51 protein-coding genes and 4 pseudogenes (2 of these 55 only partly in view) are annotated in these 56,962 nt (G+C 69.5%); 36 read left to right on the forward strand and 19 right to left on the reverse strand.

What is annotated here, in order from left to right:
- A protein-coding gene (locus ACYF6T_RS28585; protein ID WP_461699993.1) for a cyclase family protein crosses the window boundary here: on the forward strand, positions 1-290 show its 3' end. Its footprint begins 484 nt before the window's first position; the window shows 290 of its 774 coding nt (coding positions 485-774); its start codon lies beyond the left edge, outside the window; its stop codon occupies positions 288-290.
- 149 nt (positions 291-439) lie between these two features.
- Here the strand turns inward: ACYF6T_RS28585 and ACYF6T_RS28590 are convergent, their stop codons facing one another.
- From ACYF6T_RS28590 to ACYF6T_RS28600, 3 genes are all read right to left on the reverse strand, one after another.
- On the reverse strand, positions 440-1,060 hold the full coding sequence (locus ACYF6T_RS28590; protein WP_461699995.1) for an HAD family hydrolase: 621 nt from the start codon (positions 1,058-1,060) through the stop codon (positions 440-442).
- 36 nt (positions 1,061-1,096) lie between these two features.
- On the reverse strand, positions 1,097-2,089 hold the full coding sequence (locus ACYF6T_RS28595) for an LLM class flavin-dependent oxidoreductase (RefSeq protein WP_461699996.1): 993 nt from the start codon (positions 2,087-2,089) through the stop codon (positions 1,097-1,099).
- Positions 2,090-2,191: 102 nt separating this feature from the next.
- Entirely contained in the window at positions 2,192-3,424 is a 1,233-nt protein-coding gene (locus ACYF6T_RS28600; protein WP_461699997.1) for an MFS transporter, read from the reverse strand.
- 88 nt (positions 3,425-3,512) lie between these two features.
- On the opposite strand from ACYF6T_RS28600, the gene ACYF6T_RS28605 reads away from it, so the two are divergent.
- The gene (locus ACYF6T_RS28605; RefSeq protein WP_461699998.1) at positions 3,513-4,274 is read left to right on the forward strand and encodes a DeoR/GlpR family DNA-binding transcription regulator; all 762 of its coding nucleotides are present in this window, start codon (positions 3,513-3,515) and stop codon (positions 4,272-4,274) included.
- 111 nt (positions 4,275-4,385) lie between these two features.
- Positions 4,386-5,444: a LacI family DNA-binding transcriptional regulator gene (locus ACYF6T_RS28610; protein WP_461699999.1), complete on the forward strand. Its 1,059-nt coding sequence runs from the start codon at positions 4,386-4,388 to the stop codon at positions 5,442-5,444.
- Between the two features lie 108 nt (positions 5,445-5,552).
- Here ACYF6T_RS28610 and hisD read toward each other — a convergent pair whose 3' ends face one another.
- On the reverse strand, positions 5,553-6,869 hold the full coding sequence (gene hisD, locus ACYF6T_RS28615; RefSeq protein WP_461700000.1) for a histidinol dehydrogenase: 1,317 nt from the start codon (positions 6,867-6,869) through the stop codon (positions 5,553-5,555).
- Between the two features lie 177 nt (positions 6,870-7,046).
- Between hisD and ACYF6T_RS28620 the strand changes: the two genes are divergently transcribed.
- From ACYF6T_RS28620 to ACYF6T_RS28645, 6 genes are all read left to right on the forward strand, one after another.
- Positions 7,047-8,552, forward strand: a complete 1,506-nt coding sequence (locus ACYF6T_RS28620) for a PucR family transcriptional regulator (RefSeq protein ID WP_461700001.1) — start codon at positions 7,047-7,049, stop codon at positions 8,550-8,552.
- A gap of 223 nt (positions 8,553-8,775) precedes the next feature.
- Positions 8,776-10,353 (forward strand): GMC family oxidoreductase, encoded by a 1,578-nt coding sequence (locus ACYF6T_RS28625; RefSeq protein WP_461700003.1) that lies wholly within the window; start codon positions 8,776-8,778, stop codon positions 10,351-10,353.
- Positions 10,354-10,463: 110 nt separating this feature from the next.
- Positions 10,464-11,126, forward strand: coding sequence for a ThuA domain-containing protein (locus tag ACYF6T_RS28630; RefSeq protein ID WP_461700004.1), 663 nt, complete (start codon positions 10,464-10,466; stop codon positions 11,124-11,126).
- A gap of 30 nt (positions 11,127-11,156) precedes the next feature.
- On the forward strand, positions 11,157-12,944 hold the full coding sequence (locus tag ACYF6T_RS28635; RefSeq protein ID WP_461700005.1) for a thiamine pyrophosphate-binding protein: 1,788 nt from the start codon (positions 11,157-11,159) through the stop codon (positions 12,942-12,944).
- 88 nt (positions 12,945-13,032) lie between these two features.
- Positions 13,033-14,616 (forward strand): FAD-dependent oxidoreductase, encoded by a 1,584-nt coding sequence (locus ACYF6T_RS28640; RefSeq protein ID WP_461700007.1) that lies wholly within the window; start codon positions 13,033-13,035, stop codon positions 14,614-14,616.
- Positions 14,617-14,995: 379 nt separating this feature from the next.
- Positions 14,996-16,531: an APC family permease gene (locus tag ACYF6T_RS28645; RefSeq protein ID WP_461700009.1), complete on the forward strand. Its 1,536-nt coding sequence runs from the start codon at positions 14,996-14,998 to the stop codon at positions 16,529-16,531.
- Between the two features lie 788 nt (positions 16,532-17,319).
- On the opposite strand, the gene ACYF6T_RS28650 is transcribed toward ACYF6T_RS28645, so the two are convergent.
- The 3 genes from ACYF6T_RS28650 to ACYF6T_RS28660 are packed head-to-tail and all read right to left on the reverse strand — an operon-like array spanning position 17,320 to position 20,316.
- A complete protein-coding gene (locus ACYF6T_RS28650) occupies positions 17,320-18,339 on the reverse strand; it encodes an amidohydrolase family protein (RefSeq protein WP_461700010.1) in 1,020 nt (339 codons plus the stop codon).
- Positions 18,332-19,216 carry an MBL fold metallo-hydrolase gene (locus ACYF6T_RS28655; protein WP_461700011.1) on the reverse strand — a complete coding sequence of 295 codons (885 nt, stop codon included), beginning with the start codon at positions 19,214-19,216 and terminating at the stop codon, positions 18,332-18,334. The genes ACYF6T_RS28650 and ACYF6T_RS28655 overlap by 8 nt, the downstream gene beginning before the upstream one ends.
- Entirely contained in the window at positions 19,213-20,316 is a 1,104-nt protein-coding gene (locus ACYF6T_RS28660; protein ID WP_461700012.1) for an MBL fold metallo-hydrolase, read from the reverse strand. The genes ACYF6T_RS28655 and ACYF6T_RS28660 overlap by 4 nt, the downstream gene beginning before the upstream one ends.
- A gap of 189 nt (positions 20,317-20,505) precedes the next feature.
- Here ACYF6T_RS28660 and ACYF6T_RS28665 point away from each other — a divergent pair, with 189 nt between their 5' ends.
- The 3 genes from ACYF6T_RS28665 to ACYF6T_RS28675 all read left to right on the forward strand — a co-directional run bounded on the left by ACYF6T_RS28665 (position 20,506) and on the right by ACYF6T_RS28675 (position 22,195).
- Complete coding sequence (locus ACYF6T_RS28665; RefSeq protein WP_461700068.1) at positions 20,506-20,637, forward strand: DUF202 domain-containing protein; 132 nt, start codon at positions 20,506-20,508, stop codon at positions 20,635-20,637.
- Positions 20,638-21,066: 429 nt separating this feature from the next.
- Positions 21,067-21,420, forward strand: coding sequence for a VOC family protein (locus ACYF6T_RS28670; RefSeq protein WP_461700013.1), 354 nt, complete (start codon positions 21,067-21,069; stop codon positions 21,418-21,420).
- A gap of 475 nt (positions 21,421-21,895) precedes the next feature.
- Complete coding sequence (locus ACYF6T_RS28675; RefSeq protein WP_461700069.1) at positions 21,896-22,195, forward strand: transposase family protein; 300 nt, start codon at positions 21,896-21,898, stop codon at positions 22,193-22,195.
- 352 nt (positions 22,196-22,547) lie between these two features.
- Here the strand turns inward: ACYF6T_RS28675 and ACYF6T_RS28680 are convergent, their stop codons facing one another.
- A complete protein-coding gene (locus ACYF6T_RS28680) occupies positions 22,548-23,138 on the reverse strand; it encodes a CGNR zinc finger domain-containing protein (RefSeq protein WP_461700014.1) in 591 nt (196 codons plus the stop codon).
- Between the two features lie 75 nt (positions 23,139-23,213).
- On the opposite strand from ACYF6T_RS28680, the gene ACYF6T_RS28685 reads away from it, so the two are divergent.
- Positions 23,214-24,074 (forward strand): alpha/beta fold hydrolase, encoded by an 861-nt coding sequence (locus ACYF6T_RS28685; protein WP_461700015.1) that lies wholly within the window; start codon positions 23,214-23,216, stop codon positions 24,072-24,074.
- A 920-nt stretch (positions 24,075-24,994) separates the two neighbouring features.
- On the opposite strand, the gene ACYF6T_RS28690 is transcribed toward ACYF6T_RS28685, so the two are convergent.
- Entirely contained in the window at positions 24,995-25,408 is a 414-nt protein-coding gene (locus ACYF6T_RS28690; protein WP_461700016.1) for a winged helix-turn-helix transcriptional regulator, read from the reverse strand.
- Between the two features lie 115 nt (positions 25,409-25,523).
- Between ACYF6T_RS28690 and ACYF6T_RS28695 the strand changes: the two genes are divergently transcribed.
- Complete coding sequence (locus ACYF6T_RS28695) at positions 25,524-26,381, forward strand: SDR family oxidoreductase (protein ID WP_461700017.1); 858 nt, start codon at positions 25,524-25,526, stop codon at positions 26,379-26,381.
- A 97-nt stretch (positions 26,382-26,478) separates the two neighbouring features.
- On the opposite strand, the gene ACYF6T_RS28700 is transcribed toward ACYF6T_RS28695, so the two are convergent.
- The gene (locus ACYF6T_RS28700; protein ID WP_461700019.1) at positions 26,479-27,030 is read right to left on the reverse strand and encodes a hypothetical protein; all 552 of its coding nucleotides are present in this window, start codon (positions 27,028-27,030) and stop codon (positions 26,479-26,481) included.
- Here ACYF6T_RS28700 and ACYF6T_RS28705 point away from each other — a divergent pair.
- From ACYF6T_RS28705 to galE, 12 genes are all read left to right on the forward strand, one after another.
- On the forward strand, positions 27,025-27,495 hold the full coding sequence (locus tag ACYF6T_RS28705; protein WP_461700021.1) for a YncE family protein: 471 nt from the start codon (positions 27,025-27,027) through the stop codon (positions 27,493-27,495). The genes ACYF6T_RS28700 and ACYF6T_RS28705 overlap by 6 nt on opposite strands.
- A 1,089-nt stretch (positions 27,496-28,584) precedes the next feature.
- Positions 28,585-29,166, forward strand: coding sequence for a hypothetical protein (locus ACYF6T_RS28710; protein WP_461700022.1), 582 nt, complete (start codon positions 28,585-28,587; stop codon positions 29,164-29,166).
- Position 29,167: 1 nt separating this feature from the next.
- Positions 29,168-30,169, forward strand: a complete 1,002-nt coding sequence (locus tag ACYF6T_RS28715) for an ATP-grasp domain-containing protein (protein ID WP_461700023.1) — start codon at positions 29,168-29,170, stop codon at positions 30,167-30,169.
- A 32-nt stretch (positions 30,170-30,201) separates the two neighbouring features.
- The gene (locus tag ACYF6T_RS28720) at positions 30,202-30,915 is read left to right on the forward strand and encodes a PIG-L deacetylase family protein (protein WP_461700024.1); all 714 of its coding nucleotides are present in this window, start codon (positions 30,202-30,204) and stop codon (positions 30,913-30,915) included.
- Entirely contained in the window at positions 30,912-31,424 is a 513-nt protein-coding gene (locus ACYF6T_RS28725) for an NUDIX domain-containing protein (protein WP_461700026.1), read from the forward strand. The genes ACYF6T_RS28720 and ACYF6T_RS28725 overlap by 4 nt, the downstream gene beginning before the upstream one ends.
- Positions 31,414-32,376 carry a nucleoside hydrolase gene (locus ACYF6T_RS28730; RefSeq protein ID WP_461700027.1) on the forward strand — a complete coding sequence of 321 codons (963 nt, stop codon included), beginning with the start codon at positions 31,414-31,416 and terminating at the stop codon, positions 32,374-32,376. The genes ACYF6T_RS28725 and ACYF6T_RS28730 overlap by 11 nt, the downstream gene beginning before the upstream one ends.
- Complete coding sequence (locus tag ACYF6T_RS28735; protein WP_461700028.1) at positions 32,373-33,218, forward strand: glycosyltransferase family 2 protein; 846 nt, start codon at positions 32,373-32,375, stop codon at positions 33,216-33,218. The genes ACYF6T_RS28730 and ACYF6T_RS28735 overlap by 4 nt, the downstream gene beginning before the upstream one ends.
- Positions 33,215-34,021, forward strand: a complete 807-nt coding sequence (locus tag ACYF6T_RS28740) for an HAD-IIB family hydrolase (protein ID WP_461700029.1) — start codon at positions 33,215-33,217, stop codon at positions 34,019-34,021. Before ACYF6T_RS28735 ends, ACYF6T_RS28740 begins: the two co-directional genes overlap by 4 nt.
- 28 nt (positions 34,022-34,049) lie before the next feature.
- Entirely contained in the window at positions 34,050-35,399 is a 1,350-nt protein-coding gene (locus tag ACYF6T_RS28745; RefSeq protein ID WP_461700030.1) for a sugar efflux transporter, read from the forward strand.
- The gene (locus ACYF6T_RS28750; RefSeq protein ID WP_461700031.1) at positions 35,396-36,229 is read left to right on the forward strand and encodes a glycosyltransferase family protein; all 834 of its coding nucleotides are present in this window, start codon (positions 35,396-35,398) and stop codon (positions 36,227-36,229) included. Before ACYF6T_RS28745 ends, ACYF6T_RS28750 begins: the two co-directional genes overlap by 4 nt.
- Positions 36,230-36,381: 152 nt before the next feature.
- Positions 36,382-36,804 carry a peptidase inhibitor family I36 protein gene (locus ACYF6T_RS28755; RefSeq protein ID WP_461700033.1) on the forward strand — a complete coding sequence of 141 codons (423 nt, stop codon included), beginning with the start codon at positions 36,382-36,384 and terminating at the stop codon, positions 36,802-36,804.
- A 34-nt stretch (positions 36,805-36,838) separates the two neighbouring features.
- Entirely contained in the window at positions 36,839-37,876 is a 1,038-nt protein-coding gene (gene galE, locus ACYF6T_RS28760; protein ID WP_461700035.1) for a UDP-glucose 4-epimerase GalE, read from the forward strand.
- 830 nt (positions 37,877-38,706) lie between these two features.
- Here galE and ACYF6T_RS28765 read toward each other — a convergent pair.
- From ACYF6T_RS28765 to ACYF6T_RS28775, 3 genes and pseudogenes are all read right to left on the reverse strand, one after another.
- Complete coding sequence (locus tag ACYF6T_RS28765; RefSeq protein WP_461700037.1) at positions 38,707-39,165, reverse strand: hypothetical protein; 459 nt, start codon at positions 39,163-39,165, stop codon at positions 38,707-38,709.
- A 184-nt stretch (positions 39,166-39,349) separates the two neighbouring features.
- Positions 39,350-41,136 (reverse strand): annotated as a pseudogene (locus tag ACYF6T_RS28770) (sensor histidine kinase).
- A complete protein-coding gene (locus tag ACYF6T_RS28775; RefSeq protein ID WP_461700039.1) occupies positions 41,126-41,824 on the reverse strand; it encodes a response regulator in 699 nt (232 codons plus the stop codon). Before ACYF6T_RS28775 ends, ACYF6T_RS28770 begins: the two are co-directional and overlap by 11 nt.
- A gap of 145 nt (positions 41,825-41,969) precedes the next feature.
- Here ACYF6T_RS28775 and ACYF6T_RS28780 point away from each other — a divergent pair, with 145 nt between their 5' ends.
- From ACYF6T_RS28780 to ACYF6T_RS28800, 5 genes and pseudogenes are all read left to right on the forward strand, one after another.
- Positions 41,970-42,602 carry a hypothetical protein gene (locus ACYF6T_RS28780; RefSeq protein WP_461700041.1) on the forward strand — a complete coding sequence of 211 codons (633 nt, stop codon included), beginning with the start codon at positions 41,970-41,972 and terminating at the stop codon, positions 42,600-42,602.
- Entirely contained in the window at positions 42,592-43,926 is a 1,335-nt protein-coding gene (locus ACYF6T_RS28785) for an efflux RND transporter periplasmic adaptor subunit (RefSeq protein ID WP_461700043.1), read from the forward strand. Before ACYF6T_RS28780 ends, ACYF6T_RS28785 begins: the two co-directional genes overlap by 11 nt.
- On the forward strand, positions 43,923-44,612 hold the full coding sequence (locus ACYF6T_RS28790) for an ABC transporter ATP-binding protein (protein WP_461700045.1): 690 nt from the start codon (positions 43,923-43,925) through the stop codon (positions 44,610-44,612). The genes ACYF6T_RS28785 and ACYF6T_RS28790 overlap by 4 nt, the downstream gene beginning before the upstream one ends.
- Entirely contained in the window at positions 44,609-45,874 is a 1,266-nt protein-coding gene (locus ACYF6T_RS28795) for an ABC transporter permease (protein ID WP_461700046.1), read from the forward strand. Before ACYF6T_RS28790 ends, ACYF6T_RS28795 begins: the two co-directional genes overlap by 4 nt.
- 160 nt (positions 45,875-46,034) lie before the next feature.
- Positions 46,035-46,127, forward strand: a pseudogene (locus ACYF6T_RS28800) (disulfide bond formation protein DsbA); the annotation flags it as partial.
- Positions 46,128-46,552: 425 nt separating this feature from the next.
- On the opposite strand, the pseudogene ACYF6T_RS28805 reads toward ACYF6T_RS28800, so the two are convergent.
- Both ACYF6T_RS28805 and ACYF6T_RS28810 read right to left on the reverse strand, forming a co-directional pair.
- A pseudogene (locus ACYF6T_RS28805) lies at positions 46,553-46,719 on the reverse strand (barstar family protein); the annotation flags it as partial.
- The gene (locus ACYF6T_RS28810; protein ID WP_461700048.1) at positions 46,658-46,948 is read right to left on the reverse strand and encodes an ATP-binding protein; all 291 of its coding nucleotides are present in this window, start codon (positions 46,946-46,948) and stop codon (positions 46,658-46,660) included. The pseudogene ACYF6T_RS28805 and the gene ACYF6T_RS28810, both read right to left, overlap by 62 nt.
- Positions 46,949-47,002: 54 nt before the next feature.
- Here ACYF6T_RS28810 and ACYF6T_RS28815 point away from each other — a divergent pair.
- Positions 47,003-47,222: pseudogene (locus tag ACYF6T_RS28815) on the forward strand (IS110 family transposase); the annotation flags it as partial.
- Between the two features lie 5 nt (positions 47,223-47,227).
- Here the strand turns inward: ACYF6T_RS28815 and ACYF6T_RS28820 are convergent.
- The 3 genes from ACYF6T_RS28820 to ACYF6T_RS28830 all read right to left on the reverse strand — a co-directional run bounded on the left by ACYF6T_RS28820 (position 47,228) and on the right by ACYF6T_RS28830 (position 49,482).
- Positions 47,228-48,493: a sensor histidine kinase gene (locus tag ACYF6T_RS28820; RefSeq protein WP_461700049.1), complete on the reverse strand. Its 1,266-nt coding sequence runs from the start codon at positions 48,491-48,493 to the stop codon at positions 47,228-47,230.
- On the reverse strand, positions 48,480-49,142 hold the full coding sequence (locus ACYF6T_RS28825; protein ID WP_461700051.1) for a response regulator transcription factor: 663 nt from the start codon (positions 49,140-49,142) through the stop codon (positions 48,480-48,482). Before ACYF6T_RS28825 ends, ACYF6T_RS28820 begins: the two co-directional genes overlap by 14 nt.
- Before the next feature lie 109 nt (positions 49,143-49,251).
- On the reverse strand, positions 49,252-49,482 hold the full coding sequence (locus ACYF6T_RS28830) for a hypothetical protein (RefSeq protein WP_461700052.1): 231 nt from the start codon (positions 49,480-49,482) through the stop codon (positions 49,252-49,254).
- A gap of 453 nt (positions 49,483-49,935) precedes the next feature.
- Between ACYF6T_RS28830 and ACYF6T_RS28835 the strand changes: the two genes are divergently transcribed.
- Positions 49,936-50,160, forward strand: coding sequence for a hypothetical protein (locus ACYF6T_RS28835; protein WP_461700054.1), 225 nt, complete (start codon positions 49,936-49,938; stop codon positions 50,158-50,160).
- Between the two features lie 147 nt (positions 50,161-50,307).
- The gene (locus ACYF6T_RS28840; RefSeq protein WP_461700055.1) at positions 50,308-53,223 is read left to right on the forward strand and encodes a 4'-phosphopantetheinyl transferase superfamily protein; all 2,916 of its coding nucleotides are present in this window, start codon (positions 50,308-50,310) and stop codon (positions 53,221-53,223) included.
- On the opposite strand, the gene ACYF6T_RS28845 is transcribed toward ACYF6T_RS28840, so the two are convergent.
- On the reverse strand, positions 53,168-53,884 hold the full coding sequence (locus tag ACYF6T_RS28845; RefSeq protein ID WP_461700056.1) for a TetR/AcrR family transcriptional regulator: 717 nt from the start codon (positions 53,882-53,884) through the stop codon (positions 53,168-53,170). The two genes, ACYF6T_RS28840 and ACYF6T_RS28845, sit on opposite strands and share 56 nt — an antisense overlap.
- 97 nt (positions 53,885-53,981) lie before the next feature.
- Here ACYF6T_RS28845 and ACYF6T_RS28850 point away from each other — a divergent pair, with 97 nt between their 5' ends.
- Both ACYF6T_RS28850 and ACYF6T_RS28855 read left to right on the forward strand, forming a co-directional pair.
- Complete coding sequence (locus tag ACYF6T_RS28850) at positions 53,982-55,340, forward strand: alpha-amylase family glycosyl hydrolase (protein ID WP_461700058.1); 1,359 nt, start codon at positions 53,982-53,984, stop codon at positions 55,338-55,340.
- Positions 55,337-56,962, forward strand: the 5' portion of a protein-coding gene (locus ACYF6T_RS28855; RefSeq protein ID WP_461700059.1) for an MFS transporter. The gene runs 36 nt beyond the window's last position; only the first 1,626 of its 1,662 coding nucleotides appear in the window; the start codon lies at positions 55,337-55,339; the stop codon falls past the right edge of the window. The genes ACYF6T_RS28850 and ACYF6T_RS28855 overlap by 4 nt, the downstream gene beginning before the upstream one ends.

Raw genomic sequence — 56,962 nt, forward strand, 5'->3', positions numbered from 1 at the left:
GTGACGCCACCTTCTATCTCCTCGAACGTGGCGTCCGCCTCACCGGCACCGACGCCTGGAGCTGGGACGCCCCCTTCGTCCACACCGCCGCCCACTTCGCCGACCACCACGACCCCTCCGTCATCTGGGAGGGCCACAGGGTCGGCCGCGAGATCGGCTACTGCCACCTCGAAAAGCTACATGGCTTGGAGCAACTGCCCGCCCACGGCTTCTCGATCTCCTGCTTCCCGGTCAAAGTCCACGCCGCTTCCGCAGGTTGGACCCGGGCGGTCGCGATCCTGGAATCCTGAATCGCAAGGGACCTCCGCTTGCCCACGGCGGCAGATGGCCCGCAGTGCAGTCGGCCGGGAGGGTAGCTCTAACGGCCCTGGCTCCCCTTCGGTGGTGACGGCGCGTCGAGGGGCGGCGCGGTCTGCCTGGCCCGACGGGCGCGCGCCGCTCACCGGGTTGACAGCCACGCGTCGACGGCGGCTGCGAGGTTGTCCTGGCCGTCGAAGACGTGTCCGTTCATCCCGACGGCCCGCGCCGCGCGGACGTTCTCCTCGCGGTCGTCGACGAAGAGGAAGTCGGCGGGGGCGGCACTCTGGGCGACGACGCAGTGCCGGAAGGCGGCCGGGTCGGGTTTGGCCGCCCCGATCTTCCCGGAGAACGCCACGTGGTCGAGGTCGTGCAGCCAGGGCTGGGCGGCGAGGAAGGCGTCCGCGTGGTCCGCCGGGATGTTGGACAGCAGGGCGACCCGGGTGCGGTCTCGCAGGGTCCGTACGTAGGTCGCCATGCGGTCGTCGACGCGTGACCAGCTGTCGATGTCGGTGAGCCGCAGCTCCTCGATCGTGTCGGCGTCTGCGGGGCGGGACAGCGCGTGCAGTACGTCGGTCCAGTACGCAGTCGCGTTGTGCCGGCCGGCGTCGTAGGGCGGGCGATGAGTCCAGTAGGCCGTGGTGAAGGCGTCGAGGGAGGTGTGGCAGCGCCCCGCCATCTTCTCCAGCGCGCCCGGGCGTTGGTGGCGGGCTATGACGCCGAAGAGGTCGAAGAGCACGATGCGTGGGCGGTTGGTGGACATAGGGTCTGTTCCCTTGGGGCTTCGGGGGCGTTCGGGTCAGTGCCGGTCGGGCAGGGCGCGGGCGAGCGAGTCCAGTGCGGCCAGGCGGTCAGGGCCCACCGGGACGAGAACGACGCTGGTCGCGCCGGCCGCATGGCGGGCGTCGATCGCCGTTCGGGCCTGGGCTGGGGTGCCCGCGATGCTCACCTCGCGGACCCAGTCCGTGGGCATCGTCAGGGCGAAGTGCCGTGCGTCGGGGCTGGCGGCGCGGTGTGCGCGCAGTTCCTCGGCGAAGGGCAGAGGGTCGATGTGCGCGGCCCACTGCGGCTCACCGACCGATTCCAGGACCGTGCGGACGCGGGTCAGGGCGGCTTCTTCGTCGTCGTCCACGGCGGCGGCGTCGTAGACGACGATCTGCGGGGAGCTCGCGGAGGCGGAGGGGCCCAGGTGACGCAGGGAGGCGGTGATGTAGCCGGGCGCGGCGGGCTCGGCCAGGAGCAGTCCGTCGGCGACCTCGCCCGCAACCGCCTGTGACTTCGGACCGCGGACACCCAGGATTACCGGGGGGACGATGTCGGGGATCTCGGTGAGGACCACACCTTCGCAGCGGACGTAACGGCCGTTCTCGGGGCCGGGCTTGCCGGCGATGAGCAGGCGCAGCGCTCTCGCGTACTCCTTGATCAGCGTCAGGGGGCTTTCCGGCCAGGACCCGGCCTGACGCATCCAGCCAGGCATGCCGTGGCCGATGCCCGCGATGAGCCGGCCGGGGTGGAGCTGGGCGAGGGTGGCCAGTTCCATGCCCGCGAAGCACACGTTGCGGGCGCCGGCGGGCATGATCCCGATCCCGACGGTGAGGTCCGTCGTGGCGGCCAGGACGGTGGCGGCCTGGGCGACGCCGCCGCGCCAGCCGAGGTCCTCCACCACCCAGACCTGGTCGAACCCCAGCGCCTCGGCGCGCCGGACATAGGGCAGCACTTCGGCGACGGGGAGGTCGAGCGGCAGCATGACACCGACCTGCCCGCGGGCGGGGTGCGCGGGGGACTGGGACATCTGGGCTCCTTCGATGGGCTGAGGGAGTGCCCCCCGGTCCTGGTGACCGGGGGAGGAGAGCTTGTGCGGCACGGTTGTCAGGGGCCAGTGCCGCACAAGCGGTCAGCGGTTGCCGGTTGCCATCCCGGCCTGGCGGGTGCGGTCGGTTGCCGTCCCGCCTCGGTGGACGACAGTGGATCCGGTGCGCAGGACGCCGGCGCCCAGGGCTGTGGTCACGCACAGCAGGGTCAACAGGACGAAGGCGTGGTCGAGGGCGACGAGGTGGGTCAGCCAGCCGATCACGGCGGGACCGGCGAGCATGCCGACGTAACCGAGTCCGGCGACGCGGGAGACGTTGGCCCCGGCGGCGGAGGGATCGGCGTGTCCGGCCGCGCTGAACAGCTGCGGAACGCAGCCGGACAGGCCCAGGCCGAACAGCGCCCAGCCGGTGAACACGGCCCACATACACGGGCCCAGGGCCACGAGGGTGATGCCGACGGCGGCCATGGCCGCGCCGTTGCGCAGGATCGCCGGGGAACCGAACCGGGCGACGAAGCGGTCGGCGAGCAGGCGGCCGACGGTCATGGCGGCGGCGAACGTGCCGTACGCGAAGGCCGCCGCGTCGGCGGACGCGCCCATGACGTCCTTCAGGTGCAAGGCGCTCCAGTCGTTGGCGGCGCCCTCGCACAGCATGACCATCAGGGCGAGAACGGCCAGCAACCGGACCCGGCCCGTGCTGCCGTTGCGCTCGTCGGCCGGTGACGTCTTGTCCGGGGAGCCGGGGTTCTCGACGGGGGCAGCGGCGGGCAGCAGGGCGCGTGCCGAGGTCACGGCGACGATGACGCCCACGGCTCCCATGGCGCCCATGCCCGCGGCCGGGTTCAGGCCGGCGCTCGCCGCGCCCGCTCCGGCGAGTGCGGCGAGGACACCGCCGATGGAGAACGTGGCGTGGAAGCCGGACATGACGGGCCGGCCGTACGCCTTCTCCACGTGCACGGCGTGGGCGTTCATGCTCACGTCCAGGCAGCCGTTGCACAGCCCGAAGAGCAGCAGCGCGCTGGCCAGCGTCCACGGATCGTGGGCGAGACCGGGCAGGGACAGGGCCGCGCCGCAGAGGATGCCGCCGGCGGGCACCATGACGCGGGTGCCGAGCCGGTCGGTCAGGGGACCCGCCACCTGCATGCCCACGAAGGCCCCGAGCCCGAGCACCACCAGCAGGCCGCCGAGCGTGGCGTGGCTGATGCCGACGCGTTCCTCGATGGCAGGGATGTGTACCACCCAGGTGCTCAGCAAAGTGCCGTACAGGACGAAGTAGACATAGGTCGCCACGCGGGCGGCTCGCAGGGAACGTTCCATGCGATCACCTTAACGAACATTTATAGTGTTCGAAACTCTTCTTACGAACATAATTGTTGTTCGTTTCTCGGTGGTGTTCAATCGCGGTATGAACAACGCAGACCGGCACGGTTTGATCGCGAAGGCCGTCAGGGACTCCGGAGGCGCCACGGTCCAGGAACTGGCGGAGCTGACCGGCGCCTCGGAGATGACCATCCGGCGCGACCTTGATGTCCTCGCCGCGCAGGGCGTCCTGGAACGCGTCCGTGGCGGGGCGCGCACCCTGCTGCTCCGAGGCGAGGAGCCCCCCTTCGCGCTGCGTGCACGCGAGGCGGTCGACGCCAAACGCCGGATCGCCGCCAAGGTCTGCGCACTGATCGCCGACGGTGAGAGCGTGCTGCTGGACAGCGGCACCACGTGCCTGGAGGTGGCCCGTCTCCTGCGTGAACGGCCCGTCACGGTGATGCCCTTGTCCCTGCAGGCCATCCACCAGCTCGCACAGACCCCCGGCCCAGCCACGCTGGTCGTGCCCGGCGGACAGCCCCGCGCCGCCGAGGGAGCCCTCACCGGTCCCCTCACCCTCGCCTCCCTGGCCGCCCTGCGCTTCGACACCGCGGTCATCGGCTGCTGCGGGCTCACCGCTGCCGACGGTCTGACCGCCTACGATCTCGACGACGCCGCGGTGAAGAAGGCCGGCATCGCCTCCGCCCGCCGTGTCATCGCCGCCGCCGACGGCAGCAAACTCGGCCACACCGCCTACGCCTACGTCGGTCCCGCCGGCCTTCTGCACACCCTCGTCACCGACACCACGGCACCCGCCGACGAGGTGACGGCGCTGGAAGTCGCCGGCACCGTTGTCGAAATCGCCTGACCACTCCGGACAGCCGCGGGCGCGCCGGAGGATGGCGGGGCCAAGTGATACGATTCACTCGCTCATGGGGGTGCGGCAGCCAGAGGGGACGGGACACATCGCATGGTCACGATGAAGGAAGTGGCTGAAGCGGCGGGCGTTTCGCGGGCCGCCGTCTCCTACGCCTTCGCGCAGTCGCCCAAGGTGTCCCCGGCCCAGCGCGAGCACATCCTGGCGACCGCCGCCCACCTCGGTTACATGGGGCCGCACATCGCGGGCAGCAGCCTTCGGTCCGGTCATGTCGGGGCGATCGGGGTGATGGTCATGGGTTCCCTCGCCTACGCCCTGGAAGACCCTTCGACCACTCTGCTCCTGCAGGGCATCGTCGAAGTGGGCGAACTCTCCCACACCGCCATGACATTGCTGCCCCTGTCACTCGACTCACAGGCGTTGACGGCCGGCGGCATCGGGCACCCCGCCCTGCGCGGACTTGTCGACGGACTCCTTGTGCACAGCCTGCCGGACAAGCATCCGCTCCTGGAAGCCGTCGTCAGCCGAGGGCTGCCGACGGTGGTCGTGGACGCGCCGGTCATGGAGGGCGTGGGCCTGATCGGGATCGAGGACCGCAAGGCCGCCGAGGCCCAGATGTCGCACCTGCTGGAGCACGGCCATCGGCGGATCGGCGTCGTCGCCGACCGGCTGCTGCCCGACGGCCGCAAAGGGCGGGTGAGCACGCGGCGTCTGAGGGCCTGCTCCGAACGAGTGGTCCGGGAACGGCTGCGGGGTTACGCGGACGCCTGCCGCAAACACGGCGTCCCCTGGAACAGCGTCAACGTCGTGGAAGCAGGGGCCTTCAACCGCACTTCCGGCCTGGAGGCGGCTCGGCTCCTGCTGGATCTCGGCCCCGTGACAGGGATCGCGGCGACCTCGGACGTGATGGCCCTGGCAGCGCTGGACGTCCTGGCAGAGCGGGGTCTGCACTGCCCCGCGGACGTCTCCGTGATCGGCTTCGACGACGCCCCGGCCGCGAGCGCCGCACAGTTGACCACGATCCGCCAGCCCTTGCTGGAGAAGGGCCGGCTCGCGGCACGTCTGCTGTTCCAGCAGCTCGCGGGTGGCAAGCCGGAGCGTGTCGTCCTGCCGACCGAACTGGTGGTGCGCAAGACGACCGGGGCCGGACCGGACGAGTGAGGTAACGCAGCCGCAGTCCTGTCGGCAGCCGCGAGACAAGGTAGGGAGCGGCGTCCCACAGGCGGTCGTGGGGTGTGCGGGCCGAGCAGAGCGACGCCGCTCCTGGCTTCAGGGCCTGGCGGCGGCGTAAGGGTCCCAGGGCAGGTCGGCACGGCCGAACTTGGCCGCCCGGAGGTCGCCGGACCGCGCGTGGCCCTCGAAGCGTTCGAGCCGGGACAGTCGTCCGCAGGCCTCGCCGAGCACCGTGCTGCTGGCGGGATCACGGACTTCCTGGTAGGTGAGGGTCTTGAGGAACTTGCCCACCCACAGACCACCGGTGTAACGGGCGGCTCCCAGGGTCGGCAGGACATGGTTGGTCCCGATGACCTTGTCGCCGTAGGGGACACACGTGCCTTCTCCCAGGAACAGGGCACCGTAGTTGTGCATCGCGTCAAGCGCCTCGCGCGGGTTCCGCGTCAGGATCTGCACATGTTCGCAGGCGAACTCGTCGGCGAGCCGGTAGGCCGCGGCGACGTCGTCCACGACGTACACCTGACCGTGGTCCCGCCACGCGGGACCCGCGATGGCGTTGGTCTGCAGTCCCGGCAGAAGCACCTCGATGTGCCGCAGCACCGCGGCACCGATGTCCTCTGAGGTGGTGACGAGGACGCACGGGGAATCGGGCCCGTGCTCGGCCTGGCTGAGCAGGTCGACGGCGACGGTGAAGGGGTCCGCCGATTCGTCCGCCACGATGAGGGTCTCCGTCGGGCCGGCGAACAGGTCGATCCCCACCTCGCCGAAGAGCTGGCGCTTCGCCTCGGCCACGTAGGCGTTGCCCGGTCCCGTGAGGATGTGGACCGGGTCAATCGTCTCCGTGCCCAGCGCCAGCGCCGCGACCGCCTGGACGCCCCCGAGCACGTAGATCTCGTCGGCACCGGCGAGGTGCATGGCGGCCACGCTGATGGGCGGCACGGCGCCTTCGTTGGGGGGCGTGGTGGCGGCCACGCGCGCGACACCGGCGACCTTGGCGGTCAGAACGGTCATGTGCGCGGACGCGGTCAGCGGATAGCGGCCGCCCGGCACGTACGCGCCGGATGCCTGAATCGGGACCTGCCGCTGACCGAGGAACACGCCGGGCAGGGTCTCGATCTCGAACTCAAGCAACGAGTCGCGCTGGGCCTGCGCGAACCGGCGAACCTGCTGCTGTGCGAAGCGCAGGTCGTCCAATACCGTCTCCGGTATCCCGGCGACGGCCTTGCGGACCTCGTCGGGAGCCAGACGGAACGACTCGGGGGTCCAGCCGTCGAAGGTCTGCGAGTAATGCCGTACGGCTTCGTCGCCCTTGGACCGGACATTGCTGATGATCGACGCGACGGCATCGGCGATTCCGGGATCGCTGCTCCTTCGCCCCGTCGCCGCGACGGCCGCCTTCAGGGTGTACGCCATGTCTGGGCTCCTTGGATCTCGTGACAGCCGAAGGCGGAGGTTTGCGACGAGCACCGTCGAAACGATCAGCCCCGGCTTTCAACCCCAAGGATGGTGAGGGGCGATGACGTAGAGGAGACACACAGTGTGCAGTGTTTTCACGGGATGGTTCACACTGTGGTCGCTAGAGTGAGGTCTATGACCCTGACCTTCGCCCAAGCTCTGTGCCTGGAAGCGTTCAGCGGAGCGGAGCCGCGCGTCCTGGCGGGCGAGGAGAACCTCGACCGCGAGGTGCGTTGGGTGCACTCCTCGGAGATCCCGGACGTCGCCCGGTTTCTGTCCGGGGGCGAGCTCTTGCTGACCGCGGGCCTGGGCATCGGCTCAACCGAACAGCAGCAGCGCGAGTACGTTCGCGCGATCCAGGCCGCCGGAGCCACCGGCTTGGTGATCGAGGAGTCCGGTCGCAGGTTCCACCAGGTCCCCCAGGCGGTCGTGGACGAGGCCGCGCGCTGCGGTCTGCCGGTCGTGGCCCTCGGCCGGGAGATTCCGTTCGCGGCGGTGTCGGCACAGGTCCACGAGGTCCTGACCAAGATCCGTACGCAGTCGCTCGTGGAGGAGCGGAACATCGACTCGGCGTTCACCTCGTTGCTGCTCGCCGGGGGCGACCATCTGTCGATCCTGCGCGAACTGGCCCGGCTGACCTCCGCCTTCGTGGTGCTGGAGAACCTGGCGCACCAGGTGGTGGCCGGTGTCGGCGGCACGACGGAGGAACTGGAGCACTGGGACCGTCACGCGCACACGGAGCACGCGACAGAGGACGAGTGCCTGATGCGCCCCGTGCTGACCCGCGGGCATCCGTGGGGGTGGATCCACGTCATGGGCGTCAAGGGGCCGGGGCAGAAGCACGCGGGCTTCGCCGCTGACCGTGCCGCGGCCGCGGTCGCGATCTCCCTGCTGAGCGACCACAGCCGCGAAGCCCGCGAGGGGCAACGTGCCACCGCTCTCATCACAAGGCTCGTCCTCGGCGATCTGACGGGGCCTGAGTTCGTCGACCGGGCGGTTCGACTGGGACACCGCATCGGAAGAGGCGACCTGGTCGTCGTGGTGGTGAACAAGGACTCCCGGTCACAGCAGAAACCGCCGCGGGGCGCGCAGTCACCGCCCGACAACGCCATCCAGGCGGACATGGGCGACTACCTCGTACTGATCACGCTCGCATCCTCGTGGAAGCAGGGGAGCTCTGTGGGACGAAACGAGTGGCAGGCCCAGGGCGGAGGGGTGAGCCGCGAGGTGCCCGCCGCGCTGCTCCCGACGGCGATCACTCAGGCGCGCAGTGCCGCGGGGGTGTCCCGGTCGCTCGGCACGAACCGGCTGGTGCGCTTCGACGACCTCGGAGTCGAGCGCCTGCTCATCACCCTGGCCCAGGGTCCCGAACTGGCCGGCTTCGTGCAGGACGAGCTGGGTCCCCTGCTGGCCCACGACGCCAGGGCCGCGACCCCTCTCCTGCCCACGTTGCGCGCCTATCTGAGCGCTGACGGCAACAAGTCGGACGCCGCCCAGGACCTCCATGTCCAAAGGCGCACCCTCTACAACCGGCTGGACCGCATCGCGGCGATCCTGGGCCGTCGCCTCGACGAGGTCTCCGTACGCCAGAGTCTTCTCCTGGCGCTCAAGGGCCTGGATCTGATGGAAGGTGCCGCGTGATGCGGCCACCTGCCGGCCAGTGCACGAAGTGAGCAGCCCGGCACCCATTTGCCGCTCAATCTGTGCATGCGCAGGGCTCGTCCGCAGTGCCTAGCCTCTGGAGGCATCTGCACATGTGCCGCATCGGTTCGCATCGACGCACGACCTTCCGGCCGCTCAGCGGCCGCGGCGACGCTGCGATCGGCACGGCGTGACAACGGAGGAGGCCAGCACAGTGCCACTCGTGGACAGTTACGACTACATCGTCGTCGGCGCGGGATCGGCAGGATGCGCGCTCGCCGCTCGCCTGTCCGAGGACCCCGGCGTGAGCGTCGCCCTGATAGAGGCCGGTCCGCAGGCACAGGGACGGCTCTTCGAGATTCCGGCGTTGTTCTCGCAGCAGCTGAAGACCGCCTACGACTGGGACTTCGAGAGCGAACCCGAGCCGCAGCTCGGCGGGCGCCGCGCGTATCTTCCGCGTGGGCGGGCCGTCGGCGGTACCAGCTCCATGAACACGATGCTTTACGTGCGCGGCCATCGTTACGACTACGACACGTGGGAGCGGCTCGGCAACAAGGGCTGGGGCTACAGCGACGTCCTCCCTTACTTCAAGAAGTCCGAGGACAACCAGCGCGGCGCGGACGAGTTCCACGGCGTCGGCGGCCCCCTGACCGTCAGTGACCCGGTCTGCGTCCATCCGCTGCTCAGGGCCTGGGTCGAGGCGGCCGAGAACGCGGGCCACACCCCCAACCCGGACTTCAACGGGGCCAGCCAGGACGGCGTCGGGTACTACCAGGTCACCCAGCGTGGGGGTCTGCGGTGCAGCAGCGCTGTGGCGTTCCTGGCGCCCGCCGCCGAACGCCCGAACCTGACCGTCCTGTCCTCGACGCTCGCCCTGCGGCTTCGCTTCGACGGCGCGCGGGCGACCGGGCTGGAGGTGGACCACCTCGGCTCGGTCCGGACGCTGCACGTCAACCGCGAGGTCGTGCTGTCCCTGGGCGCGTACAACTCTCCGCACCTGCTGCTTCACTCCGGCGTGGGTCCCGCGGACGAGCTCACGGCACACGGCGTGATCCCTCTGCACGATCTTCCGGACGTCGGGCGCAACATGCAGGACCATGCCGGTTGCTTCCTCAGCTTCGTCAGCAGCGTCCCGCCGGTCCTCGGACCGGACACGAGTGCGGAGGAGGAGCGGCTGCGCACTCAAGGCAGCGGTCCCATGGCCTGGACCGAGGTCGGTGGGTTCTTCCGGTCCGGCGACAACCTGCCGGCGCCCGACATCCAGGTGCACGCCGCATTGGGCATCGTCCGCGACCAGGGGCTCGCCGCCCCGCTCGAACCCGGAGTGTCGTTCGGGCCTTACGTCGCCCGGCCCGCGAGCCGTGGACGCGTGACCCTGCGGCATTCCCATCCGTACGCCAAGCCGCGGATCTTCCACAACTACCTCGACGACGCCGACGACCGCGCGCGGTTGCGGGAAGGGCTGCGGATCTGTCTGCGCATCGCCCGCGAGTCGCGGCTGACCAGCATGCTGGAGGGGGATCTGCAAACCTCCGCGGCGGCGGGACTCGCTCCGGTGTCGGACCGTGACCAGGACATCGACGACTACATCCGCACGCAGTCCTTCTCCTTCTACCACCCGTCGGGCACCTGCATGATGGGCAAGGTCGTCGACGACGAACTGCGTGTCTTCGGCCTCGACAACGTCCGCGTGGCGGACACCTCGATCATGCCCACGCTCGTCACGGGCAACACGAACGCCCCGGCCATCATGATCGGTGAGCGGGCGGCGGCCCTGATCAGGGGAATCCCGGCTTCCTGAGCCCCCGCAGCAGCCCCACGGCACCCATTGACTGCACAAACTCTGGTGATACGATTCACTAATCATTGGTGAATCGAATCACTGCGGAAACTCTTTCCAGGAGGAAGCCAATGACCAAAGTCCTCTACCTGTACGGCGGTTGGCCCGGACATCAGCCCTACGGGGTGGCAGAGTGGGCCCGGGGACTGTTCGACGAGCTCGGCTTCGACGTCGAGGAGACGCAGGACATCTTCCGCCTGGACGCGGATCTGACCGGGTACGACCTGATCGTTCTCGGCTGGAACAACGCCCTGACCACCGAGGACCTCACTGACGCGCAGGAGCAGCACCTGCTCGACGCGGTGGAAGCGGGTACCGGCTTCGCCGCCTGGCACGGCGCGGGAGCCGCGTTCCGCGCCAGCCTGAAGTACCACTTCCTGCTGGGCGGGGACTTCGTCGAACACCCGGCCGGAGAAGGATTCCCCTACCCGTACACGGTCTCCATCACCGACCGGGACCATTGCGTGACCGCCGGCGTGAGTGACTTCAAGGTGGCCTCCGAGCAGTACTACATGCACGTCGACCCCAACAACCACGTGCTCGCACAGACGGTGTTCACCGGTGAGCACCTGCCCTGGCTGGAGGGACACCGCAGCCCTGTGGCCTGGGTGCGCCGCTGGGGGGCGGGCCGTGTCTTCTACCACTCGGTCGGTCATTCGCCCGAGGACCTGGCCGACCCGAACGTGCGCCGGCTGACCAAGCAGGGCCTGCAGTACGCGGCCCGCGCCGCATAGCCCTCACCACTCGCTAAGGAAGATCGGAACATGCCGAAGCTCACCGGCGGCCAAGTCGTCGCACAACTCCTCAAGCAGTACGGGGTCGACTACGTGGCGGGTATCCCCGGCCACGGAATCTGGTCCTTCACCGACGCCTTCCTGGAGGAGGGCTCGCAGATCCCGTTCATCCAGGTGTTCCACGAACAGAGCGCGGTACATCTGGCCGACGGCTACTACCGGGTCTCCGGCAAGCCGATGGCGGCCACCACCTCGATCGGCGCCGGCGCGGCCAACACGGTGCTCGGCCTGGCGACGGCGTACAGCGACTCGACCAGCGTACTGGTGATCACCGGGGGTCCTCCCACCCACATGCGCGGCCATGGCCTGCTGCAGGAACTCGAGCGCTACACCGACAACGACTTCCCCAAGGTCGCCGAGGCCGTCTCCAAGCGGCACTGGGTGGCCACCCGGGTCGAGGAACTGCCGTTCATCATGCACCGCGCGTTCAGCGCGATGCTGACCGGCCGTCCCGGTCCGGCGCACATCGAAATCCCCATGGACGTACAGGCGGAAGCGGCCGAGGTCGAGCTGCACGACCTCGTGCGGCGGCTTCCGGTGGGCAAGCCGCAACCCGACCCGGAGGCCGTGGACCGCGCCACGCGGGTCCTGCACGGTGCCCACAGGCCCGTGATCGTGGTCGGCGGCGGAGCCGTCACCTCCGAGGCGGCCGGGGAAGTGCTCCGGCTCGCCGAGAAGTGGCAGGTCCCGGTCGTGACCACGTGGAACGGCAAGGGCGCCTTCCCCGAGGACCACACACTCTTCGCGGGCAGCGTGGGCCAGACCGGCACACCCGTCGGCAACGCGATCGCCTCCCGCGCGGACGTGGTGGTGTCGATCGGCTGTCGCTTCACCGACTGGTCCTCCTCCAGCTACGCCCAGGGCGTCACGTTCTCCATCCCGTCGGCCAAGCTCGTGCAGATCGACATCGACCCGCACGAGATCGGCAAGAACTACCCCGCCGAGGTCGGTATCGTCGCCGACGCCAAGCCGACCGTCGAGGCGATCGCCGACTCCCTGCCCGACTCCTCGCCCGTCCGCGACGCCTACCTGGCCGAGCTGGCCGGACTCAAGGACGAGTGGGAGCGGCAGCTGGCCGGCCGCCGCGACTCCGACCGGTTCCCCTTCACCTCTCAGCGACCGCTGGGCGCTCTGCGCAACGTCATGGAGCGGGACGGGATCATCGTCGCGGGCTCCGGCAACACCCAGGGGGCGGTCAAGCAGACCTTCCCGGTCTACTCCCCGCGCACCCACCTGACTTCGGGAGGCTTCTCCTCCATGGGGTGGGCCGTCCCCGCCGCCATGGGTGCCAAGCTGGCCGCCCCGGAGCGTCAGGTCGCCTGTGTGCTCGGTGACGGTGACTTCCTGATGACCGCCCAGGAGATCGGCATCTGCGTCACCCATGACATCCCCGTGGTCTTCGTCGTGCAGAACAACGCCGGGTTCATGTCCATCCGCGGCGGGCAGCGCAAGCAGACCAGCCGGCACATCGGCACGGAGTTCAACCGCCCGGACGGCACGCCCTACAGCCCCGACTTCCGGGCCGTGGGGGCAGCGTTCGGCCTGGAGTCCTACCGGGTCGACGATCCGGCCGACCTGGAGAGCACCTACCGCAAGGCCTTCGCCGCCAACGCGCCGGTGCTGATCGAGATCCCGACCGACCGCGACGCCGCCGGCCCGTGGGTCCCGGGCTGGTGGGACTTCCCGGTCCCCGCCTACATCACCGACGAACGCCAGGACGAGTACTGGGCCACGCGCGCCAAGGAGCAGCACCTGTAAGGCGCGCACCCGTTCCGGCAGGGGCCCCCGGCACCTCCCCGACCGGCGGCCCCTGCCGGGCCTTCCCACCGAGTTTCCAAGGGCAGAAATGAACAATCAGCAGCCCCGAATCGACGCCTACCCTCCGCTGCGCGAGGGGGCGGTCGTCGACCCCGGCGACAAGGACACACTGACCGCCGATGTCGTCATCATCGGTTCCGGCATGGGAGGCTCGACGCTCGCCTGGGCCCTCAGGAACCAGGGCCTTGACGTTCTGGTCCTCGAACGCGGCCGTTTCCTTCCCCGCGAGGCACAGAATTCGGTCGTGGCGGAGATGTTCGTCAAGGGCCGCTACAAGACCGCGGAACCCTGGTACGACGGCGTGACCGGGAAGCCGTTCCAGCCGGGCGTCTACTACTGGGTCGGCGGCAACACGAAGTTCTACGGCGCATGCCTGCCACGGTTTCGTGTCTCCGACTTCGAGGAGGTCCAGCACTACGACGGCATCTCGCCCGCCTGGCCCTTCAGCTACCGGGACCTGGAACCCTACTACGCCGAAGCCGAACGGCTCTACCAGGTCCACGGCGTCCCAGGCGAGGATCCCACCGAGCCGCCGCGTTCGACCCCGTACCCGGCCCCGGCGCTTCCGCACGAGCCGGCTGTCGAACGCTTCGCCCGGTCCCTTCGCTCGCAGGGACTCCATCCGTTCCACATGCCCAACGGCATGAACCTGCGCACCCAGGCCGAGCGGGAGGCCGCGACCGCCGCGGACGGCACTCCTTCCCCCACGGACGTCAAGAGCGAGGCCGAGAACCGGGCCCTGCGCCCGGCCCTGGCGTCGGACGGCGTCCGGCTGCTGACCGAGGCCAAGGTCAGTCGCCTGATCGCCGCGGACGACGGCACCACGATCGTGGCAGCCGAGGTCGAGCGCCACGGACGGACCCTGCGCGTCGAAGCCGCGCAGTTCGCGGTGTCCTGTGGCGCCGTCAACACCGCCGCACTGCTGCTGCGTTCCCGCAGCGACAAGCATCCCCAGGGCCTGGGCAACTCGTCAGGCCTGCTGGGCCGCAACTACATGGTGCACAACAGCACCTTCTTCATGGGGGTCAGCCCCTTCCGAAGGAACCGGACGGGCTGGCAGAAGACCCTGGGCCTCAACGACTGGTACCTGCCCGGCCCGGACAACGAGTTCCCGCTGGGCAACTTGCAGATGCTCGGCAAGCTGCAGACGGCGCATGTACAGGGGAGCCGTCCCTGGGCGCCGGCATGGGCGCTCAAAGCGGTCACCGACCGCAGTCTCGACATCTACCTCACCACCGAGGACCTGCCCAGCCGCGACAACCGGGTACGGGTGGACGGCGAGAAGATCATCGTCGACTGGACACCGAACAACACCGTTCCGCACGAGGAACTGGTCCGTCGGGTCACCAAGGCGGTCCGCCGCGCCGGGTATCCCATCATCCTCACCGAGCGGATGGGGATCGCCACCAACTCACACATGTGCGGCACCGCTGTGGCCGGCTCGGACCCGGCCACCAGCGTTCTCGACCCGGACTGCCGCTCGCACGACGTGGACAACCTCTGGGTCGTCGACGGCTCGTTCTTCCCTTCGTCCGCAGCCCTGAACCCGGCACTCACCATCGCCGCGAACGCGCTACGGGTCGCACCGAGGATCGTCGCCGCGCAGCACTGAGCCCGTCACCGGCGCACGAATGCAGCACGATGAAATCTGATCAGCGATGAACGTTGCGTAACTTCGAAATTTCGGACCGCTGAAAAGCTATTGACAGCATCGACTCTGGTGATACGGTTCACCAAACCTCGGTGAACCGTATCACCAGCAGGGTACGCAAGAACAGACTTGCACGGGCGACGACACCACATCCGCTTCGGAAACCGGACGCTTCGCAAACCGGGTCATCGACAGCGCACCGCCCACCACATCCGGGGCCACCCCCCTGCATCCCACAACTCTCTTCGGCAGCGCCGCCCCACTGAACAGGCGGGGCGTGTGACCTGTCGGCGCCTCACCTCTGGGGAGCATGATGTCTGGAAGGATTTCGGGGAAGACGATGCCCAACAAAACCAATGATGCCGCGCTCGACGCGCGAAACGTCAGCGACGACGAATACCTCAAGGAACTCGGCTACAAACCGGAGCTGAGCCGTAAGCTCGGGGTCTTCTCGAACTTCGCCCTGCAATTCGGCATGATCGCTCCCATCGGCGGCATCGTGTTCACCTTCGCCGTGGGCCTCTCGGCCGCCGGCCCCGCGATGATGTGGCCCTGGGTGATCGCCGGAGCCCTCCAGATACTCATCGCCTTCTGTGTGGCCGAAGCCTGCTCCGCCTATCCCGTGGCCGGGGCCGCCTACAACATCGTCTCCAGACTCGGGGGAGGCTTCCTCGGCTGGCAGACCGGCTGGTGGATCGAACTGGCGCACATCTTCTCGCTCGCGTCCTCCTGCATCGCCATCGCGCCCGTCATTCTGGCGTGGTGGGGCATCTCGGTCGGACACTGGGGGCTGGTCGGTGTCACCGCCGTCCTGATCCTCGTCTCCACGCTGCTCAACGTCGGTTCCGTCAAGCTCAGCAGCCGATTCGTCAACGTCGGCGTCATCGCCACACTGGCCGCCTGCGTCCTGGTCTCCGTGGTGGTCATGGGTGCCCTGGGCTTGGGCGACCACCATGTCAACGGCGTCGACTACCTCTTCACCACCCAGGGCACGGTCAAGGGCTCGATCATTCTGCCCCTGCTGTACTCCTCACTGCTCCCGTGCATCGTCCTCAACGGCTTCGATGTCAGCGGCAACGCCGGCGAGGAGACCAAGGACGCCTCGCGGGCCATTCCGAAGGCCATGGTGATAGCCAACCTCAGCTCGTACGCCTTCGGCACGGTCGTCATCCTGCTCCTGCTGCTCGCCATGGGAAGCGTCACCAACACGCTCGCCGACGTCCAGCCGGTCACCTACATCCTCAACCCCGTGCTCGGGCACACGCTCGCCAAGATCTTCGAAGTGCTAGCCGTCTACGGACTGTTCGTCAGCGCAGTGGTGCTCCAGATGGCCGGCGCGCGAGTCCTGTGGGCCCAGGCACGTGACCGCAAACTGGTCCTCAACGCCCGCTTCGGCAAGCTGAACAAGGAGAACGTCCCGTCGTTCGCGGTCTGGGTGACTGCGGTGGTGGCCGTCCTGTCCACCATCTGGAGCTCCCTGTACGTGGTGCTGATCGCCATGACGGTGGTGCTCTGGGTCGCCGGGTACGGCGTGCTGCTGACCGTGATGTGGATCGGCAAGCTGCGAGGCACTGTCCCGACCGCGGCCTTCCGCGTCCGTGGCTGGCGCGTCGTCTACCCGGTCGGGATCGTGTGGTCCGTCCTGCTCGCAGTCGTGCTCATCTACCAGAACCCCAAGCAGGTCGGCCTTGGCCTCCTCATCGCCGCGATCGCCGGTCTGGTGCTCTATCGCTTCAACCCGACCCGCGAGAACACCGCTCCGGGGCCCGGCGACGTCGACGGCACGCCCGATCAGGTCAGGGCTCTCGACGACGAGACAGACGTCAGCGCCGTCCCTTCGGCCGTCAACCGCAGTACACGAGCGGCCGAAGCATGAGCTTGATCATCAGCCTCGCTGCAGCCGCAGACGGAGGGGCCCAGCGAGGCTTCCGACTCGGTTCGCTTCCCAGGAACGTGACTCGTGACCTGAAGCCGGCCTGCGGGCCTGCGCCCGTTCCTCGTTGAAACACGAGCACGAGGCGTCGTGTCAGCCCCGTGCCCGATGCCGGCACCGAGAAGGGTCAGGGGTCCCCGGAGCGGAAAGCCCCGGGGACCCTTTGGAGGCTCCGCTGCTGGAAGCCGGCCGTGTGCGAGGCCCGGGGACACTCGCCTTGTGTGTGGGCGCAGGTGAAGCCGTGTTCGGTGAAGTTCGACAACCGGACGTCCACGAGCACCTCGTCCAGACCCCACGGCCGATCGGCCTGCTGGTCGCGGGCCGGCTCTCGGTCAGATAGGGGGACTGAGCCAGCGCGTGGGTGCTCGTGCACCAACGGTGACGTGGCCCCACTTCCAGGATCGAGCGGCGCAGACCGTCCGGCACCGGGTGCTGGGTAGGGCGCCGCCGGGCCACCGTAACCGCTTGCCGCGCGACGACGCCGCGGCGTCCCAGGTGCGCGCCCATCTCACGCGCCCGCTCCGCACCAGTGTGATGTCCAAGTGGGGACGAGTGGTTGCCGCAACCACGAGGCGTCGATGCGGGGGAAGTTGGAGGCTGTGGCTGTGAAGATGTGTGCGAGGGCGGTCCTTCCCAGTCCCGTGTCGCGGGTGCGGCGAGCGCCAGTCGCGGCGACGGCCTGCGAGGGGGAGTGGCGGTTCAGTCCTGGCCGTCTCCGGGGGAAGGGCTGTTCAGGGGCGTTGCATCAGGCGGTCGGTGTTGGCACGGGTCGCGTTTCGCCAGGGCTCGGGGACGCCGGAATCAGCGAGGGGAGGGAGTGTGGGCCACACCTGGTCGAGCAGTGCCATCTGCAGGTCGACGGCGATCGGTGGGGTGAAGCAGAAGTCGCTGCCGTAGAGGAGGTGTGCAGGTCCGTAGTGCGTCAGGAGTGCGTTCACGTGGGTGGCCGTGGGGGTGCCGGCGAGGTCCCACCACAGGCTCTTGAGGGCTTCGATGACACCGGGCAGCGCGTGTTCAGGGTCCTCGGGCGGCAGGGCCATCCGCATCCCGAGCTGGAAAAGCGCCGCCCGGTCCGCCAGGAGCGGAATCAGGCTGCCGGCGTGGGGGACCACCAGCCGCAGTCCCCGGTGGCGCGTGAGGGTCCCGGCCAGCGCCAGGCCGAGGACGACGCGGGTGGTGTCGAAGAGGAACTCCATCATCGGCAGTGGGAGCCCGAGCCGGGTTGACTGTGATCCCACGGGTGCGGTCGGGTGGATCAGCACGACGCATTCGCGCGCGGCGAGCGCCGCCCACAGGGGTTCGTGGCGGGGTTCGGTCAGATAGATGCCGTCGGCATGGGTGGACAGGATCACCCCGTCGGCGCCCAGGGTGTCCAGGGCGTGGTCGAGTTCGGTCAGGGCGGCGTCGACGTCGGGAAGTGGCAGGGAGGCGAGCAGTCCGAAGCGGTCAGGCCAGCGCGCGGCCTCCTGGGCGCCGTACTCGTTGACCCGGCGGGCCAGTGCGGCGTGGTCGATGTCCGGGCTGAGCGTGATGCCGGGTGAGGACAGTGACAGCAGGGACCGAGCGATGTGCCGCTCGTCCATGAAAGCGAGATGTGCGCGGGCGTCCCAGTCGGGCCAGGCAGGCATCCCGTCGGGAACTTCGTGACCGTGCCGGCGGGCGAGGTCGACGTACCACGGCGGCAGAAAGTGGGCATGCACGTCGACCAGCCCGTCGGACCGGCTCGTCGCCGCGGGAGTCGGATCACTCATCGCCCGCTCCTGTCGGTGTGCCGATGTCGATCGTGGTCAGATCCCGGCCCACTGTGACGCGGCCGGCGTACCCGCCCCGGCGGACGTCGTCGATGAAGCTCTGCTCCTCCTGGGGGGTGGTGGGGGCAGGGATCAGGTGGGTGAGGACGAGGTGGGGCAGGCCGATGCGATGGGCGAGAGCTCCGAGGGCGACGGTGTCGGCGTGGTAGCTGAAGATCGTCTCGAATCGGGTGCCCCGCACCGCCTCGGCCAGCGCCGTGCTCCGGCATGCCTCGTGGACCAGCACGTCGGCGCCCCTGGCCAGGTCGGCGATCTCGTCGCACACCCGCGTGTCGCCGGAGACGGCTACGACGCCGTCGGGAGTGGTGATCCGGTAGCCGACCGCCTCCTCGACGGGCTCATGGTGGACGCCGACGGCGTCGACCTGGACGCGGCCGCAGCCGCTGCGCCAGACCGGGGTCGGCTTCCCGGGCACCGGGAACCAGTGGCCGATCACCTCGGGGCCGCTCCCGTTGACATGCCTGGTGCGCACGTCGATGTCGTACTCGTAGGCTTCCAGCAGACGCCGCAGGAACACCTCGGCCCGGCCCGCGGGCGCCACCAGTTCGAGCCCGCCTGCGTGATGCAAGTGGTCCTGGATCCAGCGCGTGAGCACCAGGTCGGCCAGGTCAGAGGTGTGGTCACTGTGCAGGTGGGTGAGCAGGACTGCGGCGAGCTGGTGAACGCCTACACCGATCTCTGCAAGCCGCATGAGCGTGGAACGGCCCACGTCGATCTGGACGTTGACGTCGTCGTAACTGACCAGGGTGCCCGCGCCGGCCCGGCCGGGAGCGGGCATCGGCACGCCGGTGCCGGTCAGGGTCACAGTCGTGGTCACCGGCCGGCCCCCATACGGGTGCCGACGTCGAGCCGCAGCCCCTCCCGTGCGGTGACGACCCGGCCCGAGAACGTCTGTGCGGCCTTTGACCAGGGGGGATTGGCGGGATCGCAGCGGCCCAGATGAGTGAGCAGCAGCGTGCTCACCCCGGCGGCCTGCGCGACCTCGCCGGCCTCCTGCGGGCTGGTGTGAGCGGCTCGCAGGTGGTCCAGTTTGGCCTGCTGGCCGGGGGTTCGTGGCTCGGGCAGGAACTGGGCGATGAAGTCGACGTCGTTGGCTTCGTGGACCAGCACGTCGCTGCCCTGTGCAAGGCGGATCACGTTGTCGCAGCGGCATGTGTCGCCGGAAAAGGTGACCGATCCGGCGTCGGTGTCGAACCGGAAGGCGAAGGCGGGGAACACCGGCCGGTGGTCGACCAGGGTCGCCGTGACCCGCACGGCATCGTCTTCGAAGACGCTGAACGGCTCGATCACGGGTGACGGGTTGACGTCCGGATCGCCCACCGCCGCGCGGGCCGCGTCCGGCAGGGCGATGTCGACGGCGCGGACGACCTCGTCCGGATGGGGTTTCCCGCTGTCGCGCACGTTGTCGTTGAGGTCTGCCGCGAACGCCGCCTCAAGGGACCGAACGGTGTCGACGGTGCCCGGCATCGGGTTCTGCGCAGCCACCAGCGGCGGCTCGGGCGCGCCGAGCACAGCATGAAGCGGCGGTGGTGTGCGACGGCCGCCCGGTCCCATCACGACGATGGGCTCCTCGCGAGGCTCAAGCCCGTAGGTGAGCAACTCTGCGAGCCCGATGGTGTGGTCGGAGTGGAGGTGAGTCAGGAATACGGCGTTCAGACGGCGCAGCGGTGTCATCCCGAACCCGGATCCGAGCCCGTACTGCTGATAGCGCTGGCCCCAGCCGTATCCGAGATCCACGACATAGTGACGGTCGCCCACGCACAGGGCGGTGCTCGTCCCGCTGCGGCCGGGCTCCGGCCATATCCTCCCGGCCATCGTGCCCAGGACGACCAGCTGTAACTGGTCACTCCCGGCTGGACGCGGAGACGGGCTGGTCAACCCCTCTGGTCCCATGCGAGTCGCTCCGTTCCGGCGCATACCAATCGAGGTGCATGGTCAGCATGTCTCACCAATGCTGATTGGACAAGCATTTTCGATGAGATCATCAAATCACCTGGGGGCGCGCGTCTCCCCGGCCCCTCCGCACTCCGGCGATGACGGCACCGGGGTGCACCGCTGAAGTCTCGACGCCTGGCTGTACGGACACGCCGAGGAACCCGATGTGCGCTGCACGCTGCAAACGAGCGGACGTTCCTCGCGTGGATGAGGACCTCCGCGACCCTCCTCCGCCGCGCCTTCGACTTCAGACGCCCGGACGTCGAGCACAGCCCGGCAGTGCGCCGGCTGTTGTGTCTCTGACTGTGGGCATCCTCGCGGTGACCTCTGTCGCGCATGGCCGGGTCAGCTGGGCCCGGCCGGAGCGGGCGATCGGCGCGTCCTCTTCCGCGGCGGGGTGCGAAGCCTCGCCGGTCTCGTCCTCGGTACCAGTGGCGCTGGTCGCCTCGTGCGGCATGGCGTGCTCATGGGCGGCGCTGGCATCGCACGTCGCCAACGGCGCCGCTCGCCCGACGTAGTTCACTTTCGCTGCCGGGTGTATGTCAATGTTCGCAGTCGTGCAGCGCGCGTGGCTGTTCGCAGGCTCAATCTGTCCGTCGCTGATGCCGGGCTCGAGCGGCGCCTGCCCCAACGCCCGGCATGCTTGCCTGGACGGCCGAAGCGGAAGAATCCACAAGGAGCCGGGTATGGTGCCGCGCCCGCCGTCTGTCTCCGTCCTGGCAGGATGGCGCCATGGAACGTGTACTTGGAATTGGTGGCTACTTCATGCGGGCTGCCGACCCGAAGGCCCTGAGCGCGTGGTACCGCGACTGCCTGGGCCTGGACGCCGACGAGCACGGCTTGTGGCGTCAGGCAGCCGGGCCGACGGTGTTCGCGGCGTTCGAGTCCGGGAGCGACTACTTCGGGTCCCAAGCCCAGCAGACCATGCTCAACTTCCGGGTCGGTGACCTGGATGCGATGCTCGCGCAGCTGCGTGCCAAGGGGGCAGACGTGTCCGAGGACATCCAGGACATGGAGGGTGTCGGTCGATTCGGCTGGGTCACCGATCCGGAGGGTAACCGGGTCGAGCTGTGGCAGCCCGCCTGACCGCGCCCTCACACTGGCAGTGACGTGCGGATGGACCACTATGTGGTCGAGGCGTGAACCCTGGTCAGGTTCGCGCAGCCGTGTCCCATTACGCCTTGTGCGGTCTTCGGCGGAGCACCGGGGAGCCCTCGCAGCCGAGCCTGCACCGCGTGGGAAGCGCGGTGCGAGTCCGGACGTGACGAGCGGCGCGGGGGCTCACGACGTCGGGAAAGCGGAGGTGGGCCGGAGTACGAGCTGGTCTTCGTCGACCAGCTGCTGGTGACCCTGGTGCAGCTGCGGATCGGGCTCACCCATGCCGCACTCGGCGTGATTTATCAGGCGGTTGGTCCACGATCGGCCGGGCTGCGGCGAGATCCGGCCCCTGCTTGCCGAGCGCGGCTGCGCTGTCCCTGAGCGGCCCGGGCTGCGGCGGCGCACGCTGGAGGACGTGTTCGCCTCTGCCGGGGTCGAGACCGTGACCTTGCGGATCGACGGGATGGAGATCCGGGTCCGCCGCCCTAAGGCGGGGCGTCCCGGACGGCGGGCGTTCGTCTCCGGAAAGCGCAGGCAGAACACCATCAGGGCCACCACGATCAGCGACGGCCAGGGCCGCACTTCGTGGTACGGAGCCACGCGGCCAGGCCGGATGCACGACCAGAGCGCGATGCGCACCGAGGGCATCGCCGAGCAGTTCCGTCAGCACCCCATCGGGACCCGCGATCGACGACTTCGACGGCGACTGCCCCACCCGTCACCGCTGGACACTGGCCCGGCGCAGCATCAGCGGACCCGATGACATCGCGTACTACCTCGGCTCCGCCGCGGCTTCGCGGTCACGGCGGCGCGGGCGGCGGCAAAGAGGGGTGCAGAAACGGTTCCACCCTGGTCCCGCTCACCGGCGGGCGTCCGCCGGTTCTTGGCCACTGGCCCCGCACACCGATCCCGCCCGCCACGTCGCATCCACGCACTGAGCTGGTCCCGCTGGCGGCGCAGACGTCAGGTCATCGCCAGGCACTGCCACTACCGGAGACGGTGTCATTCGTTGGTCGAAGGCATCGTCGGAAGCGTACGTGGCTGATGGGCCATCAGAGGCGATGTCGTGGAACCGGTGTGTCAAGTCGCCCGGGCCGGAACGGAGTTCGTGCTAGTTAGTCACGTGCGCGGGAGCGGGCCTGGTGGAGCCGGACCTTGGTGCGGTTTCCGCAGCGGGTCATCGAGCACCAGCGGCGGTTGCGCGCGGGCGAGCGGTCCACGAAGCGCAGGGCGCAGTGCTCGGAGCCGCAGACACGCACTCGTCGTATCTCCGGGGACAGCAGCAACTCGATCGTGTCCTGGGCCACGAGGCCGAGGCCCACGATCGTGCCCTCGGCGACCTGCGCCGTGCTGCTCGACTCCAACCGGCCGTCTCTGACTACCAGGTGGAGTGTGGGGCGGGGGGCTGCCGCCGACGCCTCGTTGATCACGGCGATGTCGGCGGGAGCGGGCAGGGCACCGCCGGCCACACGCAGCACCGCGCGGTCGATCGCCTCGCGGAGCGTCACCGCGGAGGACAGGGCGGACACGGGCACATCACCCGTGCGGGGCCGGTCGGTGAGCAGGCCGGCGCCGCGCAGCCAGCGCGCCACGTCGTCCGGCTCGCGGAGTGTCTCCCGGGGCTCCTTCCAGCGATCGCGCAGGGTGTTGACGAAGTCCAGGCACACCCGCCCGCCGTACCAGAGCCACTCGTCATCCGTCGCCATGGACCCATTGTCCACGGATCCGCACGCTACTAACCTCCTGAGATGGTTAGCTGGTGAGGCGTGGAGGGACGGACCATGAGTACGGCAACAGTGATCACGGGTGTGGCCCAGGTCAACGGGATCCGCCTGCACTACACACGCGCGGGCTCGGGGCCGCTGCTGGTGCTGCTCCACGGGTGGCCGCAGACCAGCCTGTGCTGGCGTCCGGTGCTCGGCGAGCTCGTCGGCACCCACACCGTCATCGCCCCCGACCTGCGCGGTTACGGTCTCAGCGACAAGCCTGCCACCGGCTACGACAAGCGCCAGATGGCTGCGGACATCGCCGAGCTCGTTCGGCACCTCGGATTCGAGCGGGCGGCGGTGGTCGGCCACGACCGCGGTGCCCGGGTCGCGCACCGCTGGGCCTTGGATCGCCCCGACCAGGTCGAGAAGCTCGTCGTGCTCGATGTGGTCCCCACCCGCGAGATGTTCCGCCGCCTCGATGCCTCAGTGGCCACCGGCTACTGGCACTGGCTCTTTCACCTTCAGCCCGATCTGCCCGAACTGCTGGTCGGGAACAACGTGCGTGCCTATCTGGAGTACTTCTTCGAACGCTGGACCTACAACCGCCACGGTCTGGCCCCCGACGCCGTCGACGCCTACGTTCGCGCCTTCTCTCGCCCCGGCGCGCTGCGTGCCGGCTTCGACGACTACCGCGCCCAGGAGTGCGACCTCGCCCTCGACGACGAGGACGCCGCCGCGGGCCGCCGTCTGACCATGCCCGTTCTGGCCCTGTGGGGCTCGGCCGGCCTGCCTGCCCGGCTGCCCAGCCTGGATATCTGGCGCCAGTACGCCGATGACGTCACCGCGGCCGAGATCCCGGAATGCGGCCACTTCATCCCCGAGGAACGCCCCGACGTCCTCCTGACCCACCTGCGGAAGTTCCTTGGCTCATGAGCGCGGTGTCGACCAAGATCACTGTTCGGCTGGGAGTTCCGTGGCCGCCAGGACTGCCCCCTGCCGTGAGGCTGCCGTTGCGGAAGGGGCGTTCGCGCCCGGCCATCTCGGCGAGCTGACCCAGATCATCCGTTCGAGATGGTCGATGAGGCTCTGGCCCAGACCGCCGGAGTGCAGGCCCGTGTGAGGGACCGCCCTCCCGAGTCGCGGTGTATCTGCTGCTGGCGGGTTGTCCGTTCCCCCAGCTGGGCTGGCAGCATGTGCGGCAGCGCCTGGCTGCGGGCCTTCAAGGGCTGCGGGTCGCTGCACCAACGGGCGGCGCGCTGATGCAGGCCCAGGCGGGTGGCGGCCGCACCGCTGAAGTGGCTGTTCGATCTACTCCGCGACCCGGAGCTGACCGGCACAGCCATCCCCGCAACTGGACGCCCTCGTCAACTCGTTGGTCCCGGCGCTGGCGCACCAACGTGAGTGGCTTCGCCATGAAAGCCGGGACGGTGAGCGACTCCGCGCGCGAGGCGCGGGCGCCAAGGGCAAGTTCTCCGATGCGGACCGGGTCCTGGCCGCCGTCCTCTGCCTGCGCAAGATCGGCACCCACGACCTGCTCGCCCGCCTCTTCGGCGTCACCCGCGCAGCACGCTCACGCGGGCCGTCCAAGAGGCAGGGCCCCGACTGGCCGTGTACACGTTCCAGCCCCCAACCGCCGGATTCCGCACCCCAACGGACGCGGCCGCCCACCTCGACAAGTACGGCAGCCAGCCCCCGATGAAGATCAAACCCGCATACTGATTCTCTGCGAGCCTCTCCGTGCCCAGCAGGCGATCAGAAGGCCAGAACCCTCACCACCGCCTCACGCCGGCGCGGCGATCCGTCGTCAATCCCCGTCGTCGACCCCACTACCGGCGAGTTCAACGAACTACCGGTCAGCTGGTCTGCGCGGTGTCGGCGTCGTACTTCTCGCGGGCGGCGAGGACCTCCGCCATGTGGCGCACCGACCAGTCGGTCAGCGCCCGCAGCGGCTCCCGGATCGTCTGGCCGAGCGGGGTCAGCGCGTACTCCACGCGCACCGGCACCTCCGGATAGACCGTTCGCAGGACCAGGCCGTCGCGTTCGAGGGCGCGCAACGTCTGGGTGAGCATCTTCTCGCTCACCCCCGCCAGTTGCTTCCGCAGCTGGGTGAACCGGCACGCCCCGCCCCTACCGAGTTCGCCTATCACGAGAACGGACCATTTGCTGCCGATCTGGTCGAGCAGGTCGCGCGACGGGCAGCCACGCGTGTACGGATCCCATGACGCTATGGGCTCGGTCACAGCCGTCTCGGACGACACAGCGCTCACCTCACTTCTTTCCTGTGGGTGGCTACCTTACCTACAAGTGGCTGCTTCCCCATAGAGAGTTACCCCGCCATCGTGGATCACGCCGCGGGAGGCCGCGGCAGATTGGGGATCACCAATGTCAATCGTCGTCACAGGAGCCACTGGTCAGTTGGGCAGGCTTGCCGTCGAGGCACTCCTGCGGCGGGGAGTTCCCGCTTCACAGATCGTCGCGACGGGCCGGGACATCTCAAGGATCAAGGACCTGGCCGACCGCGGCGTCGTAGTGCGCAGGGCCGACTTCGCCGACCAGGACAGCCTCACGGCGGCTTTCGCCGGAGTGGACAAACTGCTCCTGATCTCCACCACCACCGTGAACGAGCGCCTCGGCAACCACCGGCGCGCCATCGACGCCGCGCTCGCCGCGGGCGTGTCTCTGGTGGCGTACACGAGCATGTCCCATGCGGACACGGCCACCACGATCCTTGCCGCCACTCATCGCGCTACTGAGGAATACCTGCGCGAGCGCAACGTGCCCAGCGTGCTGCTGCGCAACAGTTGGTACCTGGAGAACTACACCGCTCAGCTCCCCGTGGTCCTCGAGTACGGCACCGTGACCGGGGCCGCCGGCCAGGGCAGGATCAGCGCCGCTGCCCGTGCCGACTACGCCGAGGCGGCCGCGGCGGTGCTCACCACCGAGGGTCATGCCGGCGAGGTGTACGAGCTGGGCGGCGACGAGGCTTTCACCCTGGCGGAGTTCGCCACAGCGGTCTCGGCCGCTACCGGCAAGGAGATCAGCTGCACCGACCTCCCGGCTGACGAGCTCGTCCAGGTGCTGATCGGCGCCGGCCTGCCCGCCGAGCTGGCCAAGGTTCTCACCGACGCCGACCTCGGCATGAGCCGCGACGAGCTGTTCACCGACTCGGGCGATCTGAGCCGACTGATCGACCGGCCCACCACGTCCCTGGCCAGCGCGATCGCCGAGGCACTGCGCTGACACACGTCCCCGCAGCCGGCCGCGATCCGCGCTTGGGAGCCTTCGCCGGGTTTGCGGCGATGATCGTCGCTTCACCAGCATCAAAGAGATCACATTCCTACGAGTCGACTGGAAAGTCCCTTCTCATGTCTACTGGCACCACCGCGCACGCCGCCCGGCGGCGCAAGCTGCTCACCCTCACCGCGGCCTCCGCCGCCCTGGCGGCCCTCACGCTTCCCGCCACCGCCGCGACGACGCCCACGGGCCCGAAGACAGCGCCTACCCGATCACCGTCAACGGCGGCAATGCCTTCCCAGAGAGCGTCGCGGCCGACCGTCGCTCCGTCTACACCGGCAGCATCGACGACGGCACCGTCTACCGCGGACGCGTCGGAGCGAAGACGCTCGAACCCTTCCTGCCAGGCGGCCAGGACGGCCGCACCCAGGCCACCGGAATAAAGATCGACGGCAACCGCCTGCTGGTCGCCGGCGCCTTCACCGGACGCTTCTTCGTCTACACCGACACCGGCAAGCTGGTCTCCTCCTACACCGTCCCCGACACGGGGGAGAAGACCCTCGTCAACGACGCCGCCGTCGCCCCGGACGGGGACGTCTACATCACCGACTCCTTCCGCCCCGTGGTCTACCGGATCCCGGCTGCCGAGGTGCACGCCCCCGCCACCGGCGGACACCGGACCCTGAAGGTGGCCTACCGCCTTCCGGGCTACGTGGCCGGCAAGTCCAACGGCAACGGCATCACCACTGCCCCCGACGGCAAGTACCTGATCATCGGCTACTGGTACAGCGGCGCGCTCTACCGGCTCACCCTCGCCACCGGCGATGTCGGCAAGATCTCCGCACCTGCGCTCACCAGCGCCGACGGCATCGCACGGCGAGGCAACACGCTGTACATCGCCCGTTCCGTGAACAACAAGGTCGCCACGGTGCGGCTCTCCGACCACGACACCCGGGCCACCGTCTCCTTCGAGCGCACCTATCCGGGAGCCGACACGACCACCGGCGTCGCCGTGAGCGGAGACCGCCTCCTGGTGACCAACTCCCAGATGGACACCTACCTGTATGACACCCCCCTGACCAGCCCGGCATTCACCGTCGAAAGCCTGCCACTGCACTGACCACCGCCCCCCTGAGCTGCCGTCGAGCGGGGTGGCTCTCGCAAGAGCCCGCTGCTCGATGGAAGCTCGCCCTGTCGCCCGCAGTCGCGAACGAAACAACCCCAACCAGCCCGCCCGGCATACCGACGGCGGCAAATGCCCCCGCGCTCCAGGTCATCAGCGCGCTCGCCGCAGTCGACCCTCCGGTGTGGTCCAGGACGCGGAGCGCGTCGGCCAGCGGCGGTCGACGTCGTGGCCGTCGGCGCACGGCATCGGGCTTCCTCCCGGCCGACGGGCCATGAAGCAGGGCTGACGCCCACCCGGCGGACCCGTGATCATCCGTCAGACGGGTGCGGGCCACCCTAGGTTCGGTCCGGGTAGAGCGCTTGGCGGTTGCCCACAGGCTGCTGCGGTTGAGGTGGTCAGGGTGCCGCCGGATCATGGCACTGTCGAAGAGCTCCGGCGTCGGCTCTGTTTCGAGCAGTTGGTCGGTGTCGGCGAGGTAGCGGCGGATCTTGCCTTGGCTACACGCGGCGGGCAGCACAGGGCGGCGATGGGGGCGGCGTCGTCACCACCGACCTCGGGGCCTCGCACCCGGTCCGCGCTGGTCCTGGGCGGCACCTCACCCAGCGGCCCGCACGGCATCGAACTCGGCCGGGGTGGAAGTCGGCGAGCGGCCGGCAGGACCGACGGCGGCCCTCGCCGAACACTGCTCAGGGGAGCAGTCTGCAGGGAGGGGCTGCGTTGGGATACCGAAGGCGCAAGGAAACAAGCCACTCGCACTGATACACGACTTATCTTAACTCGTGAAAGAGCAAGCCGGCGTCTGCGCCGCGCTGAGCTGCGGCGAATCCCGCGGCCGGCCTTCGCCCCGCGCGAGGGGAGCGGTCGGCCGCACCCCGGCCGACAGGCGCCGATCCAGGTGCAAATCGGTGCATATTCTCCTCATTCGACGCAGCGGGAAAGTTGCTGCCGTTCCCTGTTGTAACGATCTAGGTTTGTGGCCGTGGCGGGAGAGAGGATCTCCGCCGCGGCACCCGGAGGTTCCCCGGCAGGGGCAGTACGCCAGATCGAACGGGCCTTGACACGTGTCCGAACACGAGGAGGAACATGTCTCTTCCGCCGTCGACGAGAGATCCCTGGGCAGACGTCACGAGCGTGCGCGGTTTCCGGTGCGACGAACTGATATCGGCGCTGCAGAAATACATCCGCCGGGGGGATCTGGAGGAAGCGCTTCTCATCGCCCGGGAGATGTACGAGACGAGTCCAGAACTGGAAGCGCACCTGTGGACACGGCTGATGGTGATCTCCGCGTCGGACTGCAATGACGGGACGTTTCAGCAGACGCTCATCGTCGAGTCCCTGCACCGGGTGGGAATGCGCATGCAACGGGGCACGGGCGAACGCTGGCTTTTCCTCGTGCAGGCGGTCCGCTACTTGGTCGGTATCACCAAGGACGAGACCACGGACGAGATCTGCATGTGGTCGCGCCACACCATGAACAAACGTCTCCGCAACCCCGTCATACCGGACTACGCGCTCGACATCCACACCGAAGCAGGCCGCAAGCTGGGCCGGGGAATGACCCATTTCCTCGACGAGGGAACCGTCATTGCCAATCCGTACGACGGTGCCGACCCGACATTTGGGAAGCGCGTCCGGGAAGTCGTGGCCCGCGGCGAATGGGATTGACGTGAAACGATTAGTCGTCACGGGCACCGGCGGAGCGTCCGGCTACGCGGTGGCGCGGCAGGCGGAGGAGTTCGGCTACGACGTCCTGTGGGCCGACGCCGATCCCCTCTGCCCGGCCCTGCTGGCCAATTCCCCTCAGGCGCAGCTGCTCCCGCCGGCCTCGGAAGGCGTCGCCTACCTCGAAGCCCTTGCGGAAGCGGCGAGGAACTTCGGAGCCACCTGCGTCAGTTTCAACACGGACGCCGAGGTGCGGTACGCCGCGGGCCACCTGGCCACCCTGGCCGAACGGGGGCTGTCGCAGTGGATACCGTCGCCGGAAACGGTGCGGATCTGCTCGGACAAAGCGGAGTTCGCGAACCATCTTGCCCGGGACTCCCGCTTCCGTACGCCGGTCTCCTATTCGGTCGACGATGTGAAGTCCGATTTCCCTGCCACCGGCATCTTCGCCAAGAAGCGTGCGGGAAGCGGCGGAGCGGACTCCATGATCTGCTCGTCCCGGCAAGAACTCGACGCCTGGCTGTCCCGCAACCCGGACGGATTGCTCCAAGAGGTGCTGACCGGGCAGGAATTCTCCGCCGACTGCCTGTATACGGGCTTGGACCTGCCGCTCGTCGTGCCCCGTCGCCGGCTGCGTACGCGCTCGGGCATGTCGACGGTCACCGAGACCTTCCACGACGCCTCGCTCGAACGGCTCATCGCCGATCTGGTACAGGAGCTGCAGGTGGTCGGCCCCTCCTGCGTACAGGGATTCCTCCAGCCGGACGGTGTCGTCTTCACCGAGGTCAACGTGCGGTTCGGGGGCGGCTGCGCGGCGGCGTTCTGGGGCACGACACATCTGGTCGAGCAGTATCTGTCCCTGCTGACCACCGGTGAGCGAAAACTGCCGGCCGGGCTGCACGGAACACGCACGTCCGGCACGACGACGCTCGTGCGGGTTCCCGGCTATGTGACGTTCCAGGCCGGACCGGAAACGGATGCACCAGCCGCATTCGAGAAACCGTGAATGGGGGAACTCCAGAAATGAGCCGTGGGAGCGTGCTCGTCATCGCACCACATCCCGACGATGAAACGTTCGGCTGCGGTGGCACCATCGCCACATTGTCGGCCTCGGGCATGAACGTCTACGTACAGCTCATCGTGCAGCACACCATCAACACGGGTGGCCCGTCCGTGGCGCGCATGGCAGCCGACAGAGGAAAGGAATTCGCTCTCGCCTGCAGCAAGCTGGGCGTGAACGATTACCACGTGATGATCGAGGACGGCGACCACCGGGACACGCTGCACACGAGCACCGCGCGACTCGTCGAGGCGATCGAGTCCGCCTCTCCTCTCTCGATCGACCGGGTGCGGCCACAACTCGTTCTGCTGCCGGCGCGGAGTGCTTTCCACCAGGACCACCAGGTGGCTCACCAGGCCGCGTTCGCCGCGTGCCGCAACCGGGGAACTGGGCATCACACGCCCTCCGTGATCCTGGGCTACCAGTGCCCCGAGGACACGTGGACTTCCCATCTGGAGCAGGCGACGTGCTCTCTCGACGTCACCGCGCACTACGGTCAGAAGCAGGCCGCGATCGAGTGTTATCAGTACCAGACCAAGCCGGAACCGCATCTGCGGTCGTTGAGCGGTATCGAACGAGCCGATGCTGCCCGGGGCGCGGCTATAGGAGTCCCGTACGCGGAGTCCTTCGTGACGTACCGGACGACTCTCGCATTCCTCGCTGAGGCGGCTCGGGTACGGGACCCGGCATGAGGGAACACCTGGAGGACTGGGCGTGGGCCCAGACAATCGTCCGGTTCACCGGCCGGCGTCCCCCGGACCAAGTGGTGCAGAGTGTACGGGCCGTTGCTGTGGTCGACGACGGTGTCGTGGTGTGCAGCCTTTCCGACGGCGCGCCCTTCCTTCCGGGAGGCACGCGGGAAGAGGGCGAGTCCGTGGACGACTGTCTGAGCCGCGAACTCACCGAAGAGGCCGGGTTCTTGATGAAGGGGCGGCCTCATTGGTTCGCCGCGCACAGCGGTGTTTCCTATCACAGGATTCCGTACAAGCCGCACGCCCCTTTTCCGCTGAAGGCGTGGCTGTGGGGCGCGGTCAAGGGCGAGCTGGTCGGTCCGCCCACGAATCCCGCGGGCGCCGAGCAGGTGGCCACCGTACAGGTGCTGCGGCCGGAAGACGCCGTAGCAGTTCTCGAAAGGGAAGGGCGCGGCTACGCGCAAGCACTCCGGTACTGGATGAGCTTGGGAGCCCCTGTTGATCTCTGAGGAAGACACCGAACGCGATCTGATCGTCGACACCGACACCCTGGGCATCAACGACGACGCTCTCGCGCTCTGCCATCTCTTCGCGCTGGGGCTCGTTCCCCGCCTCATCACCACCGTGTTCGGGAACGCCTCCGCGCTCTCCTCGGCGGGACACGCGCGTACTCTGGCCCGCGCCCACTGCCTCGACATCGATGTCGTCCGCGGATGCGAGAGACCCCTGTGGTGGCACGAGCCGTTCCGGGAACAGGTTCGGGCGGGCCTCGCCGCGCTGCCGGCGTCGACTTATCTGGCGTCGCTGAGCGTGGACAACACACGTTTCTGGGACACCGGCGCCGAGGACGGGCCCGCTCCCGGCGCACTGGCCACCACTCTGACGCGCTCCCACGGGACGGATGTGCTCGCCCTCGGCCCCACCACGAACATCGCCCGGGCACTGCGGCTGGTCGATGCCTCGGTGCCGGCGCGGCACCGCCTGTGGATCTCCGGAGGGTCCCTCGGGGGCGGAAACGTGACCGAGCACGCCGAATTCAACGCATTCGCCGATCCCGAAGCCCTGCAGGCGTGCCTGGCGGCGCGCTGGAAGGCCGTGGTGATGGTTCCGTTGGAGGTGACGCAAGCCCCCCGGCTGCTGCCGGCGGCGGTGGACCGCATCCGGCGCACCGGCACACCACTGGGTGCTGCTCTGGACAAGCTCGAACGCGAGTCGCCGCGGGGCGAGAACAAGGACCGCGAACCCATCTGGGACGTCGTAGCCGCCGCCCTCCTGGCGGACGCGAGCCTGCCGTACAAGCAGGAGACAGGAGTGATCTCCGTGGCCACCGGTCTGCCGGACCGCGGCAGGGTCCGCTTCCGGCGAGGAAAAGGGACGCACCACCTGGTGACGGACATCGATCCACAGGCGGTGGTCCAGCGTTTCGAAGTAGCCGTCAGCCGTCCGAGGAGGGCGTCTTGACCACCGGCAACGACGGTGCCTCGGGGGAGCTGACCATCGTCGTCCCCGTGTGCGACGACCCTCTCATCTACCGCTGCCTGGCCTCCATCGACGTTCCCTGCCCGGTCATCGTCTCCACGAACGGATCGCCGGACTGGTTCCTCGAAGGACTCCAGACCTACGCCAAGGCGGCACCGCACGTCACCGTCCTGAGCACCTCCGAACGCGGGATAGGCCTGGCGTACAACAGGGCGATCGCGCTGGTGGACACCCCTCTCGTGCTCCTGATGGACTCCGACTGCGTCTTCGAGCCCGGAGCGATCGCGGCGATGCTGGCGGCGGCCGGGGGATTGGTGAAGGGGCGGGTGCGGTTCGAGACCCGGGGACGCGGCACCCGTCTGGTCGCCGAGGCGCGACGGCTGACCGAGGACCCGCTGGTGACCAAGAAGGTCAACGCGTACAGCCCGCCGCTCCTGTACCGCACGGACATCGTGGAGCACATGGGGGGTTACCACTTCGACACAGCCATGAAGTGGCGCGAGGACCGTGACTTCGAACTGCGCCGGCGCAAGGCCGCGTTACCGGTCCGGCTGGTCCCCGAAGCCGTCATCTGGCACAAGCCCCTCAGCCTGCGCGACGACCTGAGAAGCGTGTGGGCCTACGGCGTGGGTCAGGCTCACGGCGAAGCGCTGGACGTGCTGCCCCGGATGTCCTTGAGATACGAGCTGAAGAAGGTGGGCTCCGTGGCCTGGAGAGGAGTGCGGCGCGGCAAAGCCGGCGCGGGCGGCTACGCGGCGGTCAGAAACCTCGTCCTGCTGGCGAGCCGGGGCATCGCGGTACGGGGCCTGCGGGGGGCGCAGTGATCAGGATCCTCTTCTGCGACCTCGACGGAACCCTCGTACGTCCGGGCAACCGGGTGCTCGACGAGGACATCGGCCAACTGCGCGAGGCGATCGCGTGCGGAGTGCGTCTGGTCTTCGTCACGGGACGCCCCTCGCGCTGTCTCGCCGACCTGCCACCGGCCGTCACCGAACTGTCCCGCGAAGTCGTCACGTCCAACGGGGCGTCCGAAGTCGTCGAGGGCGCCACACGCCTCCTCGCCCCCTTGGACGGGCGATGGGTCAGGGACTTCGCCGAAGCGCTCCGCGCGGCCGATCCGAAGGTCAGCTTCGCGACGGAGTTCGAGACGGCCTTCGGCTTCGAGCCCGGGTATGCCTGGTGGCCGGCCACGGACACGGGAGCGGACTCGGTGTGCGCGGACATCTCGGACCTGACCGGTGGCAGCCTCCCCATCACGAAACTGCTCTGCCGCAGCACCGGCCTCGACGCCGGACGACTGGCCCGGACCGCCGAAGCGCTGGGCTTCGATGCGACCGTCACCTACTCCTGCCGACCGGGGGAGGGCGGACCGGTCGAAGTACTGTCGCCCCACGCCTCCAAGGGGAACGCGGTGGGGCGGATCCTCGACGAGGCGGGCATCGCGCCGGCCGCCGCGGTGGCCTTCGGGGACCGGTCCAACGACATCCCGATGCTCGCGTCCGTCGGTGCCGGTGTCGTCATAGGGGCTCCCTCCGAACCTCGCCTCGCGGTGTTCGAGTCGGCGGCCTCGGTGGGGACATGGCTCGCGGCCCACCAGGAACGCTGGCGAGGACATCTTGGTACGTAGGGGACACCTTGGCACATAGAGGAGCGATGTGAAGCTCGCCCGTTTCGCCCGACCCGGACGTGCAGACCGTCCACCCAGGTCGCGCCCGTTCAGCAAGACGGCGACGTCACTCGGCGTCGCCGCGGGATGCTACGCCGTGGCGATGTCGGTGTTCGGCACCACCACCAGCCTGTTCCTCGCGGACGCGGTCCATGCGGGGCCGGGACTGATCGGCCTGTACTTCACCGGCTGCGCCGTGGCCGCCGTCGGCATCAACCTGGTCACGGGATGGCTGTCCGACCGGGTGACCGACAGAAGGGCCGCCCTGGCCGCGACCGCGCTGGCCGGGGTCGCCGGTGCGCTGGCGTTCACCGCCGTACGCAACTACGCGGTGGTGTTCGCCACCGGGGCGGTGCTGCTCAGCCTCAACGACGCGTACATCTCCCAGCTGTTCGCGTATGTCAAAGAGTTCGCCGAGTCCACCGGCAGGGGGGTGACCCCGTTCAGTTCCGCGGTCCGGTCGGTCTTCTCCGCCGGGTGGGTGGTCGGCCCGCCGGCCGGCCTCTTCCTGCTGGCCCACACGGGCTTCGGGCTCCTGTACACGAGCGTCGCCTGTCTGCTCCTGCTGACCGCGCTGCTTGGCCGCTGGCTCCTGCCGGCTGTGCCCGCGCCGCCCGGACCGCTGGTCGACGACGACGCCGACAGGGGCGAGCGCCGCCTGGCGCGGATGCGCCGAGCCCTCGCCGTCGTGCCGCACCGCACCTGGCTGCTGCTCGGCGCCGTCACGGCGATCAACGTGGCGGATCAGATATACCTCATCGCCATCGCCCTGTACGTCACCAAGGACCTGCACCTGTCGGCGGCTCTGGTCGGCGTGATGGCCGGAGTCTGCGCGGCATTGGAGATCCCGCTGATGATCGCGGTGGGTCGGGTGGCCGACCGCATCGGAAAGCTGCGCGTCGTGGCCGCTGCCGTGATCCTCGCCGTGGTCTTCTTCTGCCTGCTACCGGTGGCCGGCTCGGCACCGGTCCTGATCGCCCTCCAACTGCTGAACGCCGTGTGGACCGCGGTGGTGACGAGCATCCCGATGGTGGTGGTGCAGGAGGAGGTGCCCGGCGGCACCGGCTCCGTGTCCGCGCTGTACTCGTCCACCTTCCCCGTCGCCCAGCTGCTGGCGGGAGCTGTCACCGGGGTGGTCGCCGCGCAGGCCGGATACCGCGACGTGTTCTGGATCTGCGCTGGACTCTGCGCGCTCGCCGCCGTGCTCCTGCTGTGCCGCAGGGCTGCGCGCGGCGCGGACGACGGCCGGACACGCGCCCCGGGAACTGCGCGTCGGTACACCCCTTCGGCACACGGCATCGAGAGCCGTACAGAGAAAGACGGGAGAGACCTGACGTGACGATTCGCTTCGTGTCGGTCGTCGGCGCCGACACCGGCCTGCTGGATGCCGCCATCACGCACTACCGCGACCTGGGGGTCGAGTCCTTCCACATCGCCCGGCACATCGAGTCGTTCGACGACCCGGACTTCCGGCGGTCGCAAGAGGTCGTGGCACGGCACGGGTTCTCCTTCGCCGCCGTGCACCAGGGGCCCTGGGACGAGGACCTGAACGCGTATTTGATCCGCGCCCAGATGCGGCGGCACCCGGCCGACTGGTGGGTGGTCGCGGACCTGGACGAGTTCCATGTGTACGACCGGCCCCTGACCGACGTCATCACCGCCTGCGAGGCCGGCGGGTACGACTACGTCAAGGGCGCCCTGCTGGACCGGGTGGCCGCCGACGGGAGTCTGCCGGCGCTGCGGCCGGATGTGTCGATCTGGGAGCAGTACCCTCTGGCCGGACTGCTGACCCTGCGCGTGCCGGGAGCGGGGTCGTCGAAGGTGACGCTCGCCCGCGGCAGCGTGCCCCTGCACCTGGGCCAGCACGGGGCGGACGCGGGACGGCCCATGCCCGCGGAGGAGGCCTTCCCGCAGGTTCACCACTTCAAGTGGAACGACTCGGTCCTGCCGCGGCTCATCCAGCGAGAGAAGGCGTACTCCTCCGGCGACTGGCACCTGACCTATCCGGACACCGTCGACGAGTCACGCCGGATGCTCCGCCACCTCGAGGCCAACGGCGGTCGCATCGACGTCACCGCCGAGGAACTCCAGCTGCATCCCTGCGGCAGTGACTACGCACACTACAAGCCGTGGCCGGACCTCATTCCCCTGCTTAAGAACCGCAGATGAGGAACACACCGTCGGTGGCTCGCCGGCCGACTGCCCGCTCCGGCCGAGCCGCCGCCCGGCCTCTTCGACAACCGTCCCATGGCACGGACTGTCCTGCACGGACCTCCCGTGCACGTCTCATCCACCTCATCCACGAAAGGATTCCCCACGAGATGAACAAGCTTGCTGCGGACGACCGTGCGTCGGCACGACCCACCAGGCCCGCGCGGTGGCTGGCCGCCGGCGCCGTCTCGGCGGCCGTGCTCGCCCTCGCCGCTCTGACCCCCGCCACGGCCCACGCCGCCGGGACGGCCGACTGCCCGTCCGGCGCGCTGTGCGTGTACTCCGAGCAGCAATTCGGCGGTGATCGTCTGACCCTCTCCTCCCTGACCGGCAGCGGCACCTGCGTCAGCCTGGTCGACCACGGTTGGGCGGGGCGGGTCGAGTCCGCCTTCAACACCCACTCCGCCAGCGCGGTCCTCTTCCCGGCCGACGACTGTCTGGGCGGCCCGTACCGCGTCGACGCGGGCACCGGAGTGGCGGACCTCGGTGCCTTCGTCCCGCTGAGCGCCTGGGTGCCCGGCGCGGCGCAGTGAACGTGCGGACATCCACGACGGGGAGGTCGCCAGAGTGAAAGTACTGATCTCCGGGGGAGCCGGTTACATCGGCAGCACTGTCGGCTCCGCCTGCCTGGACGCGGGAATCACGCCCGTCGTGCTGGACAGCCTGGTGACGGGCCGCAGGGAGTTCACCGAGGGGCGCGTCTTCTACGAGGGTGACATCGCCGACGGCGCCCTGGTGGACCGGGTGTTCGCCGAGCACCCGGACATCGCAGCCGTCGTCCACTGCGCGGCTCTGATCATCGTGCCCGACTCTGTCGCGGACCCGGTGGGCTACTACCGCGCGAATGTGTCCAAGAGCCTGGAGTTCGTCGGCCACCTGCTGCGGAACGGATGCGGGAGGCTGCTCTTCTCCTCCTCCGGTTCGATCTACGCCGCCGGTGAGGACTTCAGCGTCACGGAGGAATCCCCGATCGAACCGTTGAGCCCCTACTCGCGGACCAAGGCGGTGTGCGAAGGCATGTTCGCCGACATCGCCGCCACCCAGCCGATCCGGGTGCTGTCCCTGCGCTACTTCAACCCGGTCGGCGCGGATCCCGAGTACCGCACGGGCCTGCAGGTGCGACGTCCCAGCCATGCGGTGGGCAAGCTCATCGAGGCGCACACCGCGGGTGAGCCGTTCAGGATCACGGGCACGGACTGGCCCACGCGCGACGGTTCGGGCATCCGGGACTACATCCATGTCTGGGACCTGGCAGCCGCTCACGTGGCCGCGCTGCGGCGCTTCGACGACATCCTGAACGGGCCTACGCGGTCCACCGTGATCAACCTGGGCACCGGGACCGGCACCACCGTCCGGGAACTCGTGGACGCCTTCAACAGCGTGGTCGCCCCACCGGTCGCCGTGGTCGAGACGGGTCCCCGGCCCGGCGACTCGGCCGGTGCATTCACCCGCAGTGACCGGGCCAAGCGGCTGCTGGGCTGGGAGCCTCGGAACAGCATCGCGGACGCGATCCGCAGTGCGATGCGATGGGCCGAGGTCCGTGACGAACGACTCGGGAACGGGGACGGAGGACAAGAACGGGGATCACCCAGTGCCCGGGGCTGAGGTGCTCTGCTGCCGCGGCGGTCTTCCGTCGAGGCCGCGGGCCGCGCGGGGGCGCCTCCAAGGCGAAGTGGGCCAGGGCGGTGCAGGCCGGATCGTCGGCCGGCAGCGCGCATCCGGCACGGACGCCATCGGAGCCCGCTGGAAATCACGGGTGGTGTCCGGAACCGACCTCCAATCAGTGCCACGACGTCCCGCGACGCGTCCGAGCCCATGACGTGATGGTGTGCGTCGTGTCGTCCGCTCACACACGACGGGATGTTCAGATCGTCCTTCTTCACAGCAGCACGACGCAGCCCTGCCGCTCCAACTCGGCCAGCAATGATCGCGAAGGAGCGCAGGCGTTCCCAGCACAGGTCCAACTTCTCCGGGGAGGGCATGTCGATGACCCGGTCCGCCAGGCGTGTGAGGGCAGGGCTTCGATCGCGTTGTTCCGAAATCAGAGCTCGCGCAGGCTGCGGAGGCTGCCGATGCTGTCGGGCAGTGCGGTCAACCGGTTGTGTTAGGCTCGAAGTCCGACCAGACACGTTCTCGTGACAATTGAGGTAGCGAAGCCTCGTCAGGTTCCCAGCATGTCCGGGATTTGCGACAACTCGTTGTCGTGCAAGTAGAGGAAGACCCTGGGGCCGGCCAGGTCGGCCTGTTCGTCGGGCACCGGGATGAGGCGGTGGTGGCCGAGGTCCAGGGTCGTTAGCCGAAGCAGCCCCCCGATCTGTGGCGGGAGGTCAGTGAGCCCGTTGTCGGCGAGGATGAGGATTTCGAGCTCGCTGTGCCGCCAGACCGAACTCGGGTACGTCCCCGTGGTTTCCTTCCCGGGTGTGTCGGCGATCAGCTCAACGGCTCTCGTCGGGCATGCCGTGTGCAGCCACTTCGCGCACCACAGCAACACAGCGGTGGGCCTGGGCGGCGCCCGGGCCATCCGGATGCCAGGCGTCGATCACTACCCCGACGATGCCTGGTTCCTCAACAGGGTCACCCACGGGTACCACGCGTTTCGGCTCGATGACCACCGAGTCGAGGTCCACGTCACCTTGAAGCAATCGGCGACCACGCGCCTCGCCCGGCCCCGCACCTCGCTTACTGCTCGGCTCGGAGCACCAGCCGAGCGGACAGTCGGGGCCGGTCTTGTCGGCCGTCCGGACGAGCGCCGGCAGATCCTCATCTCCTTCCGGTACAAGAAACTCCGGCGTCAGATGGGCTCCGTACCCGCCGTCTTCTTCCCGGTCCTCCCAGACCACCCGGCACACAGCGGTCCGCCGGGCGCTCGCAGCCAGGTCGACTCCGATCGTCACCGCCCGCCGACGTCGAACGTCCAAGGCGCGATCACCCTCCGCGACCAACTCCCGCTGCCCCACCGGTAGCCAAGCAGACCACCCACCGGCAGATGCCCGGGCCACCCCGACGGCCCGCCGTGCCGGCAGGCCGCCTCACGGCGCTCGAATCGCAAGGCCGACAGCCGTGCTCGTCACGCGGGGATCAGCACGGCAACCGCACCAGGAACACCGTCTCCACATGCGGCCGGCTCGCCACGGAGACATCACCCCCGTGTGCCCGCACCAGCTGTCTGACGATGGACAGCCCCAGCCCGCTGCCTCCCGTCCGCCTGCTGCGGGACTGTTCGGCCCGCCAGAAGCGGTCGAACACCCTGGGCAGGTCCTCGCGGCGGATGCCGCTGCCCGTGTCCTTCACCTCGATGGCGACGGCGCCTGCCACTCGGCGGGCGCTGAGGGTGACGCCGCCGTCGGGCGGGGTGTGGCGTATCGCGTTGGACAGAAGGTTGCCCAGGACCTGGCGGAGGCGGACCGGGTCGGCGTGGATCAAGAGGCCGTCCGGGGCATGGACGGCGGTCTTGACACGGCCGGCGTGTGCGGTCGCCTGGTGCGCGCTCATGGTCTGCTCCATCAGCTCGCGGAGGTCCAGCTCCTGTGGATGCAGGCGCAGGGTGCCGGCGTCCGCGGCGGCGAGCACCTGGAGGTCGTCCACGATGTGCTGGAGGAGGTCCGCCTCCTCCTGCAGCGAGGTGAGAAGCGCCGAGTCGGTCTCGGCCAGGCCGTCCTGCGCCGCGTCCAGCCAGCCGCGGATGTTGGTGAGGGGCGTGCGCAGTTCGTGGGCGATGTCGCTGACCATGACCCGGCGCTGCTCGTCGGTGCGTTCGCGGCGCTCCGCCAGGTCGTTGAGGGCGGCGGCCAGATGGCCGGTCTCGTCCTTGGCGGTGACCGGGATACGGGGGTGCCGGCCCGAGGGGGCGCGGGCCGCGCTGGTCAGCGCGCGCAGCGGACGTACCAGCCTGATCGCGATGACGGCGGTCACGGCGATGGTCGCGGCCAGAACCAGACCGGTCGTGGCCAGGATCCGGAGGGTGCCGGCCGTTGACAGGTCGAAGACGGGGGTGGCCGTGCGCGACGGGCTGGTGACGAACAGGAGGGCCGCCGGGGCGACGTACGCCGCCAACTGCTCCCGTCGGCCTTCCTCCACACAGTCGTCCACAGCGGCGGAACCCTGCGCGGACTCATCGCCGTCCACCCGGAAGTCGACCGTGATGGTCAGGGGTTCGGGCAGACGCAGGTGGTTGCGCTCCGCGCAGCCGCGGACGAGTCCGGTGAGTTCGGCCAGGGCCGTTGCCTCGGTCCGGGTCGGGGCGAACAGGTCCTTGGACGCGCAGGCCGGCGTGGAGTCCCCCCCCCGGCCCCGAGCGTGCGCACGGCGGGTCTGCCACTGGCCTCCTCGATGATGTGCGCGCGTATTCCCGTCCGGTCGTAGAGGCAGGTGACCTCCACGCGGGCGAGCTGTCGCAGGTTCGCGCGCTCCTCGGCGGGCAGGCGGTAGGGGCCGACGGCTCGTGGGTCGATGCGGGAGACCTGCTCCGCCGGGCCGACTCCCTGATCCGTGGGCGGAGCCACGTGCAGCGGATCGATCACGGCGCTCGCGTTGAGGGGGAGCCGTTCCGCGGCCGGCCGATGCGAGGTGGCGATGACCTGGCGCGCCCGCGTGGTCAGGATGATGGTGCGCCCCGTCGACCGGGAGAGATCAAGGACGGTGCGCTCGACACCGTTCCAGGTCCGGTGCGCCGCGGCGAAGCCCTCCAGTGTGTCCTGGATGGTGGCGTCGTCCGCGAGGACCTGGCCCCGCTCCTGCTCGATGGCGACGGTGGTGCCGCGTACCGTCAGCCAGGCCGTGGCCCCGATGGACATCAGGGAGATCAGCACGGAGGTGATCAGCAGCCGGAACAACAGGCTGTTGCGGAGCGGCACTTCAGACCTCACGCCGGCCCCGGGACAGTTTGTATCCGACGCCGTGGACGGTCAGCAGGAACTCCGGTCTGCGCGGCGAGGTCTCGATCTTCTTCCGCAGGTTCAGTATGTGCATGTCCACCGTGCGTTCGGTGACGGCTCGGCCGTGGTCGGTGATGCAGCCCAGCAGCTGAGCCCGCGTGAAGACCCGGTCGGGTGCGGCTGCCAACGTGCTGAGCAGGCGGAATTCGCCGGGAGTGCAGTCCACCGGGCGGCCGTGCACGGACACCTCGTGCCGGTCCGGGGCCACGGTCAGCGGTCCGGCCTTGAGGAGCACTTCCTCCGTGTGCTCCGGATGCCGGGTGCGCCGCAGCAGGGTCCGGACGCGGGCCACCAGTTCACGCGGCCTGAACGGCTTGGTCATGTAGTCGTCCGCCCCGATGTCCAGCCCCAGCAGCAGATCGTCCTCGGTGGAGCGGGCGGTGAGCATCAGAATGGGCATGTCGCCCGTGGCGCGTATACGGCGGCATATCTCCAGCCCGTCCAGACCGGGCAGCATCCAGTCGAGAACGAGAAGGTCGGGTGGCCGCTGGGTGGCTTCCATGAGGGCTGTCGGGCCGTCGTGCACCACGGTTGCGGCATGGCCTTCGTGCACCAGATAACGACGGATCAGTTCTGCCTGTTTGTCGTCGTCTTCGGCCACCAGTACGTATGCGGACATGGCCCGATGATAAACCTGCGGAGCGCTGGGTGAACGCCGGTTCATTCGGCTCAATTCTCTGACAACTTCTTGACAAACGTTTGAACGGGTCACGTGGCAGGAAGCGTTGACACTTTTCTGACACAGCCTTGTCACGCTTCCAGGCATGCGAAAGAACTCAGGCCGCCCTGGCCTCGGTCCGGACTGCCCGGCCAAGAAGATCGTCTTCCTCTCCTGCGTCGTGCTGGCGGTGACACTGATCACCGGCTGCTCCAAGGGAGACGCTGAGAGTCAGGAGGACGGAGTCGCCTCCGTCACGGAATCCGGTGGAGATGGAAAGGGCGGGGCGGCGGAGAGTCCGGCGGCCGATGATTCCGACTCCGGCCGCCCCCAGATTCGGCTGGACACCACGGACGTCGAAGAACTGCGCATGTACCAGGGATACCTGCGCTGCCTCAAGGATCACGGAGTGACCATCAAACCGATCGGGGACAAAATCCCGGACGCCGATCCCGGATCACTTGGGTGGCCCGGCGAGGATGTGGCCAAGGAGCATCCGGAAGCGGAAAAGGCATGCCTCGGAAAGAAGCCGATGCAGCCCGCGGAGCTGGACCCGAAGAAAAACCCCGACTACATGGACGATTACAGCAAGTGGATCGCGTGCGACAACCGCAGAGGGCTCAAGGTGGACCCCCTTCCTGACGGAGGTGGCTGGGACTACAAGCCCGGTGCGACTCAGCCCGGGAATGCCGACCAGATCGACCAGGAATGCATGCAAGAGGCGTTCAGTGGAAAATGAGCGCGACGCAGCGGACACCATGCCCCTGCGGGTGACGGTCCAGGAAGAGGCCGACCCCGGCAAGCCGATGACGGGCCGCCGCAAGAAGAAGGCCGTGTACCTCGCCATCGTCGTCGTGCTGCTGGCAGGAGGAACGGGCGCCGGGCTGCGGTGGGCCGGCAGGGACGGGAACGGCTCCGAACCGGAGTCCGGCCCGAAGATCAAGCAAATCGCGGTGGTCAGAACGGATCTGTCGGGCAGCAGAGAAATGCAGGGCACGCTCGGCTACGACTTCGCGCGCACGATCCGCAGTGCCGGCGAAGGACGGGTGACGTGGCTTCCGAACCGGGGTGCGACGGTCAAACGCGGCCAGCAGTTGTACCGCGTGGATGAGCGTTCCACCGTGGTCTTCTACGGCAGCACACCCCTGTACCGCAGGCTCGACACACCCGGCACCGTCGGCCGTGACGTACGGGTCGTCGCCGACAACCTCAAGGCTCTCGGCTACGACATCGGTGAACAGCCGGCGCCGGGCACGGTCGTCCGGCAGCAGGCCCCCACGGACGGCCCCTCGCCCACGACAACGGCCCCTGGGCAGGGGGAGACCACGCCCCCGGCCGGCCGATCCTCGGCTCCGGACGGCGAAGCCGGCCAGGAAACCGATGCGTCACAGGAGCAGCCACCGAGCGCAAGTCCTGAGCAGTCCACGGTCAGGGAGAGCGACGGTGTGCTCACCACGTCCCTGATGTCCGCGATCAAGCGCTGGCAGAAGGCCGAGGGCATCGATCCGACCGGCATCCTCGACTTCTCCGACGTGGTCGTGACGAAGTCGGCGGTGCGGGTCTCGGACGTCCTCGCCCAGCCCGGGGACGATGCGTCGGGAGACCTGATGACGGTGACCGCCACCACCAAGTCCGTGACCGTGCCGGTGGAGTCGCTGGACATCGGGTCCATCAAGCCGGGCGGGCGGGTCACGGTGGTGCTGCCCGACCGGTCCACCGCCGCGGGTCGGGTCGCCGCGATCAGCACCATCGTGCAGGGAGAGCAGCACGAGGCGGGCAGCGCCGGGCAGACCAAGATCAACGTCACCGTGTCACTGGACGACCAGCAGGCCGTCAAGGGCATCGACTCCGCTTCCGTTCAGGCCCGGTTCCAGGGCGAGTCCAAGAAGGGCGTACTCGCCGTCCCGGTCGGTGCGCTGCTCGCGCTGCGCGAGGGAGGGTACGCGGTCCGGCTCTCCGGCGGCCGACTCGTTCCGGTCGACACGGGCATGTTCGCCGAGGGACTGGTCGAGATTAGCGGCCAGGGCATCAGCGAGGGCATGAAGGTGGAAACCACGGCATGACCCAGGTGATCAGCGTGCATGAGGCGAGCGTGACCTATCCGCCCGAGGTGAGAGCACTCGACCGGGTCTCCCTGTCCGTCGCGCGGGGCGAACTGCTGGCCATCCTCGGCCCTTCCGGCTCCGGCAAGTCCACGCTGCTCAACATCATGGGCACGCTGGCCCTGCCCACCAGCGGCAGCGTGGTCATCGAGGGGCAGGACGTGGCGGAGTTGCCCGACCGCCAACTGTCCGCCTTGCGCGGGCGACGCCTGGGTTTCGTCTTCCAGCACTTCCACCTGACGGACGGACTCACCGCGGCGGAGAACGTCGCGACCGGCCTGCTGTACGCCGGTGTGCCCAGGAAGTACCGGAAGAAACTGGCCGATGAGGCCCTGGCCCGGGTGGGACTCGCCCGCCGGGCCGGCCACCTGCCGGGGCAGCTCTCCGGAGGGGAGCGCCAACGGGTTGCCATAGCCCGCGCGGTCGTCCATGAGCCGGCTCTGGTCCTCGCCGACGAGCCGACCGGCGCACTCGACACCGCCAACGGCGCCGCGGCGCTCGCCCTGTTGACCGAACTTAACGCGGCGGGCACCACGATCGCGCTCATCACTCACGACCGTGACATCGCCGACCAGTTGCCACGCAGGGTTCATCTGCGTGACGGTCGCCTGGTCGCGGACACCGCACTCACCGAAAGCCCGTCATGACCGCCCCCGCCAAGCCGTTCCGTGCCGCGCCGCGACGCCCTCCCCGGCGTGCCGAAGACAACATCAAGCCGGTACGTCTCGCCTTTCTCGACCTGTTGGGCCTGGGACTCCTCGGCCTGCGCACCCGCAAGCTGCGCGCCGCGCTGTCGGCGCTCGGCATTTCGATCGGCGTCGCCACGATGGTGGTGGTGACGGGAATCCCGGCCTCCAGCCACCGGGCGCTGATGGACGAGATGTCGGCGCTGGGGTCCAACATGCTGCGGGTTCAGCCGTTTTCGGGACAGGGCGTGCCGGTCAGGCTGCCCGAGGAATCGGTCGACATGGTGCGCCGTATCGGACCGGTCACCGGTGCGAGCGCGGTGGCCAACACCAATGCCGTGGTCCAGCGTTCCGACGTCATGGGTGAGGACGACTTCTCCGGTACGGGACTCAGCGTGCTCGCGGCCCGGCGCGACCTGCTGAGCGTGGTGGGTGGAAGAGTCTCCTCGGGAAGGTTCTTCAGCGGTGCCGACGAGCAGTTCCCCACAGTCGTACTGGGCTACCGGGCCGCCAGCCGGCTCGGCATCGGGGAAATCCCCGAGAACGACCCCGCTCCATTGATACAGATCGACAAGTCGTGGTTCACCGTGATCGGCATCCTGCATTCCATACCGCTGGCCGAGGACCTCGACAACGCCGTACTGACGGGATGGCCGGCCGCCAAGAAGACACTGCGCTTCGAGGGAAACCCGACGGTGATCTACGTCAAAGCACGGGAGGCCCATCTGGAGGACGTACGGAACGTACTCGCCGCCACCGTGTTCCCGGAGGAGCCCGGACAGGTCCAGGTCAGCCGCCCGTCCGACGCCCTGGCGGCCAAGCGCGCCACGCAGCATACCTTCTCCTCCCTCTTCCTCGGCCTGGCCGGTGTCGCCCTGCTGGTCGGTGGAATCGGCGTGGCCAACACCATGGTCATCTCGGTTCTGGAGCGCCGAAGGGACATCGGGCTCCGCCGGGCGCTGGGCGCGACCCGCGGTCAGATACGCGTCCAGTTCCTCACCGAGTCCATGGGACTGTCGCTGCTGGGCGCCATCGCCGGAATCCTGCTCGGCGTCCTCGCCGACGTCGGCTACGCGGCCTACCAGGGCTGGCCAACGGTGATCCCCCTGCTCTCGGTCACGGGCGGCTGCCTCGGCGCCGTGCTGATCGGGATGGCGGCCGGCGTCTATCCCTCGGTCCGCGCGGCACGCCTTCCTCCTACGGAGGCGCTGGCGACGACGTGAGCGGCCGACCGCGGGCGCGAGTGCGCGCCGCGAGCGGCGGGTACCACCCGTGGACGCGGTGGCGAGCCGGGCGGAGGTGACAGACAGCTGGTGCCCCCGGCGCAGGGGCACTGGGTGAACGTGAGCACCGCCATCGCGGTGATCTGCGAAGGAGTACGTCATGACCCGTCGGACCGTGGACTTCTGGTTCGATCCCGGTTGTCCCTTCGCCTGGCTCACCTCGCGCTGGGTCCTTGAGGCCGCGAAGGTCCGGCACGAAGGTGAGGGCGAATGATCCCGATGCCGTCGCCGCGCATGAGGGGCAGGGTGTGCTTCCTCGCCGGCGGCGGCGCCACTGACCAAGATCGGCTCGTGGCCCCTTGTGGGCCTACCTCGGGGACACTCCACGGACGGACTGAAGGCCCGGCCGGCCGCAGGACGCTCGTGGGAAACGATCACGTTGAAGGTGGGAACCGGCCGCGCCACCCGCCAAGACGCAACTGGGCAGACCCCTTTCGTCGGTGCACCACCGCCGACTGGAGGAGGCGGCGCTGGGCCGCGGAGCCGACACCGCGGCTGAGGGTAGGGACGCGGGCAACAGCGGCCGGACGAACTCCCACTCCCCATCGGACAGTTCATGGCGACGAATCGCCCGACCATGCTCCACCAGGCAACATCAGTTGAAGACACGACCTGGCACTCAACCACGTAGTCATCGTCGTCGGGCGCCCCGAAACCACCGCTGAGGCAGTCGGCGAGGCGTCGAGGTTTCTGCCGAAGTAGCCACCGGGGCCGTTGATCGCCTCACCGATGATTCGCCAGAAGTCTTCCAGTGTCCTGATCTGGTTGCCGTCCAGCACGTACATCGCGGCCACAGCCTGCAGGATACGTGCGGGTCCGTGACGTGCCCCTCCATTGTGAAGCCGTGCTGTTCAGGCGCTGCCTCGCACGGGTTCGCCGGAACGTGTGCGCTTTGCCGGAGGGTTTGTTGCTGTTCACGATCACGGAGGCGCGTTCGTAGCGGCCCGAGATGCCCTGGAAGAACAGCTTGGCTGCCGGGGGTTCGAAGGGGACGTAGCCGACCAGCGCGGACACGGTCGCTGCGACCGCGGTGGAGGCGGCCCAGGCCCAGCAGACCGCGCTGCCGGGCGAGGACGTCGCCGCCTGCGTCGGGTGTTCTACATGTCCGCACAGACCAGCATCATCCGCGAGGGATCCAACCGGGACTTTCCTCAAGAAGCGCGGCGAGGGCTGCAAGCACATCCAGGCCGTCATCGCCCTCGCCCGCCGACGGGCGAGCGTGCTCTGGGCACTTCTGCGTGACAACCGGGTCTTCACCTCCACCCCACCGGTCACGCAAGCGGCTTGACTTCGTCATTGAGACTCCCTGACGGCTTTGTGGGGGAGGACGGCGGTGTCCTCGGGGTGTCCCGTCAGCCCTCCGCGTGTTGCCCCGCCGGCGCCGCTGGGCGGTGCGGCACGGCTCGGTCCTGGAGCGTTGCGCGGTATGCGGACCTCGGCGATCAGCCCGCCGTGGGGCCGGGGGCGCAGGCCGAGTCGCCAGCCGTGGCGGGTGACGACGGCTGCCACCAGAGTGGCTCCCAGTCCGCTGCCGTCGCTTCCCAGGCGTCCGGCGCCGCGGTGGAAGGGTTCGACGATCTCGGCAGCCTCCCGGGGCGTCATGAGGGCGCCGGTATTGGTGACGCGGAGCAGCAGGGCGGGGCCCTCGTTGCGCAGGGTCAGCTCGACCCGGCCACCGCGGTGATTGTGGCGTACGGCATTGTCGAGGAGGTTGCGGACCATGAGCCGGACCAGGGTCGCCTCCGCGTCGACCACGGCGGGGTCGAGGGTCTCGCTCATCGTCACATCGTTCTCCAGGGCCGCTGTGCGGTGCGCCTCGTATTCCTGGCGGACGATTGACGTCAGGTCGGTCTCCTCCCGGGTTCCCCGGCCCGCTTGGGTGTACGCGAGGTCCAGCAGGGTGTGTACTGTGCGGACACTGCGGCTGTTCAGGGTGCGCAAGTCTTGCAGGAGGTCCCGCGTCGGTCCGGGCGGCTCGTCGGCCAGCGCGTCGTCGATGACCGCCTGCGCGGTGGCCAGTGGCGTCCGCAGTTCGTGGGAGGCGTTCGCCGCGAAACGGCGCTGTGCCTCAAAGGCGTCGTCCAGTCTCGAAAGCATGACGTTGAAGGTGACGGCCAGATCGGTGATCTCGTCCCTGGCCTGGCCCACCGGTACCCGGGCGCGCAGGTCCGTGGCGGCGGCCTGGCGTGCCGCGTCGGTCATCGCGCTCAGCGGTGCCAGCGAGCGTCGTACGATCCGGCGCACGGCGAACGCTCCGGAGACGACCCCGACGGTGAGGGCGATCGCCGAGAACACCAGCAGCCGCTCGACCTCCTGCCGGGGCAGGACCGGACCCGCCGTACCCGTGGAGGGGGGATGTGCGCCACCGGTCGTGCCGGGCGCGACGCCCGGTGCCCCTCCGACGATGCTGGTGGGAACGTAGGCCGTCAGCAGTGTGATGGTGGCGATCATGACCAGGGCCAGCTCGGTGAAGACGGCGATCAGGCTCCCGATGATCTGGGCGCTGAGGGACCTGCGAGGAGCCGGTCGCGGTGTCCCGTCCTCGTCAGGTGCGGACAACGCGGTACCCCACACCGGGAACAGTCTCGATCGGCCACGGCCTGCCGAGTTTCTTGCGCAGTGTGGAGATGACCACGCGGGGGGAGTTGGTGAAGGGGTCGGCGTGCTCGTCCCACGCGCGCTGCAGAAGCGTCTCCGCGCTGAGCACACCACCTTGTGCGCGCAGCAGTTGCTCCAGGATGCGGAACTCCTTGGGGCTGAGCGGCAGGAGTGTGTCGCCGCGGAATGCCTGGTGCGTGAAGGGGTCGAGGCGGAGCTCGCCGAAGCACAGCTCCGGCGGTGTCCGGGGACCGGACCGGCGTTGCAACGCCCGAAGCCGCGCGATGAGTTCGGGGAACTCGAACGGTTTGGTGAGGTAGTCGTCGGCTCCTGTCCGCAGTCCCGCGACCCGGTCGGCGAGCGTCACCGACGCGGTCAGCATCAACACCCCCGTCGACACGTGGTGGGCGACGATGTACCGGCACACCTCGTCACCGGAGAGCAGCGGCAGGTCCCGGTCGAGGACGACCACCTCGTACTCCTGCGACCGCAGGTGCTCAACCGCGGCCCGGCCGTCGTGGACGACGTCGACCGTTAATCCCGCCTTGTGCAGCCGGTTGCGGACGGCCCGGGCCAAGATCGGTTCGTCCTCCGCCAACAACACTTTCACGCAGCGTCCCTCTCACGTCTGTTGCCCACTGCCCACATTTCAGCGAACCGCCTACCGCCCAGGCGGGCCGGGGCGCCCTCATTGTCCCCCCGGCCCGCCGGCGACGGTGCTAGCGCATCCGGATTGCGGCCTCGGCCTTGTGGAGCGTCACTCCCGGTCCGGGCCGGTCCGCGGTCTGGCCAACCGCGCCGATCTCGGGGGCCCCGTCGGCCGCCTGCTTCCCTCCGGCCGGGGCCGTCGGGGCGGAGGTGTCCGCGTGAGCCAGCGAGGCGGCGGCGACTCCGCCCCCTGCCAGGGCGAGGGCGAGGGCGAGCCCGGCCACGGGCTTCCTGATCTTCATCGTGCAGTCCCTTCCTCCGAGCCGTCCTTCGGCGTCGGCGAATGCCAGTAAATGCGGACCGATGTTGCGGAGTCGTAAAGGAGCACAGGGCGTGAGCGCCAGGCACCAACCTCCGCGTTTCACTTGCCGTGGCGTCCGGATCCTGAGCGGAAACGCGAAAGTGCAGTCATGCCGGCTCCCGGCTGCCGTCCGATCTCGCCGATGCCGCTGGCCTGACAGTGAGGATGTGACGTGGTGACGCTGCTGGCGGGTCTGACCCTTGGCCTGACTGACGTCTCGACTGTCCTGTTGGGGATTTGTCGGCCCGTCGGGCGGCGTCACCACGTACGCGGCCGGACAGGCGCTTGTGACTTCATTGGAGCTTGGTCCAGAAGCCCCGTCACTGTCTTGTCCACCCGCCCGTCCGGCACGTGCCGCCCTCGGAACGGACACACAAGGACGGACAGGACCAGCATGACGTACGACCGCGCGGAGATCACCGGCGGAGTCGACACCCGCGGCCTGCCCCACCACGCCGCGGTGATCGACTCGGTCGGCCGGCCCCTGGCGGACCGGGAGTTCCCCGCCACCATCCGCGGCTACCGGGACCTGCGGGACTGGATGCGTGCGCACGGCCGACTGGCCGCGGTCGGGGGGAAGGCACCGGTGCCTGCGGCGCCGAACTCGCCCGCGTGCTGACCGCCGCCGGGGTCACGGTCATCGACGTGGACCGGCCCGACCGCAAGACTCGGCGGCTGAAGGGCCAGTCCGACCCGATCACGCCTGCGCCGTCGCGACGGCCGAACTGTCCGGCCGGCGGGGCAGCCCTGGCGCGGGCGCGGCGACATGTGGTTCTCGACCCGGCCGCTGCTCGGGCCGGCGGGCGGCGGGCGGCTCGCGTTCGTCTTTCCCGGACTGGACGCGGACTTCGAACCCCGCGTCGACGACGTGGCCGCGTGGCTCGGCGCCGCGCCGGTGGCCGCCGACGCCGGTACGGCGGTCACTCACGGGCTGAGTGTCCTCGGCGTCGGCAGACTGCTCGACCGTGCGCTGCGGCGGGCCGGGGTGCGGCCCGACGCGGTGGCCGGGTGCAGTGTGGGGGAGTGGGCCGCGATGATGAGTTCGGGGCATCTGACGGCAGGGGCCGAGGAGGTGTTCGACGGCGTCGACCCCGCTTCCGTCGCCGTGCCCGATCTGATGTTCGCCGCGGTGGGGCTGCCCGCGGAGCGGGTACTGGACGGTGTCGACGCACGACGCGGCATCGTGGTTTCCCACGACAACGCACCCGCCCGCTGTGTCGTCTGCGGTCCGGCAGCCGAAGTGGGGGATCTGGTCGAGGAATTACGCGGCCGTGGGGTGTTAGCCCGGGAACTGTCCTTCCGCTCGGGCTTCCACACACCCATGTTCGCCCCCTACGTCGAGCCCTTCCGCCGCTTCGCCGAAGCCCTGCGGACAGGTGAGCCGACCGTTCCGCTCTGGTCGGGCACCACCACCGCCCGTTTCACCGGCCGCGGGCCCGCGGTCCGGGAGCTGTTCCTGCGCATGCTGGTCGAGCCGGTCAGGCAGCGCGGGCTGATCGAGGCCATGTACACGGCCGGCCATCGCGCCTTCGTCCAGGTCAGTCTGGGCCAACTCTCCGCAGCCGTCACCGAAACTCTGTCCGCCCGCCCTCACCTGGCCCTCCCCGCGGCCACCCCGCACCGCACCGGCATGGCCCAACTGCGCCGGGTGACAGCGGCGTTGTGGGCCGAGGGGTGCAGGGTGACGGTTCCGGAGGGGGCGGTGCCGCCTCCGGCGGAACCGACCCGGCGTGCGGGAGACTCGGCCGTGCACCCGCAGGACGCGCCGTCGCACCCGCCGGAGTCGGCCCCACCCCGCAGGGATCCTCTCGTCCGGCTCGATCTCGGCGGCGCGCTCATGTCGCTCGGGGTGTCCGACCGTGCGGCTCTGCGAGCGGCGCTCGACGACGCCGTCGGTGCGCGCACCGAGGGGGCCGTGGCAGCGGGGGCGCCTGTGCCGCCGGGCCCGGTCGGGGCCGAACTGAGGGCGCTGTTCAGGGAGATGACGCAGACGTCGGATCTCGCGCTCACCGCTCTCGCCGGGGTGACCGCGCGGGGTACGCCCCCTGCGCCGGCCCGCCCCTGGACCGCGCCCGACGCGGCGGGGGCTCCGACGCAGACGGGCCCTGTCCCTGACGTCGTCACCTCCCGTACGCACCGGGCCGTGCTGCGGGTGTCCACGGAGGCCATGCCCCATCTGCGCGACCACTGCTTCTTCCGGCAACGCGACGGCTGGCCCGACGAGTCCGACCGGCGGCCGGTGATGCCGGGCACCACGATCGTCCAGCACATGACGGAGATCGCCGAGGCCGCGGCGCCGGGGCGGCGCGTGGTGGAGGTGAGCGAGCTGCGGCTGCTGCGCTGGCTCGCCGCCGCACCACCCGTGGACGTCACGGTGACCGCCGAGCCCCTCCCGTCCGATCCGGACCGGCTGCGCCTGGACTTCGGCGGCTACAGCACCGCCGTGGCGACGACCGCACCTCGCTTTCCGTCCCACCGCCCAGGGCAGTGGGACTGGGACGCGGCCACCGAGTCCGCGCCCCCGGACACCGCCGAGGAGATGTATGACGGACGGCTGATGTTCCACGGCCCCGCCTTCCAGGGCGTGACGGAGCTGACCGCCATGGGTCCGCGTCATGTGCGGGGTGTGATCACCGCCCCGTCGGCCCCCGGAGCGCTGCTCGACTGCGCGGGGCAGATCCTGGGCTACTGGATCATCCGGAGCTTCGACACCCGGACCCGAGTGCTCCCCGTCGGCCTGGACCGCGTCCGCTTCCACGGGCCCCGTCCGGTGCCCGGCACGCGGATCGGCTGCCATGTCCGGATCACCCGGGTCGACGACACCACAGTGGACGCGGACATCCAGCTCACCGAAGACGGCGGACGGGTGTGGGCCGAGTTGTCCGGGTGGCGCAACCGCCGCTTCGACAATCACCCGGAGACCCAGGCGGTGGAGAACTTCCCGGAGTACCGGGCGCTCTCGCGCCGGCAACCCGGCGGCTGGGTCCTGCTCTTCGAGCGCTGGGCCGACCTCGCCTCCCGCGACCTCGTCATGCGCAACCACCTCAACGCCGCCGAACGCGCCGAGTACGAGTCCTGCCCGCCACCGCGCCGCCGGCACTGGCTGCTGGGCCGGATCGCGGCCAAGGACGCGGTCCGTTACCGGCTGTGGGAGGGAGGGGAGGAGACCGTCTTCCCCGCCGAGATCCGGGTGGGCAACGCACCCGACGGTCGCCCCTGGGTGGCCGGGGAACACGGCAGGGAGCTGCCCGCCCTCGACGTGTCGATCGCCCACTGCGCGCAGGCTGCCGTCGCCCTCGTACGACCGCGTTCCGCATCGGGTGCCGGTATCGACATCGAGGAGGTGACCGACCGGCCCCCCACGCTCTCGGCCGCCGCGCTGACCGACGGCGAACGACGGCTGCTGGCCGCGCACCGGAACCGGACCGGGGAGTCGGGGGAGCTGTGGTTCACCCGCTTCTGGGCGGCGAAGGAGGCCGCGGCCAAGGCCGCGGGAACCGGGCTGCAGGGCCGGCCCAGGCGTTTCGAGGTCTGCGAGGTGGAGGAGATGACGGACGGCGACGGCGATCTGCTGGCCACGGTACGGTCCGGCGGCGAACGGACGTACCGGATCGGCCTCGCGGTGGTCAGGGCTCCTGCGGACCTGGACCGACGGGAGTACGTGGTGGCGTGGACGAGGTGAGGGAGGGGCCGAGCGAGGGCAGGGAAGCCACGGCGGACAGCCCGCCGAGGAACGCCCCGACGGCGAGCGCGGCGACGGTGTCCGGCCCGACGACATCCGGCGGCAGCGCGAGCCACTGCACGACCACGGCATCCACGTACCCCAGATATCCGCGCACCGCGAGAGCGGTGACCGGCCCTCGCTCCGCCTCGATCCGCTCTGCGCCCTCGGCCTCCACGGCGACGGACTCGACGGACGCGAGGTCCGCCAGGATCTGCTCGGCGATCTCGTCCCGCAGCCGCTCGACCACCGCGGTGGCCTCCGGCAGCGCGCGCTCGTGGCCGCCGCGCAGCAGGGACAGGAAGCCGGCCCGATGGGCGCGCGCGTACTCGGCGTAGAACCGCACGCCCGCCGCGAGCCGTTCGGGCGAGGGAGGTCCGGGCAGCGCCCGCAGCCCCCGCCGGATGCTGTCCGCGGCGCTCTCGATGACCGCCAGGTACAGCGCCCGCTTGCTTCCGTAGTAGAAGACGACCAGCGGTGGCGAGACCCCGGCCGACCGGGCCACGTCCGCCACCGAGACGGCCGCGTACGGATGGTCGCCGAACAGCTCGCGGGCCGCGGCCAGGATCGACTCCCGGCGCTCCTCGGGCTCCAGCCGACGCCGGTTACCACCGTGTGACATGTCTCTGAACCCGTCCTGAGTGCGCGGAAGCCGCGGCTAGAGTCGTGTGTGCACGCTATTGAACGCGCATTCAACCGCGAAAGCGAGCGATGTACCCATGAGGTCGACCTCCGCGACATCCGTCCAGACCGTCTGGTGGCAGTTGCACCCGCTGACCTTTCTCGGCGCCGAACCGGAGGCACTCCCCGCCGAGGCGCCCCCCGTGCACCGGCTGCGACGGCTCGAACCCTGGCTCGACTACCTGGTCGAGCTGGGCTGCGACGGACTGGCGCTCGGCCCGGTCTTCGCCTCCTCCACCCATGGCTACGACACCGTCGACCACTTCAGAATCGACCCGCGTCTGGGCACCGACGACGACTTCGACGACCTGGTGGCGGCTTGCCGCCGGCGCGGGGTGAAGCTGCTGCTGGACGGCGTGTTCCACCATGTCGGCCGGGAATTCGGTGCGTTCCGCGACGTACGGGAGCACGGCGCCTCCGCCGCCCACGCGCCCTGGTTCCGGATCGACTGGTCGGCCGACGGCCCGGACGGGGACGGGTTCGGATACGACGACTTCGAGGGTCACCGTCAGCTCGTCGCCCTCAACCACACCGAGCCGGCCGTCCAGGACCATGTGCGCCGGGTCATGGACCACTGGCTGCGGCGCGGCGCGCACGGCTGGCGGCTGGACGCGGCCTACGCCGTGCCGTCGTCCTTCTGGCGGGACGTCATCGCCCCGGTGCGTGCCGACCACCCGCACGCGTGGTTCTTGGGGGAGACGATCCACGGCGACTACATCGCCGCCGTCCGCGACGGAGGCCTCGACTCGGTCACGCAGTACGAGTTGTGGAAGGCGCTGTGGAGCTGCCTCAACGACCGCAACTTCTTCGAACTGGCCTGGGCGCTGGACCGGCACAACGACTTCGCCGCCGCCTTCCAGCCGCTCACCTTCGTCGGCAACCACGACGTGACCCGGCTGGCCAGCAGGCTCGACGACCCGCGCCACCTCGCCCACGCGCTGACCGTCCTGTTCACCGTGGCCGGGACGCCGAGCGTCTACGCGGGAGACGAACAGGCCTTCCGCGGCGTCAAGTACGAACGGGCGGACGGCGACGCGGAGATCCGCCCCGCGTTCCCCGACCGCCCCGACGACCTCGCCCCCTACGGCTGGCCGGTGTACCGGCTGCACCAGAACCTGATCGGGCTGCGGCGGCGGCACCCCTGGCTGGCGCGGGCCCGCACCGAGGCGCTGCACCTGGACAACCAGGCCTTCGCCTACCGGGTCCACGACCCCGCCGGCGGCCCCGGCCTCGCCGTACTCCTCAACATCTCCGACTCCACCGTCGACTTCCCGGCGGTCGACGCCTCCGCGAAGCGTCTGCTCTGCGCCGACCCGGACGACGACGGCCCGGCACACCGCCTCGCACCGCACGGCTGGTCCGTGCTCGAACTCCCCTCAGCCGGCGCCCCGTCATGACCCACCCCGCCACCGGACTCCCCGGGACCGCCGCCACAGGATCCCTCCCCCCTCTCGTCCCGCGACGCCGGCGCCTGGTGCTGGCCACCCTGTGCGCCGGAATGTTCATGGCGATGCTCGACAACGTCGTCGTCTCCAACGCCCTGCCCCGCATCAGCGAGGGACTGGGGGCGGGCCTCACCGGGCTGCAATGGGCGGTCGAGGGCTACAGCCTGGTGTTCGCGGCCCTGCTGCTCCCCGGCGGTGCCCTCGGCGACCGCTTCGACCGGCGGCTCTGCTACCTCGGCGGCACGGCCCTGTTCACGCTCGGCTCCGCCGCCTGCGCTCTCGCGCCCTCCCTCGGGTTCCTCGTCGCCGCACGGGCCGCGCAGGGCCTGGGCGCGGCGCTGCTCGTCCCGCAGTCGCTGGCCATCCTGCGCGCCACGTACACCGAACCGGCCGCAATGGCACGGGCGTTCGCCGCCTGGAGCGGCATCTCCGCCCTCGGCCTCGCCCTCGGTCCGGCGATCGGCGGCCCGTTGGTGGAGGCCTTCGGCTGGCCGAGCGCCTTCTGGATCAACGTACCGATCGGCGCTCTGGCCCTGGCGCTGGGGGCCCGGGCGATTCCCCGCAGGCCCGGTACGCCGCCCGGACAGACCGCGACGACCGCGCCGTCCCCCCGGGCGGCTGTGGCCGGTCCGTCTGGACTCGGGTGTGCGGCGCTGGGGCTGGCCGGCCTGGTCTACGGATTGATCGAAGGCCCGGTGCGCGGTTGGACCAGCCTCCCGGTCGTCCTCTGCCTGACCGGAGCTGCCGTGGCGGCGGCCTTCGTCGTGGCCACCGCCGGCCGCGGATCCGTTTCCGCGGTCGACCCCGCGCTGTTCCGGGACCGGATCGTGGCGGCGGCGGTGTTCGCCGGTTTCGCGGTCACCTTCGCGATGTTCGGGGTCATCACCTACCTCGGCCTGTTCATGCAGGACGTGCTGGGCTGGTCGCCCACCGGGGCGGGGCTCGCCGCGCTGCCGTCCACCGCGCTGATCATCGCCCTGTCGCCGGTGGCGAGCCGCCTGACCCTCCGATACGGTCCCGGGCTCCCGCTGTGCACGGGGTTGCTGTGCTGCGCGGCGGCCCTCGGGCTGCTGTCCCTGTTCGGCGCGGGAGCCTCCTACGTCCAGTACTGGTGGGCGCTGCCGCTGATGGGTGCCGGGATGGGGCTGTGCTACACGCCGGTGACCGTGGTCGTGATGACGAGGGTCCCGCTCGACCGGGCCGGGCACGCCTCCGCGGTCACCAACACCGCCCGCGAGGTCGGGGGCGTGGCCGGCATCGCCCTCATGGGCACGCTGCTCACCACCCGGTTCCACGACACCCTGCGCGAACGCCTCCTGCACGCGGGCGTGCCTGCGCACGCCGTCCGGGACATCCTCACCACGACGACCACCGGCGGTGCGGGAGGCATCTCCAACGCGACCGCGGCCACCGCCCCCCCTGCGCTCCGCGGTCGCCGCGTCCTTCGTGGACGGCCTGCACCTGTCCCTGTGGACCGCCGCGGCCCTGCTCCTGCTGGCCGCGGCCGCCGTCGCCCGGGCTCTCGCCACGGCGTCGTGACGCCGACACGACGTCGTGAAGTGGCCCTTTGTGTC

It is taken from the genome of Streptomyces sp. 7R007, assembly GCF_054850255.1.

Excerpts from the sequence above, each read along its gene's own strand:
- ACYF6T_RS28590 (WP_461699995.1), bottom strand. The coding sequence starts at position 1,060 with ATGTCCACCAACCGCCCACGCATCGTGCTCTTCGACCTCTTCGGCGTC.
- ACYF6T_RS28595 (WP_461699996.1), bottom strand. The coding sequence starts at position 2,089 with ATGTCCCAGTCCCCCGCGCACCCCGCCCGCGGGCAGGTCGGTGTCATG.
- ACYF6T_RS28600 (WP_461699997.1), bottom strand. The coding sequence starts at position 3,424 with ATGGAACGTTCCCTGCGAGCCGCCCGCGTGGCGACCTATGTCTACTTC.
- ACYF6T_RS28605 (WP_461699998.1), top strand. The coding sequence starts at position 3,513 with ATGAACAACGCAGACCGGCACGGTTTGATCGCGAAGGCCGTCAGGGAC.
- ACYF6T_RS28610 (WP_461699999.1), top strand. The coding sequence starts at position 4,386 with ATGAAGGAAGTGGCTGAAGCGGCGGGCGTTTCGCGGGCCGCCGTCTCC.
- hisD (WP_461700000.1), bottom strand. The coding sequence starts at position 6,869 with ATGGCGTACACCCTGAAGGCGGCCGTCGCGGCGACGGGGCGAAGGAGC.
- ACYF6T_RS28620 (WP_461700001.1), top strand. The coding sequence starts at position 7,047 with ATGACCCTGACCTTCGCCCAAGCTCTGTGCCTGGAAGCGTTCAGCGGA.
- ACYF6T_RS28630 (WP_461700004.1), top strand. The coding sequence starts at position 10,464 with ATGACCAAAGTCCTCTACCTGTACGGCGGTTGGCCCGGACATCAGCCC.
- ACYF6T_RS28635 (WP_461700005.1), top strand. The coding sequence starts at position 11,157 with ATGCCGAAGCTCACCGGCGGCCAAGTCGTCGCACAACTCCTCAAGCAG.
- ACYF6T_RS28640 (WP_461700007.1), top strand. The coding sequence starts at position 13,033 with ATGAACAATCAGCAGCCCCGAATCGACGCCTACCCTCCGCTGCGCGAG.
- ACYF6T_RS28645 (WP_461700009.1), top strand. The coding sequence starts at position 14,996 with ATGCCCAACAAAACCAATGATGCCGCGCTCGACGCGCGAAACGTCAGC.
- ACYF6T_RS28650 (WP_461700010.1), bottom strand. The coding sequence starts at position 18,339 with ATGAGTGATCCGACTCCCGCGGCGACGAGCCGGTCCGACGGGCTGGTC.
- ACYF6T_RS28660 (WP_461700012.1), bottom strand. The coding sequence starts at position 20,316 with ATGCGCCGGAACGGAGCGACTCGCATGGGACCAGAGGGGTTGACCAGC.
- ACYF6T_RS28670 (WP_461700013.1), top strand. The coding sequence starts at position 21,067 with ATGGAACGTGTACTTGGAATTGGTGGCTACTTCATGCGGGCTGCCGAC.
- ACYF6T_RS28675 (WP_461700069.1), top strand. The coding sequence starts at position 21,896 with ATGGAGATCCGGGTCCGCCGCCCTAAGGCGGGGCGTCCCGGACGGCGG.
- ACYF6T_RS28680 (WP_461700014.1), bottom strand. The coding sequence starts at position 23,138 with ATGGCGACGGATGACGAGTGGCTCTGGTACGGCGGGCGGGTGTGCCTG.
- ACYF6T_RS28685 (WP_461700015.1), top strand. The coding sequence starts at position 23,214 with ATGAGTACGGCAACAGTGATCACGGGTGTGGCCCAGGTCAACGGGATC.
- ACYF6T_RS28695 (WP_461700017.1), top strand. The coding sequence starts at position 25,524 with ATGTCAATCGTCGTCACAGGAGCCACTGGTCAGTTGGGCAGGCTTGCC.
- ACYF6T_RS28710 (WP_461700022.1), top strand. The coding sequence starts at position 28,585 with ATGTCTCTTCCGCCGTCGACGAGAGATCCCTGGGCAGACGTCACGAGC.
- ACYF6T_RS28725 (WP_461700026.1), top strand. The coding sequence starts at position 30,912 with ATGAGGGAACACCTGGAGGACTGGGCGTGGGCCCAGACAATCGTCCGG.
- ACYF6T_RS28755 (WP_461700033.1), top strand. The coding sequence starts at position 36,382 with ATGAACAAGCTTGCTGCGGACGACCGTGCGTCGGCACGACCCACCAGG.
- ACYF6T_RS28775 (WP_461700039.1), bottom strand. The coding sequence starts at position 41,824 with ATGTCCGCATACGTACTGGTGGCCGAAGACGACGACAAACAGGCAGAA.
- ACYF6T_RS28780 (WP_461700041.1), top strand. The coding sequence starts at position 41,970 with ATGCGAAAGAACTCAGGCCGCCCTGGCCTCGGTCCGGACTGCCCGGCC.
- ACYF6T_RS28790 (WP_461700045.1), top strand. The coding sequence starts at position 43,923 with ATGACCCAGGTGATCAGCGTGCATGAGGCGAGCGTGACCTATCCGCCC.
- ACYF6T_RS28795 (WP_461700046.1), top strand. The coding sequence starts at position 44,609 with ATGACCGCCCCCGCCAAGCCGTTCCGTGCCGCGCCGCGACGCCCTCCC.
- ACYF6T_RS28830 (WP_461700052.1), bottom strand. The coding sequence starts at position 49,482 with ATGAAGATCAGGAAGCCCGTGGCCGGGCTCGCCCTCGCCCTCGCCCTG.
- ACYF6T_RS28835 (WP_461700054.1), top strand. The coding sequence starts at position 49,936 with ATGACGTACGACCGCGCGGAGATCACCGGCGGAGTCGACACCCGCGGC.
- ACYF6T_RS28840 (WP_461700055.1), top strand. The coding sequence starts at position 50,308 with ATGTGGTTCTCGACCCGGCCGCTGCTCGGGCCGGCGGGCGGCGGGCGG.
- ACYF6T_RS28845 (WP_461700056.1), bottom strand. The coding sequence starts at position 53,884 with ATGTCACACGGTGGTAACCGGCGTCGGCTGGAGCCCGAGGAGCGCCGG.
- ACYF6T_RS28850 (WP_461700058.1), top strand. The coding sequence starts at position 53,982 with ATGAGGTCGACCTCCGCGACATCCGTCCAGACCGTCTGGTGGCAGTTG.